Annotated in this window: 51 protein-coding genes (1 of these 51 running past the window's edge); 19 read left to right on the top strand and 32 right to left on the bottom strand. The window is 59.3% G+C overall.

What is annotated here, in order from left to right; genetic code table 11:
* The 3 genes from addB to trxA form a co-directional block, all read left to right on the top strand.
* Positions 1-1,669, top strand: the 3' portion of a protein-coding gene (addB, locus tag QO005_RS21515) for a double-strand break repair protein AddB (RefSeq protein WP_307160069.1). The gene continues 1,511 nt to the left of window position 1, outside the view; the window shows 1,669 of its 3,180 coding nt (coding positions 1,512-3,180); its start codon lies off the left edge, out of view; the stop codon is at positions 1,667-1,669.
* Positions 1,662-5,207 (top strand): double-strand break repair helicase AddA, encoded by a 3,546-nt coding sequence (addA, locus tag QO005_RS21510; protein ID WP_307160068.1) that lies wholly within the window; start codon positions 1,662-1,664, stop codon positions 5,205-5,207. Before addB ends, addA begins: the two co-directional genes overlap by 8 nt.
* 223 nt (positions 5,208-5,430) lie before the next feature.
* Entirely contained in the window at positions 5,431-5,751 is a 321-nt protein-coding gene (gene trxA, locus QO005_RS21505) for a thioredoxin (protein WP_307160067.1), read from the top strand.
* Positions 5,752-6,022: 271 nt separating this feature from the next.
* On the opposite strand, the gene QO005_RS21500 is transcribed toward trxA, so the two are convergent.
* The 9 genes from QO005_RS21500 to QO005_RS21460 all read right to left on the bottom strand — a co-directional run bounded on the left by QO005_RS21500 (position 6,023) and on the right by QO005_RS21460 (position 14,296).
* Complete coding sequence (locus tag QO005_RS21500) at positions 6,023-6,415, bottom strand: PBECR3 domain-containing polyvalent protein (RefSeq protein ID WP_307160066.1); 393 nt, start codon at positions 6,413-6,415, stop codon at positions 6,023-6,025.
* A gap of 21 nt (positions 6,416-6,436) precedes the next feature.
* On the bottom strand, positions 6,437-7,786 hold the full coding sequence (locus tag QO005_RS21495) for a bifunctional folylpolyglutamate synthase/dihydrofolate synthase (protein WP_370878131.1): 1,350 nt from the start codon (positions 7,784-7,786) through the stop codon (positions 6,437-6,439).
* A gap of 98 nt (positions 7,787-7,884) precedes the next feature.
* Positions 7,885-8,793: an acetyl-CoA carboxylase, carboxyltransferase subunit beta gene (accD, locus tag QO005_RS21490; RefSeq protein WP_307160064.1), complete on the bottom strand. Its 909-nt coding sequence runs from the start codon at positions 8,791-8,793 to the stop codon at positions 7,885-7,887.
* Between the two features lie 41 nt (positions 8,794-8,834).
* Entirely contained in the window at positions 8,835-9,674 is an 840-nt protein-coding gene (trpA, locus tag QO005_RS21485; RefSeq protein ID WP_307160063.1) for a tryptophan synthase subunit alpha, read from the bottom strand.
* 1 nt (position 9,675) lies between these two features.
* Entirely contained in the window at positions 9,676-10,896 is a 1,221-nt protein-coding gene (gene trpB / locus QO005_RS21480) for a tryptophan synthase subunit beta (RefSeq protein ID WP_307160062.1), read from the bottom strand.
* Positions 10,893-11,567, bottom strand: a complete 675-nt coding sequence (locus QO005_RS21475) for a phosphoribosylanthranilate isomerase (RefSeq protein WP_307160061.1) — start codon at positions 11,565-11,567, stop codon at positions 10,893-10,895. Before QO005_RS21475 ends, trpB begins: the two co-directional genes overlap by 4 nt.
* Positions 11,568-11,612: 45 nt before the next feature.
* Positions 11,613-12,377, bottom strand: a complete 765-nt coding sequence (locus QO005_RS21470; protein ID WP_307160060.1) for a M48 family metallopeptidase — start codon at positions 12,375-12,377, stop codon at positions 11,613-11,615.
* A gap of 103 nt (positions 12,378-12,480) precedes the next feature.
* Positions 12,481-12,891, bottom strand: a complete 411-nt coding sequence (locus tag QO005_RS21465; protein ID WP_307160059.1) for a DUF2852 domain-containing protein — start codon at positions 12,889-12,891, stop codon at positions 12,481-12,483.
* 127 nt (positions 12,892-13,018) lie between these two features.
* Positions 13,019-14,296, bottom strand: a complete 1,278-nt coding sequence (locus tag QO005_RS21460; protein ID WP_307160058.1) for a polyhydroxyalkanoate depolymerase — start codon at positions 14,294-14,296, stop codon at positions 13,019-13,021.
* 347 nt (positions 14,297-14,643) lie between these two features.
* On the opposite strand from QO005_RS21460, the gene QO005_RS21455 reads away from it, so the two are divergent.
* Complete coding sequence (locus QO005_RS21455; RefSeq protein ID WP_307160057.1) at positions 14,644-15,240, top strand: nitroreductase family protein; 597 nt, start codon at positions 14,644-14,646, stop codon at positions 15,238-15,240.
* Between the two features lie 176 nt (positions 15,241-15,416).
* On the opposite strand, the gene gyrB is transcribed toward QO005_RS21455, so the two are convergent.
* From gyrB to QO005_RS21430, 5 genes are all read right to left on the bottom strand, one after another.
* A complete protein-coding gene (gene gyrB / locus QO005_RS21450) occupies positions 15,417-17,852 on the bottom strand; it encodes a DNA topoisomerase (ATP-hydrolyzing) subunit B (protein ID WP_307160056.1) in 2,436 nt (811 codons plus the stop codon).
* Positions 17,853-18,054: 202 nt separating this feature from the next.
* A complete protein-coding gene (locus QO005_RS21445; protein ID WP_307160055.1) occupies positions 18,055-18,420 on the bottom strand; it encodes a helix-turn-helix domain-containing protein in 366 nt (121 codons plus the stop codon).
* The gene (locus QO005_RS21440; RefSeq protein ID WP_370878130.1) at positions 18,417-18,980 is read right to left on the bottom strand and encodes a Smr/MutS family protein; all 564 of its coding nucleotides are present in this window, start codon (positions 18,978-18,980) and stop codon (positions 18,417-18,419) included. Before QO005_RS21440 ends, QO005_RS21445 begins: the two co-directional genes overlap by 4 nt.
* Positions 18,980-20,098 (bottom strand): murein transglycosylase A, encoded by a 1,119-nt coding sequence (gene mltA, locus QO005_RS21435; RefSeq protein WP_307160054.1) that lies wholly within the window; start codon positions 20,096-20,098, stop codon positions 18,980-18,982. The genes QO005_RS21440 and mltA overlap by 1 nt, the downstream gene beginning before the upstream one ends.
* The gene (locus QO005_RS21430; protein ID WP_307160053.1) at positions 20,095-20,793 is read right to left on the bottom strand and encodes a Tim44/TimA family putative adaptor protein; all 699 of its coding nucleotides are present in this window, start codon (positions 20,791-20,793) and stop codon (positions 20,095-20,097) included. Before QO005_RS21430 ends, mltA begins: the two co-directional genes overlap by 4 nt.
* 185 nt (positions 20,794-20,978) lie before the next feature.
* On the opposite strand from QO005_RS21430, the gene QO005_RS21425 reads away from it, so the two are divergent.
* Both QO005_RS21425 and secB read left to right on the top strand, forming a co-directional pair.
* Positions 20,979-21,506, top strand: coding sequence for an FxsA family protein (locus tag QO005_RS21425; RefSeq protein WP_307160052.1), 528 nt, complete (start codon positions 20,979-20,981; stop codon positions 21,504-21,506).
* A 75-nt stretch (positions 21,507-21,581) separates the two neighbouring features.
* Positions 21,582-22,046, top strand: a complete 465-nt coding sequence (gene secB / locus QO005_RS21420) for a protein-export chaperone SecB (RefSeq protein WP_307160051.1) — start codon at positions 21,582-21,584, stop codon at positions 22,044-22,046.
* Between the two features lie 184 nt (positions 22,047-22,230).
* Here secB and dnaQ read toward each other — a convergent pair whose 3' ends face one another.
* From dnaQ to QO005_RS21395, 5 genes are all read right to left on the bottom strand, one after another.
* Complete coding sequence (gene dnaQ / locus QO005_RS21415) at positions 22,231-22,944, bottom strand: DNA polymerase III subunit epsilon (protein WP_307160050.1); 714 nt, start codon at positions 22,942-22,944, stop codon at positions 22,231-22,233.
* Between the two features lie 2 nt (positions 22,945-22,946).
* Positions 22,947-23,537: a dephospho-CoA kinase gene (coaE, locus tag QO005_RS21410; protein WP_307160049.1), complete on the bottom strand. Its 591-nt coding sequence runs from the start codon at positions 23,535-23,537 to the stop codon at positions 22,947-22,949.
* Positions 23,534-24,394 (bottom strand): shikimate dehydrogenase, encoded by an 861-nt coding sequence (locus QO005_RS21405; protein WP_307160048.1) that lies wholly within the window; start codon positions 24,392-24,394, stop codon positions 23,534-23,536. The genes coaE and QO005_RS21405 overlap by 4 nt, the downstream gene beginning before the upstream one ends.
* Positions 24,387-24,986, bottom strand: a complete 600-nt coding sequence (locus tag QO005_RS21400) for a Maf family protein (protein ID WP_307160047.1) — start codon at positions 24,984-24,986, stop codon at positions 24,387-24,389. The genes QO005_RS21405 and QO005_RS21400 overlap by 8 nt, the downstream gene beginning before the upstream one ends.
* An 89-nt stretch (positions 24,987-25,075) precedes the next feature.
* Positions 25,076-25,897, bottom strand: coding sequence for a pyruvate, water dikinase regulatory protein (locus QO005_RS21395; RefSeq protein WP_307160046.1), 822 nt, complete (start codon positions 25,895-25,897; stop codon positions 25,076-25,078).
* Between the two features lie 402 nt (positions 25,898-26,299).
* Between QO005_RS21395 and hemE the strand changes: the two genes are divergently transcribed.
* The 8 genes from hemE to QO005_RS21355 all read left to right on the top strand — a co-directional run bounded on the left by hemE (position 26,300) and on the right by QO005_RS21355 (position 35,280).
* The gene (gene hemE, locus QO005_RS21390; RefSeq protein ID WP_307160045.1) at positions 26,300-27,337 is read left to right on the top strand and encodes a uroporphyrinogen decarboxylase; all 1,038 of its coding nucleotides are present in this window, start codon (positions 26,300-26,302) and stop codon (positions 27,335-27,337) included.
* A complete protein-coding gene (gene hemJ / locus QO005_RS21385) occupies positions 27,334-27,873 on the top strand; it encodes a protoporphyrinogen oxidase HemJ (protein WP_307160044.1) in 540 nt (179 codons plus the stop codon). The genes hemE and hemJ overlap by 4 nt, the downstream gene beginning before the upstream one ends.
* Before the next feature lie 292 nt (positions 27,874-28,165).
* Complete coding sequence (rho, locus tag QO005_RS21380) at positions 28,166-29,431, top strand: transcription termination factor Rho (RefSeq protein WP_307160043.1); 1,266 nt, start codon at positions 28,166-28,168, stop codon at positions 29,429-29,431.
* A 133-nt stretch (positions 29,432-29,564) separates the two neighbouring features.
* The gene (mnmE, locus tag QO005_RS21375) at positions 29,565-30,878 is read left to right on the top strand and encodes a tRNA uridine-5-carboxymethylaminomethyl(34) synthesis GTPase MnmE (protein ID WP_370878132.1); all 1,314 of its coding nucleotides are present in this window, start codon (positions 29,565-29,567) and stop codon (positions 30,876-30,878) included.
* Positions 30,879-30,920: 42 nt separating this feature from the next.
* On the top strand, positions 30,921-32,789 hold the full coding sequence (gene mnmG / locus QO005_RS21370; RefSeq protein WP_307160041.1) for a tRNA uridine-5-carboxymethylaminomethyl(34) synthesis enzyme MnmG: 1,869 nt from the start codon (positions 30,921-30,923) through the stop codon (positions 32,787-32,789).
* Positions 32,779-33,429, top strand: a complete 651-nt coding sequence (rsmG, locus tag QO005_RS21365) for a 16S rRNA (guanine(527)-N(7))-methyltransferase RsmG (RefSeq protein WP_307160040.1) — start codon at positions 32,779-32,781, stop codon at positions 33,427-33,429. The genes mnmG and rsmG overlap by 11 nt, the downstream gene beginning before the upstream one ends.
* 17 nt (positions 33,430-33,446) lie before the next feature.
* On the top strand, positions 33,447-34,241 hold the full coding sequence (locus tag QO005_RS21360; protein ID WP_307160039.1) for a ParA family protein: 795 nt from the start codon (positions 33,447-33,449) through the stop codon (positions 34,239-34,241).
* Between the two features lie 163 nt (positions 34,242-34,404).
* Positions 34,405-35,280 (top strand): ParB/RepB/Spo0J family partition protein, encoded by an 876-nt coding sequence (locus QO005_RS21355; RefSeq protein ID WP_307160038.1) that lies wholly within the window; start codon positions 34,405-34,407, stop codon positions 35,278-35,280.
* Positions 35,281-35,645: 365 nt separating this feature from the next.
* Here QO005_RS21355 and pyc read toward each other — a convergent pair whose 3' ends face one another.
* Positions 35,646-39,110, bottom strand: a complete 3,465-nt coding sequence (gene pyc, locus QO005_RS21350; RefSeq protein ID WP_307160037.1) for a pyruvate carboxylase — start codon at positions 39,108-39,110, stop codon at positions 35,646-35,648.
* Positions 39,111-39,280: 170 nt separating this feature from the next.
* Positions 39,281-41,101: a glycosyltransferase family 2 protein gene (locus QO005_RS21345; protein ID WP_307160036.1), complete on the bottom strand. Its 1,821-nt coding sequence runs from the start codon at positions 41,099-41,101 to the stop codon at positions 39,281-39,283.
* Between the two features lie 290 nt (positions 41,102-41,391).
* Here QO005_RS21345 and QO005_RS21340 point away from each other — a divergent pair, with 290 nt between their 5' ends.
* Genes QO005_RS21340 through QO005_RS21325 form a run of 4 tightly spaced genes read left to right on the top strand, consistent with a single transcriptional unit; the run spans position 41,392 to position 47,748 of the window.
* The gene (locus QO005_RS21340; RefSeq protein WP_307160035.1) at positions 41,392-41,979 is read left to right on the top strand and encodes an IMPACT family protein; all 588 of its coding nucleotides are present in this window, start codon (positions 41,392-41,394) and stop codon (positions 41,977-41,979) included.
* 60 nt (positions 41,980-42,039) lie between these two features.
* A complete protein-coding gene (locus QO005_RS21335; RefSeq protein WP_307160034.1) occupies positions 42,040-42,975 on the top strand; it encodes an ImuA family protein in 936 nt (311 codons plus the stop codon).
* Positions 42,869-44,443, top strand: a complete 1,575-nt coding sequence (locus tag QO005_RS21330) for a Y-family DNA polymerase (RefSeq protein ID WP_307160093.1) — start codon at positions 42,869-42,871, stop codon at positions 44,441-44,443. The genes QO005_RS21335 and QO005_RS21330 overlap by 107 nt, the downstream gene beginning before the upstream one ends.
* A gap of 5 nt (positions 44,444-44,448) precedes the next feature.
* Positions 44,449-47,748, top strand: coding sequence for an error-prone DNA polymerase (locus QO005_RS21325; protein ID WP_307160092.1), 3,300 nt, complete (start codon positions 44,449-44,451; stop codon positions 47,746-47,748).
* A 47-nt stretch (positions 47,749-47,795) separates the two neighbouring features.
* On the opposite strand, the gene htpG is transcribed toward QO005_RS21325, so the two are convergent.
* The 9 genes from htpG to obgE form a co-directional block, all read right to left on the bottom strand.
* Positions 47,796-49,691, bottom strand: coding sequence for a molecular chaperone HtpG (gene htpG / locus QO005_RS21320; protein ID WP_307160033.1), 1,896 nt, complete (start codon positions 49,689-49,691; stop codon positions 47,796-47,798).
* Between the two features lie 141 nt (positions 49,692-49,832).
* Positions 49,833-50,321, bottom strand: a complete 489-nt coding sequence (gene bfr / locus QO005_RS21315; RefSeq protein ID WP_307160032.1) for a bacterioferritin — start codon at positions 50,319-50,321, stop codon at positions 49,833-49,835.
* A 146-nt stretch (positions 50,322-50,467) separates the two neighbouring features.
* The gene (locus QO005_RS21310) at positions 50,468-50,803 is read right to left on the bottom strand and encodes a (2Fe-2S)-binding protein (protein ID WP_370878129.1); all 336 of its coding nucleotides are present in this window, start codon (positions 50,801-50,803) and stop codon (positions 50,468-50,470) included.
* A gap of 76 nt (positions 50,804-50,879) precedes the next feature.
* Positions 50,880-51,362 carry a 23S rRNA (pseudouridine(1915)-N(3))-methyltransferase RlmH gene (gene rlmH / locus QO005_RS21305; protein WP_307160031.1) on the bottom strand — a complete coding sequence of 161 codons (483 nt, stop codon included), beginning with the start codon at positions 51,360-51,362 and terminating at the stop codon, positions 50,880-50,882.
* 97 nt (positions 51,363-51,459) lie between these two features.
* Entirely contained in the window at positions 51,460-51,873 is a 414-nt protein-coding gene (gene rsfS / locus QO005_RS21300) for a ribosome silencing factor (RefSeq protein ID WP_307160091.1), read from the bottom strand.
* Between the two features lie 121 nt (positions 51,874-51,994).
* Positions 51,995-52,573, bottom strand: coding sequence for a nicotinate-nucleotide adenylyltransferase (locus QO005_RS21295; protein WP_307160090.1), 579 nt, complete (start codon positions 52,571-52,573; stop codon positions 51,995-51,997).
* Between the two features lie 37 nt (positions 52,574-52,610).
* Positions 52,611-53,894 (bottom strand): glutamate-5-semialdehyde dehydrogenase, encoded by a 1,284-nt coding sequence (locus QO005_RS21290; protein WP_307160030.1) that lies wholly within the window; start codon positions 53,892-53,894, stop codon positions 52,611-52,613.
* Positions 53,887-55,062 (bottom strand): glutamate 5-kinase, encoded by a 1,176-nt coding sequence (proB, locus tag QO005_RS21285; protein ID WP_307160029.1) that lies wholly within the window; start codon positions 55,060-55,062, stop codon positions 53,887-53,889. The genes QO005_RS21290 and proB overlap by 8 nt, the downstream gene beginning before the upstream one ends.
* The gene (gene obgE, locus QO005_RS21280) at positions 55,059-56,144 is read right to left on the bottom strand and encodes a GTPase ObgE (protein ID WP_307160028.1); all 1,086 of its coding nucleotides are present in this window, start codon (positions 56,142-56,144) and stop codon (positions 55,059-55,061) included. The genes proB and obgE overlap by 4 nt, the downstream gene beginning before the upstream one ends.
* 83 nt (positions 56,145-56,227) lie before the next feature.
* Here obgE and QO005_RS21275 point away from each other — a divergent pair, with 83 nt between their 5' ends.
* Positions 56,228-57,088, top strand: a complete 861-nt coding sequence (locus QO005_RS21275) for an endonuclease/exonuclease/phosphatase family protein (protein ID WP_307160027.1) — start codon at positions 56,228-56,230, stop codon at positions 57,086-57,088.
* 25 nt (positions 57,089-57,113) lie between these two features.
* On the opposite strand, the gene QO005_RS21270 is transcribed toward QO005_RS21275, so the two are convergent.
* Positions 57,114-57,410: a hypothetical protein gene (locus tag QO005_RS21270; protein ID WP_307160026.1), complete on the bottom strand. Its 297-nt coding sequence runs from the start codon at positions 57,408-57,410 to the stop codon at positions 57,114-57,116.
* Between the two features lie 34 nt (positions 57,411-57,444).
* Positions 57,445-57,671: hypothetical protein (locus tag QO005_RS21265; protein WP_307160025.1), on the bottom strand; the 227-nt coding region annotated here is incomplete at its 5' end.

Here is a 57,671-nt window from a genome sequence, read left to right as displayed (position 1 = left end):
GGATCTCGCCGAGACACGGCATGTGCCTGCATGGCGGTGCGCCGTCACCGAAGAAGATGTGGCGCTCGCCCGCGATCTGGCTGAGCGCATCGCCCGGGCCGTCGAGCCTCTGGCGGGCCATGTGCTGTCCCGCGAAGATGGCTCACGCTTCACCAGCCGCCTGACGCTGAAGGAATGGGCGGAACGGAGCGGTCGGGTGCTGGAAGCCGTGGTGAAGGATGAGCGCGGCGATCTCGCACCGCTTTGGGCCGATGAAGCGGGTGACGTGCTGGCGCGGCTGCTCGGCGAGATCATGGAGACCGATGGCCAGATGAGCGCCGACGGCCCGCAATGGATCGATATCATGGCGGCGCTGACGGCCAGCGAATCGGTGAAGCCGAAGGCGCTCCGCAATCCGCGCGTCTTCATCTTCGGGGCGCTGGAAGCGCGCCTGCAAAGCGTCGATACCATGATCCTCGGTGGCATGAATGAAGGCTCATGGCCCGGCACCACCACCAATAACCCTTTCCTGTCGCGAGGCATGAAAACGGATATGGGACTGGAGCCGCCGGAACGGCAAATCGGCCAGCTCGCCCATGATTTTGAAATGGCCAATGGCACGAAGCGGCTGATCTACAGCCGGGCGCTTCGGCAAGGCTCCGCACCCACCGTCGCCTCACGCTTTCTGAAGCGGCTGCTGGCGCTGGGCGGCACCGACTTTGCCACGCGGCTGAAGGCGCGCGGCGAACGCTTCCGGCATTTTGCCGAACTGCTGGATCAGGGCCCGCCGCAGAAACCGGCGGAACGGCCAGAACCCCGTCCACCGCTGGAGCTGCAGCCGAAAAGCTATTCCTTCAGCGAAGTGGGACGGCTCAGGCGCGATCCCTATTCCATTTATGCGCGGCGCATTCTGAAGCTCGATCCGGTCGATCCCTTCAATGCCGACCCGGGCGCTGCCGAACGCGGCACGCTCTACCACGCCATTATCGAACGCTTCGTTTCCGAAATGCCGCCGAAACTCGGTCCGGAGGCGGAGATCCTGATGAGCCGCATTGCCGATGAGCTGTTTGCGGCGGAAAAGCTGCCGTTGCACATCGCCATCGTCTGGCGCAAGCGCTTCGACGAGGTAGGCCGCGCCTTCATCGACTGGCAGCGCCAGCGCGATCCGGCAAAGCTTTATACGGAAGCAGGCGCGGGCGCAGAGCTGGAGGAGATCGGCATTCGCCTCACCGGCATTGCCGACCGCATCGATGTGCGGGCGGGCCATGCCGACATCATCGATTACAAGACCGGCTCCAATCCCAGCCCGACACAGGCACGGGCCCTGCTCGATCCGCAATTGGCACTGGAAGCAGCCGTTCTGATGCGCGGCGGGTTCAAGGCGGTCGGTACAGTGAAGCCGCAGGATCTCATCTATGTGCGGCTTCGCCCCGGCGGACGCTTTGCCACGGATGTCGTCAATAACGAGTTGACCGGCAAGGGCGACAAGGCAAAATCCGCCTATGATCTGGCCGAAGAGGCCATCGACCAGTTGGTCCGTTTCGTCGCGCTTTTACAAAGCGGCAAGCGCGGCTTCGTCTCTCGGCTCCTGCCCTTCCAGCAGAACGATCTGAGCGGCGATTTTGACCACCTTGCCCGCGTGGCGGAATGGTCCACGGCGGAACAGACGGAGGACAGCGGCGATGAGTGAGCTGGATATTCTTCCGAAGAACGACAGCCCGACAGAATGGATCGACTGGACAACCCGCCAGCAGACGCTCGCCTCCGATCCGGGCGGCTCGGCATGGGTGTCGGCCAATGCCGGATCGGGCAAGACGCATGTGCTGACCCAGCGCGTCATTCGCCTGCTTCTGGCAGGCGCGCGGCCCTCGGCCATTCTCTGCCTCACCTATACCAAGGCGGCCGCTTCGGAAATGTCGAACCGCGTGTTCGACCGGCTGGCGGAATGGGCGACGCTGCCGGATGAAGACCTTGCAAGACGGATAGAGCAGATCGAGCGCAAACGCCCGGATCGCATCAAGATTGCCGAGGCAAGGCGGCTGTTTGCCCGGGCGCTGGAAACGCCGGGTGGTTTGAAAATCCAGACCATCCACGCCTTTTGCGAGGCGCTGCTGCACCAGTTTCCGCTGGAGGCCAATGTCGCGGGGCATTTTTCGGTTCTGGATGATCGCGCCGCCTCCGTGCTTCTGGCCGAGGCCCGCCGCTCCCTTCTCACCGCCACCGCCATGGAGGGAGACGCCGATCTGGCGGAGGCCTTCGCGGAAGTCCTAAGCATCGGCGATGAATTCGGGCTGGAAAACCTGCTGGCCGACATCGTCGCCAATCGCCATGCGGTGCGGGATTTTCTGCGCCGCGCCAATGGGCGCGGCGGGGTGGACCAGGTTCTGCGCCGCGCTCTCGGGATTGCCGCCAGCGAAACCGAACTCAGTTGTGCCGAGACCTTCTGGCCGCTGCCCGGCCTGCATGGCGCAACGCTCTCTTCCTATCTGGAGCTTGCCTTTGCCAAGGGCGGTGTAAACGTGCAAGGCACGGCCGAGCTTCTGGAACGGGCCGTGCGGCAGGCCGATCCCTTGCTGCGCGCCGGTCTGCTGGAAGACGCCTTCTTCACCGCCGCCGGCAAGCCAAAGGCCGATGTCTCGCTGATCGCCAAGGCGATGAAGACTGCCAATCCAGCCTTGATCGATGCCATTGCCAGCGCCCGCGACCATGTGGTGGCTGCCCGGGAACGGCTGCGGCTTTTCCGGCTCTACAAGGCAACCGCTGCGGCGCTGACGCTGGCCGCACGGCTGGATCATGATTATGAGGAGTTGAAAAAGCGCAGCAGCCAGCTCGATTTCGAGGATCTGATTGCCCGCAGCGCCGAGCTTCTCACCCGCAGTGATGTCGGGCCCTGGGTGCATTACAAGCTGGATCAGGGTATCGACCATATTCTCGTGGACGAGGCGCAGGATACCAGCCCGGTGCAATGGTCGGTCATCCGCTCGCTGCGAGAAGATTTCTTCTCTGGCGTCTCGGCCCGTCCCACCCTGCGCAGCTTCTTTGCGGTGGGGGATGAGAAACAGTCGATCTATTCCTTCCAGGGCGCACGGCCTGAACGCTTCTCGCTGGAGGCCCGCGATGCCGAACGGCAGGTGAAGCAGGCCGATCGCACCTTTCATTCCATTCGTCTGCCGCTCTCCTTCCGCTCCACGGAGGCCGTGCTTTCGGCGGTGGACCAGGTGTTCTCCGTTGCTGAAAACGCCCGAGGCCTTTCAGCGCTGGGCGATGAGGTGGTGCATCGCTCCAGTCGCAACGGCCATCCCGGCGCGGTGGAAGTGTGGGAGATGATCAAGCCGGAGACCACCGAAAGCGAGGAGGACTGGACCGCCCCCTTCGATTCCACCCCGGAAAGCGCCCCCTCCGCCATGCTGGCGCGGCGCATTGCGGGCCGCATCGAGGCAATGATCGGGCGCGAAACCATTATCGAGAAGGACCGCGAGCGTCCCATCGAACCCGGCGATATTCTCATTCTGGTGCGCAAGCGCGGCGGCTTCGTCAATGCGCTGACGCGGGCGCTCAAGCGGCGCAACAATATTCCCGTGGCCGGTGCCGACCGGCTGAGACTCACCGGCCATATCGCCGTGCAGGATCTGATGGCGCTGGGCCGCTTCGTACTCTTGCCCTCCGATGATCTTTCGCTGGCGGCGCTGTTGAAAAGCCCGCTTTTCGATCTTTCGGAGGAGCATGTCTTCGAGGTGGCCGCCAAACGGGAGGACGGCACCGTGCTCACCGAAATCCGGCGTCTGGCCGAAGGGGGGGCGGAGAACTGGCAAAGCGTGCTGGATCGGCTGGAGCATTATCGCGCCCTGGGCCGCAAGGCGCAGCCGCATGATTTCTATGCCCGGGTGCTGGGGCCGATGGGCGGACGGCGGGCCTTTCTGGCGCGGCTTGGCAGCGAAGTCAGCGATATTCTCGATGAATTCCTGACCTTCGCGCTGTCGCACGAGCAAAGCGGCCTGCCCGGCCTGCAATCCTTCATCACCACGCTGGAGCAGGAAGCGCCGGAGGTGAAGCGCGAGCAGGACAAGGAGCGTAGCGAAGTACGCATTATGACCGTCCATGCCTCCAAGGGGCTGGAAGCGCCGGTGGTGTTTCTGGTGGATGACGGCTCGAAGGCTTTCAACCACAGCCACCTCGCCAAATTTCGCCTGGTGCCGGGCGAAGAGATGGATTTTCCCATCTGGGCACCTGTCAAGGCGCTGGACACCGCCGTAACGGCGGCCGACAAGGCGCGGCTGCAACAGGCAACGGAGGAGGAATATCGCCGCCTTCTCTATGTCGGCATGACGCGCGCTGCCGACCGGCTGATCGTCTGTGGCTATCGCGGTAAGAAAGAACAGCCGGATACCTGGCACCAGATGATTTCCAACGCCCTGCCGCTCAATGAGCAGCATTGCCAGCCCCATACCTACCGAACCGCAGAGGGCGAATGGCAGGGCCTGCTCTGGAGCCTGCCAGACAGGGGCCGTCGCTTTGAGCAGCACATGGCCAAAGCCAGCATCAAGACAAAGGAAGACCTGCCGCTGGCGCTTCTTACCCCCGCCCCGCCCGCGCCGCCGGTGCCACGCCCTTTGAGCCCTTCAGGCGCAGGACTGACGATAAACGACGAGGATGGCGACCTGATGTTGACCTCCCCCCTCTTCGATGAGGGCGAGGATATGGGGCTTGCCATGCAGAAGGGCCGCCTCGTTCACCGGATGCTGCAAATCCTGCCTGCCCTGCCGCAAGACGAGCGCCAGGCCGCCGCCACGCGCTATGCCGAGCGCGCTGCGCGCTTCTGGCCACGGGCCGAACGGGAGGCGCTGGTGCGCTCTGTCATGGAGATTCTGGCGCTGCCCGATCTTTCGCCGGTCTTTTCAAACGAAGCGCAAGCCGAACTGACAGTGATGGGTACGATCCGCCTGGGTCGAGAGTTACGCGCTGTCTCCGGCCGCGTGGACCGCATGACAGTCACAGCGGACAGGGTTATCATTCTCGATTACAAAACCAACCGCAAACCGCCGCGCCGGGAAGAAGATGCCCCCTTCGCGCATGTGGCGCAGCTTGCCATTTACCGTGAGTTGCTGCTGCCGCTTTATCCCGACAAACCCGTGGAATGCCTGCTGGTCTATACCGAAGGTCCGGCACTCATCCGCCTGAGCGAACAGGCCTTGAGGAATGCGCTTGACGCAGTGCAGTCCTCCGCCTGAAGCAGGAAGTTGCAAAATGTCAAACACGCGTCCTTTCAGCAAGTATTGGGAAACAATAAGAGAAAGTCATTCAGCTTCTCCTTTCCCCGGAACAGGCGATGGAACAATCCAGAAAAAGTGAAGCCGGTTTTGCAGCGGGAATTGCTTCAGACCAAAGAGAACATTGAAATAAGGGGGGCTTCCGTCCTATATGACGTTCAATACCCCTTCCAAGGAGCAGCCAATGGCTACCATCAAAGTTGACAGTTCGAATTTCGATGCGGAAGTCCTGCAGTCCGCCGAGCCCGTTGTCGTGGACTTCTGGGCCGAATGGTGCGGCCCCTGCAAGATGATCGCCCCCAGCCTTGAAGAAATTGCCACCGAAATGGCCGGCAAGGTCAAGGTTGCCAAGATCAATATCGACGAAAATCCGGATCTCGCCGCCAAGTTCGGCGTGCGCTCCATCCCGACGCTTGCCATGTTCAAGGGCGGCGAAGTGGCCGACATCAAGGTTGGCGCCGCGCCGAAGACCGCCCTTTCCACCTGGATTTCCAGCGCCGCCTGAATTTAAGGTGGACGACATGCAAAAAGCCCGGTTCGCCGGGCTTTTTTATTGTCGGGATCGGTAGGTGGTTCTGCGGTGAGTCCCGGGCTTTGGCCATGAGACATACCAAATGTTGACAAACACTCGGCTATACCCTAACTTTAAAATATGTTTTCGAGGTGGGAACGGCTTCCCCACGCGCCATCTGCAAAGGTGGTCAGTAGTCGAAAGACCAAGAGATGCGGATTTTAGCACCCGCCGAAAATATGAAAGCCCCGCCTAGAGCGGGGTTTTATTTTGTCGCAATCAGAAATTTTTTCCGTACCCGTCTTTCAAGTTTATCTTTGGAAATTGGGTAGGTCGACTTCACAATATACAGACCGTGCTCTGTCTTCTCGAGATGTATGGCAACAAGAATAATCACTTTATCGATGACGTGTTCATAAATAAGCTCCACGCCTCGATTCTTGTGTTGCGGTCCCTGTCCAACATATGTCGGTGACTGTACAGCGCGCTCGATATATCGCAAACAAAGAGCGAATTCCTGAGCATGCCCCTTTATCGCGTGCTTCTGCGCCGCCACAGTGAAAATAACCTCACCTGGCGCTGCAACAATCCCAAATTTTTTCAAATGCTCTACTGGAAGTGGCCCCAGCTTGAGTTGCGTTAAGCGATTATACGACACCGTGATCCGCGAACAGCCTCCTCACTTCGGTGGCGTGCCGTTCTCGGCCAGCGCCGATCCGACGAGATAGAGAGAACCACCGATCAGGATGCGTGGCGGGATAGGGTCGCCTGCCGTGCGCTCGCGGATCGCCGCCAATGCTTCCGCAAGCGAGGAGAGCGGCTCGGCGATGACGCCGGCATCGCAGGCGAAGTTAGCCAGCACAACGGGATCGAGCCCGGCATCGCTGCTGTCGATCGGAACGGTGAAGGCCTGTTTCGCCAATCCTTCGAAGGCCTTGAAATAGCCCAGCGGCTCCTTGGTGTTCAGCATTCCGGCGATGAGATAGAGCGGGCGCGGCTGGCGCTCTTCCAGCCCCGCCATGGCTTCGGCAATCACCTCACCGGCACCGGGATTATGGCCGCCATCCACCCAAAGCTCGGCATTGGCGGGTGCCTGGCGCACGAGATGGCCCCAGGTCAGCCTTTGCAGGCGGCCCGGCCATTCCACATCGGCCATGGCGGCATCGGCCATGGCTTCGGTCACGGTAAAGCCTGCCGCCTTGACGGCGCGGATGGCCGCTGCGGCGTTGGCATATTGATGACGGCCCGGCAGGCGTGGCAGGGCCAGGTCCATCAGGCCCGTTTCGTCCTGATAGATCAGGCGGCCATGTTCCTCGAACGAAATATAATCCTGGCCGAAGACGAAATGCGGGCAGCGCAGCCGTTCCGCCGTCTCGATCAGCACATCCCGGGCTTCCTCATAGGGCTGCTGACCAATCACCACCGGGCAGGATTTTTTCATGATGCCTGCCTTCTCGGCGGCGATCAGTTCCACCCGATCCCCCAGATAGGCCTGATGATCCAGAGAAATCGGCATGATGACCGAAACCGCCGGATCATCCACCACATTGGTGCAATCCAGCCGTCCGCCCATGCCAACCTCCAGAATGACGGCATCCGCCGGAATTTCGGAAAACAGCACGAAGGCGGTGGCGGTGAGCAGTTCGAAAACCGTGATCGCCTGCCCGTCATTGGCCTTGGCCACGCGGGTCAGCGCGTCGGCCAGCACGGCATCCTCCACCAGCCTGCCCCGGCCGCCGGTAACGCCGATGCGGTAACGCTCATGCCAGTTGACGAGATGCGGCGAGGTATGGACATGCACGGATTTGCCGCCCGCTTCCAGAAGCGCCCGGCTGAAAGCGCTGACGGAGCCCTTGCCATTGGTGCCCGCCACATGAATGACCGGCGGAAGGCGATCCTGCGGGTTGCCAAGCGTCTCCAGCAGCCGCCGCATGCGGCCCAGGGTCATATCGAACCCCTTGGGATGCAGGCCCATCAACTCGTTGATAATCCGTTCAGCCTCGCTTGGGGCTTTGTCAATCATGGTCATGTCCGAGGCGGATATAAACGGTCGGGGCGAACCGCAAGGATCAGGAAGGAAAAGGGGGTATGCCTAAGCATACCCCCTTCATATCGGTTGAAAAAGCTTCAGGCCGAAACGGCACGAGAGGCTTCGACGATGCTCATCTTGCCGCTCTGCGGCTCCACCGGCTGGCGGGTCATGATCTTCAGCATGCGGGCCAACGTGTCGGGAATGTCGTGGCGCTTGACGACCATGTCGACCATGCCATGTTCCAGCAGATATTCCGAGGTCTGGAAACCCTCGGGCAGCTTTTCGCGGATGGTCTGTTCGATGACGCGCTTGCCGGCAAAGCAGATTTCAGCCCCCGGCTCTGCAATATGCACATCGCCCAGCATGGCGTAGGATGCGGTGACGCCGCCCGTGGTCGGGTTGGTCAGCACCACGATATAGGGCAGGCCCGCTTCCTTCAGCATGTTGACGGCAACCGTGGTGCGCGGCAGCTGCATGAGCGAGAGAATGCCTTCCTGCATGCGCGCACCGCCCGAAGCCGGGAACATCACCAGCGGGCATTTTTCCTTCAAGGCCCGCTCGAAGGCTTTCACGATGGCCTCACCGGCGGCAATGCCGAGCGAACCGCCCATAAAATTGAACTCATGCACAACAGCCACAAGCTTCAATCCCTTGACGGTGCCGAGACCGGCAAGGATCGTGTCCTCCTGCTCGGTCTTGGTGCGGCTGTCCTTGAGGCGGTCACTGTATTTCTTGGAATCGCGGAACTTCAGCGGATCCTGCGCCACCTTCGGCTGCGGCAGCGCCTCATAGACGCCCTCGTCGAACAGGTCGGCAAGCCGGGCCTTGGCGGGCATCTTCATATGATAGCCGGAGGCCGGAATGACCCACTTGTTCTCTTCCAGATCCTTGTGAAAGACCATTTCCCCGGTTTCCGGGCACTTGATCCAGAGATTGTCCGGCACGTCACGACGGCCCAGCATGGAATTGATGCGCGGCCGGACGTAATTGGTGATCCAGTTCACTTTAAATACTCCCTATTACCAATGGCCCTATTTTAGGAGCGCTACTCGGCTGCGGCAAGACGGGCATCCCGGACGCCGCTGGCCAGACCACGCACCAGCGTGACCACCGCTTGCACCGTATCTGCCGTCGCCTTATCCTCTTTATCGAGGCTCAGGGCCACCTGATTGACGATCGCCGTCCCCACGACCACGCCGTCGGCACTGGATCCGATGAGCCGCGCATGCTCCGCCGTCTTGACGCCGAAGCCGACGCAAATAGGCAAATCCGTATGCGCCTTGATGCGCTGAACAGCCGCGCCGACACGCGACGGATCAGGCAAGGCGGAGCCGGTAATGCCGTTCATCGAAACGTAATATACAAAGCCGGACGTATTCTTAAGCACCGTTGGCAGGCGCTTTTCATCCGTGGTCGGCGTGGCAAGACGAATGAAGTTGATGTCGCGTTTGCGCGCAGGCAGGCAAAGCTCGTCATCCATTTCCGGCGGCAGGTCCACGACGATCAGGCCATCGATTCCAGCCTCCAGCGCATCGTCAAGGAAGCGCTCGACGCCGTAGATGTAGATGGGGTTGTAATAGCCCATCATCACGATCGGGGTGTCCTTGTCCCCCTCGCGGAATCTCCGGGCCAAGTCCAGTGTTTTCACCAGGGTCTGACCGGCCTTCAGAGCCCGCTGACCGGCCAGCTGAATGGCCGGACCGTCCGCCATCGGGTCGGAAAAGGGCATGCCCAGCTCGATCACATCGGCACCGGCCTCCGGCAGCGCCTTCATGATGGCCAGAGACGTGTCGAAATCCGGGTCGCCGCCCATGAAATAGGTCACCAGCGCCGGGCGGCCTTCCGCCTTCAGGTCACGGAAGCGTTTGTCCATACGTGCGGTCATGTCAGAGCCCCATTCCCAGAATCTTGCCCACGGTGAAGATGTCCTTGTCGCCGCGGCCGCAGAGGTTCATCAGGATGATCTCGTCCTTGCCCATTTTCGGCGCGCGCTTGATGACTTCCGCCAGCGCGTGGCTCGGCTCCAGCGCCGGAATGATGCCCTCGGTGCGGGTCAGCATCTGGAAGGCTTCCAGCGCCTCATGGTCCATGATCGGCACATATTCCACGCGGCCCATATCTTTCAGCCAGGCATGTTCCGGACCGATGCCGGGATAATCGAGACCGGCGGAGATGGAATGGCCTTCCTTGATCTGACCGTCACTGTCCTGCAGCAGATAGGTGCGGTTGCCATGCAGCACACCGGGAGAACCGGCGGTCAGCGAGGCGCAGTGTTCCTCACCCTCAAGCCCCTTGCCGCCGGCTTCAACGCCCACGACCTTGACGCTCGTGTCATCGAGGAAGGGATGGAAGAGACCGATGGCATTGGAGCCGCCGCCCACGGCGGCAATCAGCATATCCGGCAGCCGGCCTTCAGCGGCCAGCATCTGCTCGCGGGCTTCCTTGCCGATGACCGACTGGAACTCGCGCACCATTTCCGGATAGGGATGCGGGCCAGCCGCCGTGCCGATCATGTAATAGGTGTCATCGACATTGGTCACCCAGTCGCGCAACGCCTCGTTCATCGCATCTTTCAGCGTGCCATGGCCGGAGGTGACGGGCTTTACCTCAGCGCCCAGAAGCTTCATGCGGAAAACATTCGGCGCCTGACGCTCGACATCGGTGGCGCCCATATAGACAACGCAGGGAATACCGAAGCGCGCCGCAACAGTCGCGGAAGCGACGCCGTGCTGACCCGCCCCGGTCTCGGCGATGATACGCGTCTTGCCCATGCGCTTGGCAAGCAGGATCTGGCCCAGGCAATTGTTGATCTTGTGGGAACCGGTGTGGTTCAACTCGTCGCGCTTGAAGTAGATCTTCGCGCCGCCCAGCTCCGCCGTCAGCCGCTCGGCGAAATAGAGCGGGCTTGGACGGCCGGTGTAATGGGTGTTCAGATGCTGAAGCTCTGCCTGGAATTCGGCATCGTTCTTGGCCTTTTCCCACTCCGCCTGCAGGTCCAGAATGAGCGGCATCAGGGTTTCGGCAACAAAGCGTCCGCCGAAAATGCCGAAGCGGCCATCTTCATCAGGGCCTGCCCTGAAGGAATTGGGATTGGGGCTCTCAGTCACTGTGCACTCCTTGAAAGCGGCCTTGCGCCGTTTGCCTGCCGCACGGCGGCAAAGAATTCTTCCATCAGCCGAAGGTCCTTCACACCCGGCGCGCTTTCCACGCCGGAAGAGACATCGAGACCCCTCGCGCCCGTTTCCGCCAAGGCCTGCGCGACATTGGCTTTGTTCAGTCCTCCCGAAAGCATGTAATCCACGCTGGCGTCAAGATTTTGTAACAGACGCCAGTCGAAGGATACGCCATTGCCGCCCGGCAGGTCGGATCCGGCAGGCGGCTTTGCATCGAACAGGAAGCGGTCCGCAAGACCTATATAGGGATCGATCCGCTTCAGATCATCGGGATCGCGAATGGAAAAGGCCTTCATCAGCGGCAGGCCGTAAAGCGCCTTCAGCGTCAGCATCTGTTCCGGGCTCTCATGGCCGTGCAGCTGCAGAATATCCGGCTTCAGCAGATAGACGATATCGTCCATATCATCCGGATCGGCATCCACCGTCACGGCAACGATCTTCGCCTTGCCGCGCGCCTTTTCCGCAATGCGTCCAGCCAGGTCGGGCTCGATGTTGCGCGGGCTCTTTTCGAAGAAGATGAAGCCGATATGGGTTGCCCCCAGAGAAACCGCCTTTTCAACGGCCTCCTCGGTCTTCAATCCGCAAATCTTGATATCCGGGTTCATGGCTGCGGAAGTGACATGAATTGACCATCGAGTCGAGTAAAAACGTTAGCCAAACTCGATCGCATGCAGTTCGGCACCATGGCGTTTCAGCCAGGCCTTGGCCTCGTCCATGCCGGGGCACAAGGACCGGCACAGGGACCAGAATTCGGCGCTATGGTTCATCTGCTTCAGATGCGCGACCTCATGGGCGGCGAGATAGTCGATGACAGCGGGCGGGGCCATGACAATGCGCCAGGAAAAGCTCAGATTTCCCTCCCAAGAGCAGGAGCCCCAGCGGCTGCGGGTATCCTTCATCGTCAGCGTTTTCGCCGCCTTGCCCAGCCGTCCGGTGTGAATGGCCACCAGGCGTTCCAGATCGGCCTTGGCTTCCTTCTTGAGAAAGGCGGCCAGCCGCCGTCCGAGATGATCTTCAAGGCCGCTGACGCGGATCACCGGTTCGCCATCGATCACCATCGCCTCTGTCACGCCGCGCAACTGGCCGGTATGGACAATACGATGCGGCACGCCGCGCAGCAGAAGCGTGCCCCCCGCCTTCAGACTTTGATCCTGCTCATACCGCGCCAGCTTGGTGGCGATCCAGCCATGATGGCGAGTGAGAAAATCCGAAATATCGGCTTCCCGCACCCCTTTGGGGATGGTCATGCGCAAGGCGCGTCCGCCGGGTTCGATCCTCAACGTCAGCCGTGTGGCCCGCGGATTTTCCCGGATGACGACAGGTACGGACCGTCCTGCCACCTCAAGCATCCGCTCGCGGCGGTTGGCAGGTGGTTTCGGTTGGCGGGCGGGTCTTTGCAGGAACAGCGGAAACATGGGCCTTATCTACACGGTTCAGAACTGCGCCTTGTCAAGAAAAAACGCCGGCCCGAAAACGAGCCGGCGTTCCATCCTGTCGTTATTTCGCGTATCAGGCCATTCAGCCCTGATCGGCGCCCTTCATCGGACGCTCCCGCATGAAGCGGTCGAACTCTTCCTGATCCTTGGCCCGGCGCAGTTCATACATATAGCTTTCGAACTCCTGGCGCATTTCCTCAAGCTTGAGGCGCTCGCGCTCCAGGCGGTCCAACTCGGCCTGACGCCATTCATCGAAGGCGACGTTGCCACTGTCGGAAAAACGGCGGTGATGATGGCGGCGACGTTTATGACTGCATTTCCACATCATGACGTCCCTCACCCCGTTTCCGTCTCTGTAACCGGTGAATTTCTGACCGAAGAGGATGTAAGCCAGCATGGCCAGGCCCAGCGGCCAGAAAACCATGAAGCCGACCACCATCAGGGCCACTGTGGCCGGCGTCCAGCCGGGTCGCAGCAATGCTGATTGGTTCATTTCAAAGATCCTCGCTTTTCTCCGGTGCATAATATCCACACCGGCACCACTCGAAGTGGGAATGCCGCCAAGGCTCTTCAAGTCATGGCGGCAGGGAGGCTTTGAAAATCGCTGGCTTTTTTTGGTATCAGGCCGACTTGCCGCCCTTGATTACCCGCTTCACCACGCTCGAAGACGGCTTGGAATGCTCCTTGGCGAAGGCGACGATGCGCGGCGCGATCTCCTTGCGGAAGCGCGACCCGTTGAACACGCCATAATGGCCGACATCCGGCTGCATGTAATGCAACCGCTTGTTTTCAGGAATGTTGATGCAGAGATCCTGCGCCGCCTTGGTCTGGCCAACGCCGGAGATATCGTCATTCTCGCCTTCCACCGTCAAAAGCGCGGTGTTGCGGATTGCGGTCAGGTCCACGGGCTTGCCGCGATGGGTCATCTCGCCCTTGGGCAGGGAATGTTTCATGAAGACCGTATCGACCGTCTGGAGATAGAACTCGGCGGTCAGATCCATGACGGCGAGATATTCATCATAGAAGTCACGGTGCTTCTCCGCCGGCTCGCCATCATTCTTGACGAGGTGCATGAAGAAGTCCTTGTGGGCGATCATATGCCGGTCGAGGTTCATCGACATGAAGCCGGACAATTGCAGGAAGCCCGGATAGACGGGGCGCATAAAGCCCGGCTGCGGCCACGGCACCGGCATGATGACGTTTTCCTGGAACCATTCGAGCGGCTTGTTCTTGGCCAGTTCGTTGACGGCGGTGGGGTTGATGCGGGTATCGATCGGTCCACCCATCAGCGTCATGCTGGACGGCGCGAAGACATCGTTCTCCGCCTCCATGCGCGCCACGGCAGCCAGCACCGGCACCGAGGGCTGGCAGACGCCGACCACGTTGGTGCGCGGGCCGAGATGGTGCAGGATCTGGATGACGTAATCGATGTAATCATCGAGATCGAACACCCCCTCGGTCATCGGCACCATGCGCGCGTCGATCCAGTCGGTGATGTAGACATCCGCCTGCGGCAACAGAGCCTCGACGGTGCCGCGCAGCAGGGTCGCATAATGGCCGGACATCGGCGCGACAACCAGGATTTTCGGATCATCCGGACGCGGCGTCTTCAGGGAGCGATTGAAGTGGATGAGATTGCAGAAGGGCTTTTTCCAGGTGACCACTTCGGTGACCTTGACCGGCTGTCCATCGATCATCGTGGTCCCGAGGCCGAATTCCGGCTTTCCATAGCGGCGGGTCGTGCGCTCGAACACTTCAAGGCTGGCGGAAAACGTGCGGCCCAGCACGGTGTGGGAGAGCGGATTAAGGGGGTTAGAGATGGCCAGGCGCATCGCATCCGCTGTCGCCCGGAAAGGCGCCATAGCCGCATGATTCATTTCATAGAGCTGATAGAACATCGAAGGCTTTCCTCGCCTGGATGGTTTCAGGGAGCCGAAATCCTCCTTCGACACCGGGAAACACTGTGTTTTTCTGCGTCAGAACTGGCGCCTGTCAAGGCAATATGGGCCAAAGAAGTTAACTTTTCCAGCCGTCTGTCCCCCGGATAATCACGGGCCTGTCACAGGCACCGCACTGCTTGACCCTTCCTCTCGGCTTGCGCCCGCCGAGGCCGCGCTCTATGTCTTTTTGCGTTTCCCGGGAAACCAATGGCGCTTTCATGGTTTCGGGAGCATGACGCACTCCACCTGCGCCACTATACATTGACATATTCCTCCCAAGACAAGCTTTGAAGGACAGGATCACCATGACGAACAGCAACAACCGCACGTCCGAATATGATATCAATCCGCTTTTTCTCGATCGTTGGTCTCCCCGTGCCTTCAGCGGCGAAGCCATCAGCAAGGACGTTCTGTTCAGCATTCTGGAAGCAGGCCACTGGGCACCCTCGGCCTTCAATCTCCAGCCATGGCGTTTCGTCTACGCCCTCAAGGGTGACGCCCACTTTGATGAACTGCTGGGCGCCCTGATCGAGTTCAATCAGGGCTGGGCCAAGAATGCCTCTGCTCTGGTTTACATCATTTCGGACACGCTCAGCCGTCCTGCGGATGGTTCCGAACCGAAGCTGTCCCGCAGCCATAGCTTCGATACGGGTGCTGCCTGGGGCTATATGGCGCTTCAGGCCCTGCATGCAGGCTATTTCACGCATGCCATGACGGGCGTGGACTTTGACAAGGCCTCCACCATTCTGGGCGTGCCTTCCGAATACAAGATCGAGGCGGCCGTTGCGATCGGCAAGATCGGCGACAAGTCCATCCTTCCCGAGGGGCTGCAGGCCCGGGAAACGCCGAACAGCCGCAAGCCGGTTGCCGAGGTGGTTTTCGAAGGCAAGTTCAAGGCATAAAGACGGGAAAAGGGAGGGCCATTCCAGGCTTTCCCGGGGTCTTTTGACGGCTCACCTGCTCACCGATGATCCGGACAATGTTTCACGTGAATCACGTTAACCATGTCCGGCTGCTGCAAATGAAGAAGCCGCGCTCCGAAAAGCGCGGCTTCCTTGTTTTGATGCATGGACCTCGATCAGATATCGAGGTTGGCGACGCTCAGGGCGTTTTCCTGGATGAAGTCGCGGCGCGGCTCCACCTCATCGCCCATCAGGCGGGCAAAGAGACCATCGGCGTCAGTGGCGTCGTTGATCCGCACCTGCAGCAGCGAGCGAACATTGGGATCCAGCGTGGTTTCCCACAGCTGTTCGGCATTCATCTCGCCCAGACCTTTATAGCGCTGCATGGAAAGGCCCTTGCGGCCAAAGGAGAAGACGGCATCCAGAAGGCTGCGGGGGCCGGAAATGTCCTGCTGTCCATCCTTGCGCGTCAGCGCCGGTGGAGCGGCATAAATTTCCTTCAGGCGCGGAGCCAGTTGGTCGATGTGGCGGGCATCCGCTGAACCGATCAGGGCGACGTCCAGCGTTGCCACTTCCTTCACGCCGCGCACCATGCGCTCGAAACGCAGGCCGCCTTCATTCGTCACATGGCCGGTCCAGCCGCGTTCGGTTTCCTCGGCGATCAGATCCAGCCGCTTGGCCACTTCGGCAGCGGTCTGTTCGGCCTGTTCCCGATTGGCGGTCAGTTCGTGATTGAGCGCGCCGACAATGGCCGCCTGTTCCACGACAGAGCGGTTATAGCGCGAATGCAGCCCATCGATCAGCGACCGCAGCTTCAGCGCATCGCTGATGACCTCCCGCAGATCCTGACCGACACGCACTTCGCCGGAGCCCAGCTTGAGCGCCGCATCTTCCAGACCCTGGCCGATCAGATAGTCTTCCAGCGCCTTCTCGTCCTTCAGATACTGAACGGACTTGCCGCGCGTCACCTTATAAAGCGGCGGCTGGGCGATATAGAGATGGCCGCGCTCGATCAGTTCCGGCATCTGGCGGAAGAAGAAGGTGAGCAGCAGGGTGCGAATATGCGCGCCGTCCACGTCAGCATCGGTCATGATGATGATCTTGTGATAGCGCAGCTTGTCGGCGTTGAATTCATCCTTGCCGATCGAAGTACCCAGCGCGGTAATCAGCGTACCGATTTCCTGGCTGGACAGCATCTTGTCGAAACGGGCGCGCTCGACATTGAGGATCTTGCCGCGCAGCGGCAAAATGGCTTGAGTTTCACGCGAACGTCCCTGTTTCGCAGAGCCGCCAGCCGAGTCACCCTCGACCAGGAAGAGTTCGGATTTCGAAGGATCGCGCTCGGAGCAGTCGGCCAGCTTGCCGGGAAGCGAGGCAATGTCCAGTGCGCCCTTGCGCCGCGTCAGTTCGCGGGCCTTGCGGGCGGCTTCACGGGCCACGGCGGCTTCCACCACCTTGCCCACCAGAATCTTGGCTTCCGAGGGATGTTCTTCCAGCCAGGTGGAGAGCGCCTCGTTCACCAGGTTTTCTACGACCGGGCGCACTTCCGAGGAGACGAGCTTGTCCTTGGTCTGCGAGGAGAATTTCGGGTCCGGCACCTTGACGGAGAGGACCGCCGTCAACCCTTCACGGCAATCGTCGCCGGTCAGCGAGACCTTCTCCTTCTTGATAATGCCGGAACTGTCGGCATAGGAGGTGATCTGGCGGGTCAGAGCGCCACGGAAACCGGCCATATGGGTGCCGCCATCGCGCTGGGGAATGTTGTTGGTGAAGCACAGTACGTTTTCATGGTAGCTGTCGTTCCACCACATGGCGACTTCGACGGTGATCCCGTCTTTTTCTCCCTTGATGTAAACGGGCTTTTCCACCAGCGGCTTTTTGGAGCGGTCGAGATAACGCACGAAGGCTTCCAGGCCGCCGTCATAGATCATCTCTTCCTGACGGATGTCGGACTTGCGCTTGTCGGTCAGCAGAATGCGCACGCCGGAATTCAGGAAGGCCAGTTCGCGCAGGCGATGCTCCAGCGTGCCGTAGTCGAACTCGGTCTTGGTGAAGGTCTCGGCGCTGGGCAGGAAGGTTACTTCCGTGCCGGACCGGCCTTCATAATCGCCCGTCACCGCAAGCGGCGCATCGGCCACGCCATGGGTGAAGCTCATTTCATGAATCTTGCCGTTGCGGCGGATCTTCAGGCTGAGCTTGACCGACAGCGCGTTGACGACGGAAACGCCCACGCCGTGCAGACCGCCAGAGACCTTGTAGGAATTCTGGTCGAACTTGCCGCCCGCATGCAGCTGCGTCATGATGACTTCCGCGGCTGAGACGCCCTCGGAAGAGTGGATGTCGGTGGGAATGCCGCGGCCATTATCCGTCACCGTTACGGAGCCATCGGCATTCAGCGTTACCGTCACGATATCGGCATGCCCGGCCAGTGCCTCATCGATGGCGTTGTCCACGACTTCGTAGACCATGTGGTGCAGACCGGAACCGTCATCGGTATCGCCGATATACATGCCCGGCCGCTTGCGAACCGCATCCAGGCCCTTCAGCACCTTGATGGAGTCTGCGCCATATTCGGCGCTTGCGCCATTTTGAGCATCGGTCGTTTCAGTCATCAGCGATCTTTCCAGTATCAGCAGGCCGGAACCAGCGAGGCCACGAAATTCACCGCAAGCGATCCATGGAAGAAACATGAGGGTTTCCCGATGAATCCGCTTTCGCGAATCACGCGATTGTCTTAGCCCGGACTATAGGGACTTTGCGGCGACTTCCAAATCAGGAGCGCCACTTTCGGCAAGAATCCAAGGGATTTTGCGGTTATTTCCGCTTTTCCACCCTGTTCAGCACGGCTTCCATCTCTTCTAGCACATCGGGTGGCAGGGTGCGAATCATCCGTGACAATTTGTTGGCAAAAGCAGTGTAGGCAGACGGCATGCCGGACGTATCGAGCACGGCGCGCGGATGGGAGGCATCGGCCTCGGCGAAAAGCTCCTCCGCCTCGTCCCAGATGATGTTGAAATAGCCGGCGATCCGCTGCAGGAGATTAAAGCTGGGCTTGCCCCGGCGTCCATGTTCCAGCGCCGAAAGATAGGCGGGGCTGACGCCGATGGCCTCGGCCATCTCCTTCTGGGAAACGCCCTTCGCCTCGCGCAGGCGGCGCACGGCATCGCCGAATGGGGTCACGGCGCCTCTCCCTTGCGACGGGACAGGCGGACATAAAGCGCACCATCGCCGCCGTGATGCTGGGCGGCCGGCTCATGCGAGGAAATCAGATAGCGAAACTCCGGCTTGGAAAACCACATGGGCACCGCCCGCTTCAACGCGCCTTCGCTGCCCATGGAACTGCCCTTGCCGGTGATGACCAGGACATGCCGCAGACCCCGCTCGTGAGCCCGGATCAGAAAATCCAGCAGCATGGCATGAGCCTCGCTCTGGATCATCCCATGCAGGTCGATGCGCGCTTCCAGCGGCAGCTTGCCCCGCGACAGCTTGCGCTTGACCGGGCGCTCCAAAGGATGATGGCGACCCGAAGGCATGGATGCCGGGACCGCCTGCCCGGGCGCGGACGTACCGGTATCCTTCTGCGGGGCGGCACGGGTGGCACTTTCCACTCGTGTCTCTTCCTCGGCGATCAGATCCTCGAAAGCCGTCAATTCCTCCAGCCGTCCGGGCATGGGCCGGGTGGAGCGCGCCACCTTTCCCCAGAGAATACGGTCTTCGGTGCTGATCTTCTTCGCCGCCATCAGCCAAACCTCGCGGCAGCCTGACGGGGAATCAAGATGTAAAAATCGGCGGCGTTGCGGACGGCCCCGGCCAGTTCACCCGCCTCAAAACCGGAGCCGGTGAAGATATCGCCCCGCGCTGGCCCGACGATGGCAGAGCCGGTATCCAGAGCCAGCATCAGCCGGGCGAAGGACGCCCCCTGATCCAGCCGGGTCAGGCTCTGCGAATGGATATAAAACGGGAAGCCAAAGGTATGGATCAGCCGATCCACCGCCAGTGACCGCCCCGCCAGGAGCGGCACCTTTGCCGCGGCAACCGGCCCGCGCGAAAGATCGCCCACCTCGGCTTCGCGAAAGAAGATGTAGGACCGGTTATGCCAGAGCACCTCGTCCACCTGCTCGGGATGCCGCGCCAACCATTCACGGATCGCCTGCATGGACATACGTTCCAGCGGAATCTCCAACCGCTCCAGAAGCAGCTTGCCGATGCCGGAAAAAGCATGTCCGGCTTTGGCGGCATAGGTGATACGACGCACCGTGCCATCCCGATAGATCAGCCGTGCCGCGCCCTGAACATGGATAAAGAACACATCCACTTTCGATTTCGCCCAGGCGATTTCCAGCCCCCTGCCTTCAAGGAAACCTTGATCAATCGCCTGCCGGTCCGGGTAGGCTTCCACCCGTCCATCGACACGACGACCGAACATATAGCCGGAGTCCAATCCCGCCGGTCTATTGCTGTCATCGAGATCGATCAGATCCTCCGGACGACGGTAAAAGGGGAAACGAAACACCTCGTCCGGCTCGGCGGCAACCTCGACTTCCGGCTCGTAAAAGGCTGTCACAAAGCCAGCTTCCCCATCCTTTCGCCGGATTCGAAATGGCTGGCAGTGGTTTTCAAAAAACCGGCGGGCGTCCTGATTGGTCTTGGGCGCCTCCCCCTCTGCGGCCTCCAGCAAGGGTATCAGGTCTGCCGCCGTCAGTCCGAGGCTACCGGCGCGATAGGGCTTCGCCTTTTTAAGATAAGAAAGACAATCGCCCATAACGCGAAAAAGGCTGGAAGGATCATCATCCCCCCAGCCGGGTAGAGCCGTGAAATCGACCGGTTCCAGATCGAAGGAAGAAGAGGGTGTGTTCATTGTTCGGATTCGGTGGCGATCAGTTTCCAATTTGGATCGCGCGACCGGATATCGCGGGCAAAGGTCCAGATATCATTGACCTCACCGACATTTTCCGCGTCGCCGTCGATGAGTTCGCCATTCTTGTCATAGGTGGCGGAAATCAGCTGGCTGATGATCTTCACCGTCAGAAGTTCCTCGTTGTCCTTGACCGAGGCGCTGACGATATCGGCCCGATCAATGCCGACGAAGGTGGATTTCAGCAATTCGCCGCGCCGCTCGCGTTCGGTAATGGCGGCATCGAAGCCTTCAAACACATCCCGGGACAGCAACCCTTTGAGTGTTTTGCGATCACCGGCGGCAAAGGCCATCACGATCATTTCATAGGCAATTCGCGCGCCCTTGAGGAATTCCTTGGGCGAGAAGGAAGGATCGACATCGGCAATCTGGCGCAATTGCGTGTTCAACGCTGTTTCGGGTGCCGCAAAGGCATCGATGGCGGCGTAACGATTTTCCGGCTCGGCATCGTCCCGCTTTGCCAGCGTAACGACCTTATCCTCTTCCGTCGAACCTGCAGGGTTGGAGGTGCTGCGGGCAAAGGGATCAACCGGCGGCTTTTCATTGCCGGTGCGGCGACCAAGGACGCTGCGCAGCTGCAGGAAAATCAGCACCGCAGCCACGAGAAAAAACAGTGTCACAAAATCATTCGAGCCCATAGACCATCACACCGCTGTTTAAATTGAACTTTGAGGCTACCATATAGTCTGCCATGGGGCGCTCTTCAAAGGGGCCTGAGACGCTACTGCATAATTCCTTAAATCATAATCGATTTAAGGCTAAAATTATGCGGCAGAGGTAAAGAACTACGGCGCACCTCAACCAGCGAATATTAGGAGATATTATGCGTTTGCCGGCTGTTTTCCTGCTCTTCCTGCCCCTCGCGGAGATCGCGGGTTTCGTGCTGGTCGGGCAATGGCTGGGTCTTCTGCCCACGCTGGCGCTGGTGATCGGTTCGACCGTGCTGGGCTTTTCCGTGCTGAAACACCACGGGGTCAGCCTTGCACAAAAGTTGAAACGCAATCGCGCGCAAAGCCCGGAGGATACCGCGCGCGCCGCGCTGGATGGGACCGCCCAGGTCTTTGGCGGGCTTCTCTTGATCTTTCCCGGCTTCATCACCGATCTCATCGGCCTGATGCTGCTGATCCCTTTCGTGCGCTCCTGGCTCTGGGACAGGCTGAAGCCGCGCATCGTCACCATGCGAAGCGGCAGCGGGTTTCGCTATGGGGGCGAAGCCGGTCCGCAAGGCCGGGACCATCCCTCCCGGAGCCCCGATGGCCCGGGTCCGGTCATCGACCTCGACAGCAGCGACTACACCCGCAAGGAGGGCAACTCATCCTCTCCCTGGATACGCCGCCCGCCCGAGCCCTGAGACCGTCGGCAAGGGTTGTAGGGGGGACCTCAAAATGCTAGATGGCCCTGACCAAATCAGCCTTGAGGAAGCCCAATGGCCAATGAAAACAGCAATGGGGCGAGCCCGTCCCTGAATATCCTTGCTCAGTACATCAAGGATCTTTCCTTCGAAAATCCGGGTGCGCCGCGCTCCCTCCAGGCCCGTGACAAGGCTCCGGCGATCAATATCAACGTCAATGTCAACGCCAATGCCCTGTCGGAAACCGATTTCGACGTGGTTCTGTCCTTGAGCGCAGAAGCCCGCGATGACGACAAGATCGTCTTCGCCACCGAACTGGTCTATGGCGGCGTCTTCCGCGTCACGGGCTTTCCGCAGGAACACATGCTGCCGGTTCTCTTCATTGAGTGCCCGCGCCTGCTCTTCCCCTTTGCCCGTCAGATCATTGCCGATGCCACCCGCAATGGCGGCTTCCCGCCGCTGATGATCGACCCGATCGATTTTGCCCAGATGTTTGCCCAGCGCGTAGCCGAAGAACAGGCCCGTTCGCCAGCGAACTGATCACCGGCATCAGACTATAAAAAAGGGCGGTCATCGCAGGATGCCGCCCTTTCTTTTTTCCTGATGCATTTGAGATATTCGAAATCTCTTCAAGGCGAGGATGCGTTAGCATCTTCGATGCCTTGGTATTAGAGTGTTACAGCGTCTTTTGTGCGTTTGATAAAACGCACGGCGCTGTATGACTTCATTCGCCGCCGGAGCCTGTATAGGCGTTCCAGAGCGCCTTGCCGCCAAGCCGCTGCACCAGCGCCGCGTGGCGCGCCTTTTCTTCCTCCGTCAGCCGGGATGGCAGGGGACGCGGGCGTTCGGCGATCACCACCGCCACATCATCCCGCTGTTCGCGCCGCGCCGTGGTCTGACCAGACTGTTCCAGGCCAAAGGTTGCCTGGCGGCCGCCCAGCATCTCGATATAGACTTCCGCCAGCAATTCGGAGTCGAGAAGGGCACCGTGCTTGGTGCGGTGGGAATTGTCGATCCCGTAACGGCGGCAAAGCGCGTCAAGCGTGTTTGGCCCCATCGGATGTTTGCGGCGCGCCAGAGAGAGCGTATCGATGACGTTTTCGTTCGGGATAGGCGGACGCCCCAACCGCGCCAGTTCCGCATTGATGAAGCCCATATCGAAGGTGGCATTATGCGCCACCCATTTCGCCCCTTCGAAAAAGGCCAGAATCTCATCAACCAGTTCTTCGAAGCGCGGCTTGTCCTTCAAAAACTCGTCGGTAATGCCGTGCACCGCCAAGGCATCGGGGTGAACGGTCTTGTCGCCCGGATTGATATAGAAGTGAATGCTGCGGCCCGTCGGAAAATGATTGAGCAGTTCCACGCCACCAATTTCGATGACGCGATCGGACTTGTTTTCAAGACCTGTGGTTTCCGTATCGAAGATGATTTCGCGCATGGTCAGTCCGGCTCCTTCAGCAGACGGGCAATCACCCCCCTCACCTGCTCCCTTGCATACTCCAAACCCTGGCCGGTATCGATGATGAAATCCGCTCGTGCCCGCTTTTCAGCATCGGGCATCTGTCGCGCCAGCACCATGGCCAGTTTTTCCTCCGTCCAGCCGGGCCGTGCCAGCACCCTTTGCCGCTGCTGCTCCGGAGAGCAGGTCACCACAGCCACCTTGTCCAGCCGCTTTTCTCCGCCGCTTTCATAGAGCAGCGGAATGTCCAGCAGGACCAGCGGCGTGCCTCGCTCCTCGCAAGTCTTCAAAAAGGCCGTTTCACGCGCCCGCACCAGCGGATGCACCACGGCTTCCAGTGCTTTCAAGGCATCGGGATCCTTCGCCAATCGACTCGACAAAACCTGACGGTCAATCACCCCGCCGACGACCGCTTCCGGAAACAGAGCGCCAACAGGCACCACCGCTTCCTTTCGGTAAAGATCATGCACCGTGGCATCGGCATCGTGCACCGGCACCCCCTGCTCCGCGAACATACGGGCGGTGGTGGATTTCCCCATTCCGATGGAGCCGGTCAAACCGAGCGTGATCACCCATGCGCCTCCAGATCGGCCTCGATCAATTGCCGCAGGTCCGGGGTGATGACAGGGCGGCGCCCGAACCATTTTTCAAAACCGGGAACCGCCTGATGCAGCAGCATGCCGAGGCCATCCACGGTTGCCAGGCCCGCTTGCTCCGCCTGCCGCAGCATCTCGGTCCTCAATGGTACATAAACGATATCGGTCACCACAGCATGAGAGGGGAACCTGTCCCACGCGATGGCGGGAAAAGGCTCGCCCTTCATTCCGAGCGAGGTGGTGTTGATGAAGAGGTCACAGCCTTCCAACACCTCCTGCAAGGCGGCCATGCCATGGGCAGAAACGGTTTCGCCAAATCGATCCGCCAATTCCTGTGCCCGTTCCACCGTACGGTTGACGATGCGGATATCCTTGATACCCCGGTCCCGCACCGCCTGGATGATGGCCCGGCTGGCCCCGCCCGCCCCTAGAACCACCGCTGTCGAAGCACGATCCCATCCCGGCTGCTGCTGATCCAGATTGGCGGCGAAGCCGTAGCTGTCGGTGTTCGTGGCCAGAATGCGCCCATCCTCCCGCCACAGCGTATTGGCCGCGCCAATTTCCCGCGCAATCTCATCGACGTGATCGGCAAGATGCGCGGCTGCTTCCTTGTGCGGGATGGTGACATTGCCACCTCGGTAGCCGGATTCTCCATTCCGCAACTGCGCCATAAAGGCCGGAAAATTCTCAGGCTTTATCTCGACGGTCTCATAAGCACCTGCAATTCCGTAGGCTTTCAGCCAATAGCCATGGATGAGCGGCGACCGGGAATGCTTGATCGGATAGCCGGCAACAAAAGCCTGTGCCGAAAATGTTTCACGTGAATCAGTCATGGATCAGTCCCAAGCTGCGAAGCTTAGCCAACATGGGCAGAAGCGGCACGCCAACAATGGTAAAGTAGTCACCTTCGATGGCCGAAAAGAGTTGGATGCCCAATCCCTCGATCTGATAGGCGCCGACGCTTTTGAGCACCCTGTCTCCGGCACGGTCCAGATAATCATCCAGCCATGCTTCGCTGAAAGACCGCACGGTGAGCCGCGCCTTGCTGACATGTTCCCAGATAACCGCGCCATCGCGCACAAAGGCAAGGGCGCTGTTCAACTCGTGGGTCTGCCCCCGCAGCGATAGCAATTGATCCCGCGCCGCCGCCCTGTTGGCAGGCTTATGATAGAGACGTGCGCCAAGGCTCATGGTCTGGTCACCGCCGATGATGAGGGCTTCCGGCCTGTCACGACTGACGGACAAGGCTTTTTCCCGGCCCAGCAGCAAGGCAAGCGCATCCGGCAAAAGCCCCTGGTGTTCCGCCCGACCTTCCACCTCACGCTCGTCGATAGCCGGTGCAACACTATCGAAAATGAGCCCGGCATTGCTGAGAAGCTGCTTTCGAAAGGGACTGGTGGAGGCGAGAACAAGCGGGGCAGTCATGATACGATCCTAGTTGGTAGGCGCGGGCATGAAGCGGCAGAAACCGTATACATTAAGTTGTATTTTTCTTCATCACACACCTAAATCCCCTAACGCAGCTTCTGTCGCAGCGCAACGATGGCTGCTGCCGTTTCCTCGATAGACCGTCGCGTGACATCGATCAGTGGCCAGTTATGACGGGCACAGAGCATGCGGGCGTATTTCAGCTCTTCAACGATACTGGCACGATCGGTATAATCACCGGGATCAAATCCCTGTCCATGACCCAGTTCGCGATGGCCGCGCACCTGTGAGATCCGGTCCGAAGTGGCAATCAGTCCAACAATCAGCGGCTTTGTTGCCGCCAGCAGTGCAGATGGCAAGGGCACACCGGGAACAATCGGTATATTCGCAGCCTTTATGCCGCGATTGGCAAGATAGATGCAGGTGGGGGTTTTTGACGTGCGGCTAATCCCAACCAGAACCACATCCGCCCGATCGTAATCATCCGCCATCTGGCCGTCATCATGATCCATCGCGTAATTCAAGGCTTCGATGCGGGCAAAATATTCGGCATTCATTCGATATTGCGCACCGACGCGCCGGCGCGCCAGAGGGCCAAGATAGGTTTGAAACGTCCCGATGACCGGTTCGAGAACATTGACGCTTGGAACCCCCAACCGGGCACAGCCTTCATCGATGATAGCGGCAAGGTCCTGATCGACGACCGTATAAAGAACGATGCCGGGCTCGCGATCGATGGCCTCCAGCACAGAGGCCATCTGACGCTTGTTACGGATCAGCGGATAGACATGTTCTATAGGGCTGGAGTGGGAAAATTGCACGGCTGCGGCCCGCCCGGCCGAGATCAGCGTTTCTCCGGTCGAGTCCGAAATCAAATGCAGATGGAAGAAGTTTTTTCGGTTCTCCACGCTATCCTGATCCGCCTGTTGAAAAGCTGGGACAGGGGGAGCTAGCGGCAGAGGCGGGTCTTTGACAAGGGGAAAGACCCCGTTTTTTCCACAGAAGTAACCTAACGGGAAAGGGATTCCTTAACCCTGTGGATAGCGCAAAGAGCTGGAAGCATTCTGAACACGATCCTGCTTTTATCCACAGTTTGCCCTACGTCCTGAAAATGCCATGCCATTGAGACAGAAGCTTTTTTCGCATTGATTCACAGAATGGTCGATCTTTCCCGATTCCGGTCCCTTCATTCATCCGGAAACCCTGTGACTGGGTTCGATGTGTGGATTGGCATTAAGCCTTGCTACTCACAGAGTCTTAGAAATAGAAAAAGAAGATTCTCTTTTCTTTTATAATTTGAAAGGGTCCTCATGACCGTCGTGCCGCGTTCCATTCTGAGAGTGCTGAAGGGAGAAACCATGTCCCCTCCGCCCCTGTGGCTGATGCGTCAGGCAGGACGGTATCTTCCGGAATATCGGGAGACACGCGCCAAGGCGGGGAGCTTTCTCGATCTCTGTTACAATCCGGATCTCGCCACGGAAGTCACCTTGCAGCCGATCCGGCGCTATGGTTTCGATGCGGCCATTCTTTTCTCCGATATCCTTGTCATTCCGGATGCCTTGAAGCGGAATGTCACCTTCACCGAAGGGCATGGCCCGCAAATGACCCCGATTGCGGTTGAAGAGATCAAGGCGCTCGAAGCCTTGCCGATTTTCCCGCATCTCGATCCGGTGATCGAGGCAGTTCGGCGTATCCGGTCAGGTCTTCCTTCGGAAACCACCCTTCTCGGCTTCTGCGGTGCACCCTGGACCGTTGCGACTTACATGATCGCCGGACATGGCACGCCGGACCAGGCGCCAGCCCGGCTCTTTGCCTATCGCCATCGTCAGGAATTTCTGACCCTTCTCGACATTCTGGCCGATCTCTCGGCCGACTATCTTTCGGCACAGATCGAGGCAGGCGCGGATGCGGTGCAGATCTTCGATTCCTGGGCTGGTGTTCTCGGAGAAGAGGATTTTGAAGATTTCTGTGTTCGTCCCATGCGTCGCATCATCAACGCCCTGAAACGCCGCCATCCGGAAACGCCGATCATTGCCTTCGCCAAGGGAGCGGGCACTCTGCTCAAGGATTATCGCCGCAAGACCGGCGCGGATGCGATAGGGCTCGACTGGACCGTGCCTCTGTCCTTCGCTCGCGATCTGCAGAAGGAAGGCCCGGTTCAGGGTAATCTCGATCCCATGCGCGTCGTCGCCGGCGGCGAGGCCCTGACAGAGGGGATTGACCGTATTCTCGATGCCTTGGCCCACGGACCCCTGATCTTCAACCTTGGCCATGGAATTACGCCTCAGGCCAAGCCCGAGACGGTCACGGAACTGGTGGCACGCGTGCGTGGCGGAGCTCCTCGATGAACAGCCCCCAATCCGGTCGTACCGAAGGAAAAAAGGCCGCACGGCGGGCAGCCATTGCGCTGGTGCTGTTTGCGCTGGCGGGATTGTTTTTCTACAGCGCTACGGCAGAGCAATCCTATCTCTGGCTGAAAGCCCTGCATGTCATCGCCATCATTTCCTGGATGGCGGGGCTTCTCTACATGCCGCGGCTGTTCATCTACCATTTCGACGCCCCGAAGGGGTCTGTGCAGGCTGAAACCTTCGCTGTGATGGAACGGCGCCTCATCAACGTGATCATGCGTCCGGCCATGGCGCTTTCCTGGATTCTCGGCCTCTACCTTGCCTGGTCGGTCTTTGGTTTTCAGGGCGGCTGGCTGCATGCAAAGATCGCTGCGGTGATTTGCCTCACCGGGGTCAACGAATATTTCGGGGTGACCGCAAAGGCTTTTGCCCGAGGCGATTATCGTAAAACCCCCGGTTACTGGCGGGCTTTCAATGAAGTGCCAACCGTGCTGATGATCGTGATCGTTATTCTGGTCATCGTGAAGCCCTTCTGATCCTTTATTTTCACAAGGGTACGAATCATATGCCTGCTCCTTACCCTTACGGGGACAAGCGGAAATCCTTGAAAATCCCGGGATTTTCGCGCTTGCTTGCTTCAAATTTGCCCGATTTTTGTTGGAATGTCCTATAATTCGGCAATGCCTCTTGCGAAAACGGAGGCGCGTCGTTATTTTCCACGCATCCTATCTCTCGCGGCGTGTCTCTTATTGTCCTGTCGGTTCTGCCGAAAGTACCGAACTGCGGCCCGCGCTCTTCCCGAACATCTATCCAACTGTGGTCCCCTTCATGGCTGAAATGAAGCTTCAAGAACTTAAGAGCAAATCGCCTACGGATTTGCTCACCTTTGCCGAATCGCTCGAGGTCGAAAACGCCAGCACCATGCGCAAGCAAGAGCTGATGTTTGCGATCCTGAAGATGCTGGCCAGCCAGGACATCGAGATTATCGGGGAAGGTGTGGTTGAAGTGTTGCAGGACGGTTTCGGCTTCCTGCGCTCGGCCAATGCCAACTATCTGCCCGGCCCGGACGATATTTATATCTCGCCTTCGCAGATCCGCCGCTTCTCCCTGAAGACGGGTGATACGGTGGAAGGTCCGATCCGTGGACCGAAGGAAGGTGAGCGCTATTTCGCGCTCCTCAAGGTCAACACGATCAATTTCGAGGATCCCGAAAAGATCCGGCACAAGGTGCATTTCGATAACCTGACGCCGCTTTACCCGAATGAGCGCTTCAAGATGGAACTGGAGGTTCCGACCTCCAAGGATCTGTCGCCCCGGGTGATCGATCTCGTCGCCCCTCTCGGCAAGGGCCAGCGCGCCTTGATCGTGGCGCCGCCGCGGACGGGTAAGACCGTTCTGCTGCAGAACATCGCCCATTCCATCACCGCCAATCATCCGGAATGCTATCTCATCGTTCTGCTGATTGACGAGCGTCCGGAAGAAGTCACCGATATGCAGCGCTCGGTGCGCGGTGAAGTGGTTTCCTCCACTTTCGACGAGCCTGCCGTCCGCCACGTTCAGGTCGCGGAAATGGTGATCGAAAAAGCCAAGCGGCTTGTCGAACATGGGCGTGACGTGGTCATCCTGCTCGATTCCATCACCCGCCTCGGTCGTGCCTATAACACCGTCGTTCCCTCTTCGGGGAAGGTCTTGACCGGTGGTGTCGATGCCAACGCCCTGCAGCGTCCGAAGCGTTTCTTCGGGGCCGCGCGTAACATCGAGGAAGGCGGTTCGTTGACGATCATCGCCACGGCTCTGATCGATACCGGCAGCCGTATGGACGAAGTGATCTTTGAAGAATTCAAGGGCACGGGTAACTCTGAAATCGTCCTCGATCGTAAGGTCGCTGACAAGCGCATCTTCCCGGCTATGGATATTCTCAAGTCCGGGACTCGTAAGGAAGACTTGCTGGTGCCGCGTCAGGACTTGCAGAAGATTTTCGTTCTTCGCCGGATTCTCGCCCCGATGGGCACCACGGATGCCATCGAGTTCCTGATCGACAAATTGAAGCAGACGAAGAACAATGGCGACTTCTTCGAATCTATGAACACCTGACCAATTCTTCGCCGGATTCACGTCTTTTGGCCTTCGGTCTCAGATCGGAGGCCAAATGCATTTATGAGATAATCGTGCCAAGCATGGTTGATGGTGTGGCGGGGCATTTTAACGCAGAGGTTTTGCCGGAATGATAGCCAGGGATACGATCTTTGCCCTGTCCTCGGGCGCGTTGCCTTCGGGGATCGCGGTGATCCGCTTTTCCGGTCCTCACACTCGAGCCCTGCTGGAGACGTTGGCAGGCGGTGTGCCTGAACCGCGGAAGGCTTCCTTTAGATCGATTCGCACCCGTGACGGTCTGTTGCTGGATCAGGGGCTTGTTCTGTTTTTCCCGGCTCCCAATTCCTTCACCGGTGAGGATAGCGGAGAATGGCAGGTACATGGCAGCCGCGCTGTGGTGGCAGCCTGTCTTGCTGAACTTGCCCTGCATCCCGGGTGTCGTTTGGCTGAGGCCGGGGAATTTTCCCGTCGTGCCTTTGAAAATGGCCGTCTGGATTTGCTGGAAGTGGAAGGTCTTGCCGATCTGCTGACAGCCGAAACGGAGATGCAGCGGCGGCAGGCCTTGGCACAGGCGGAAGGGAAGGCGACGGCAGTCTATGCGGCCTGGCGGGAAAAGCTCATCCACTGCCGTGCAATGATCGAAGCAGAATTGGATTTTGCCGATGAGGACGATATTCCAGGCTCCGTTTCCGAACGTATCTGGCCCGAACTCAAGGCGCTACACACCGCATTGCTCCAGGCGATTGCCGGGGAAAAGCGCGGCGAAATTATACGCGGCGGTTTTCATGTGGTGATTGCCGGTGCCCCCAATGCCGGGAAATCGAGCCTGATGAATGGTCTCGTAGGCCGTGACGTAGCCATCGTCACCCATTACGCAGGCACCACGCGGGATATCCTGCAGGCGGATCTGGATCTTGAAGGTTATGTGGTTCGGCTGTATGACACCGCCGGCATTCGCGATACCGATGAAGTGGTGGAGCAGGAAGGTATCCGCCGCGCATTGGCGAAGCTGGAGCAGGCGGATCTTGTGTTATGTCTTGAGGATGTGACAGGCCAAGCTGAAGACATCTCTCTGCCCGAAGGGGTTGATGTCTTGCGGATTGGAACCAAACGGGATGCGATGTCCGGTAGTGCTGCGCGGTCCTATGATATGCTGGTGGATACCCGAGATGAGACGGACATTCTGCATGTCAAACAGGCCATTTTGAATTCGGTTCGAGACCGTTTCAGTGGTGCGATGGACGTGGTTCCCAGCCGTCTTCGACATGTCGAGCAGTTGAGAGCCGCGGCGGATTGGGTGCAGGCAAGCTTGGCAGATGATTTGGGGCTTGAGGTCAGGGCTGATTTTCTGCGGAGCGCCTCAGATGCGCTGGCAAGGTTGATTGGTCGAGTCGATACCGAAACATTATTGGGGAAGATTTTCTCCGAGTTTTGCGTGGGAAAATGATTCACGTGAAACATTGCCAGCCGCGAAGGCAAAGAGGCAGAGATGGTAGAGAGTGGATTTGATGTCATTGTCATTGGCGGTGGCCATGCAGGCGCTGAAGCAGCGGCTGCGTCTGCGCGCCTGGGCGCAAGAACAGCGCTTGTGACGCATCGGCGCGACACGATTGGCGTGATGTCCTGTAATCCTGCCATCGGCGGTTTGGGCAAAGGTCATCTGGTTCGGGAAGTGGATGCACTTGGTGGGTTGATGGGTGTGTGTGCGGATGCCGCCGGTATTCAATTTCGCCTTCTCAATCGCAAGAAAGGTCCAGCTGTGCGTGGCCCCCGCACCCAGGCAGATCGCAAGCTGTATAAAGCTGCTGTACAGGATCAGCTGGAAGCTCTGGAAAATCTCACCATCATTGAAGGCGATGCTTTTGACCTTGATGTCAAGAACGGGCGCGTCGAAGCTGTGATCCTGGCGAATGGGCAACGTTTGCCGACCGGTGCGGTGGTGTTGACGACAGGAACCTTTCTGCGCGGGCTCATTCATATCGGTCAAAAAAAGATCCCCGCCGGGCGAGTGGGAGAGGCGCCTTCTCTCGGTTTGAGCGCGACCCTCGGAAAACTGGGCTTAAGGTTAGGGCGTCTGAAGACGGGGACGCCGGCCCGTCTCGATGGTCGGACAATCAACTGGTCGATCCTGGAAATGCAGGCGGCGGATGAAGATCCTGTCCCCTTTTCCTTTATGACAGACGGTATCCAAAATCCGCAGATCGAGTGCGGAATCACCAGGACCACGGATGCGACGCATCAGATCATCCGCGACTCGATTCATTTGTCGGCTATGTATTCCGGCCAGATTGAAGGAGTAGGCCCGCGTTATTGCCCCTCTATCGAGGACAAGATCATGCGTTTTGGCGATCGGGATGGACATCAGGTGTTTCTGGAGCCTGAGGGCCTGGATGATCACACCATCTATCCAAATGGAATTTCGACATCTCTGCCGGAAGATGTTCAGGAAGCTTTTATGCGCACCCTGCCCGGCCTGGAGCGGGTATCCATTCTTCAGCATGCCTATGCGATAGAATATGATCATGTCGATCCGCGTGAGCTGACGCCCGGTCTTGAACTGAAATGCCTCTCGGGTCTTTATCTTGCCGGTCAGATCAATGGCACCACCGGGTATGAAGAAGCTGCTGCCCAGGGGCTCGTTGCAGGATTGAACGCTGCCCGAAGGGCAGCTGGTCAGGAGCCGGTCACTTTTAGCCGTGCCGATTCCTATATTGGGGTGATGATCGATGACCTGACGAGCCGGGGTGTGGCAGAACCTTACCGCATGTTCACCTCACGGGCGGAGTTCCGATTGTCGCTTCGTGTAGACAATGCAGATATGCGTCTGACCCCTCTCGGAATGGAACTGGGGCTGGTCGGTGCAGACCGCGCTGCGAAATTCAGCGCTTTCCGCCAGGATTTCGATGAAGCTCTACACACGCTGGATGCGCGGCAGGTGACGCCTCAGGAAGCGGCAAAATTTGGCATCACCGTCAATCAGGATGGGCGGCGGCGCAGCGGGGCGGAACTCCTCGCCTACCCGGGAATGACTCTCCAGAAGCTACTGCCTGTTTGGCCGGAACTGGCAGAGCTTGGTCCGAAGCTGCAAGAGGCATTGGAAATTCATGCGTCCTATGCGGTCTATATGGATCGGCAAAATGCCGAGATTGCCCAGACCAAACGTGAGGAAGATCGCGCCATTCCGGCAGATTTCGATTTTACGATCTTGTCCGGATTATCCAACGAACTGAAGCAGAAGCTCTCAAAAATCCGTCCTGCCAATCTTTTACAGGCGGCACGTATTGATGGAATGACACCGGCGGCACTCTCTTTGCTTGTTGTCTATTTGAACAAGGACAAGCTGAGCCATGCCGTCTGATAGTCTGTCCCTGGCCCAGTTCAATAAACTGGCCGGTCTCAATGTTTCACGTGAAACCTTTGATCGGCTACAACGGTTTGTCGAGCTGTTTCAGAAATGGTCGAAGGTGATCAATCTCGCCGCGCCTTCCACGTTGGATCAGATCTGGCATCGTCATGTCATCGATAGTGCGCAGCTTTTTAAATTCGCCAAGCCCGATCAACATTGGGTGGACCTGGGCAGCGGCGGGGGATTTCCCGGAGTGATCACGGCCATTCTTCTGGCCGAGGCTGGCGGTGGCTGGGTAGATCTGGTCGAAAGCAATCAGAAAAAAGCAAGTTTCCTTCGGAATGCGCTTCTTGAAACAGGAGGGCTCGGCCGGGTTCATCCCATCCGAATCGAGGAAGCTCCCAGTGCTCTCAAACACTGCGACGTCCTCTCGGCACGAGCGCTTGCCGATCTGGATAAGCTCTTCGACTATGGTTATCCGTGGGTCGAGTCTGGCGAAAAAGTTAAATTTCTTCTGCATAAAGGCCGGGATTACGAGTCTGAGGTTCAGAAAGCGCGTGGTCGCTGGGCCTTTGATCTGGTAATACATTCCAGCGTGCTTGAGGCTGACTCGGTGATTTTGGAGATCGAAGGCCTTGCACGCATCCGTTAGAGATGTCGGGTGTTACGATGGCCATCGAGAAAAACCGGATTATTACCATCGCCAATCAAAAAGGCGGTGTCGGGAAAACCACCACCGCCATTAATTTGGCGACGGCGCTTGCAGCGATCGGCGAGCGCGTGCTCATTGTGGATCTTGATCCGCAGGGTAATGCCAGCACCGGTCTGGGGATCGAGCGACGCAGCCGTAAACTTTCCTCTTATGATCTTCTGGTTGGGAGTCATGGCATTGCTGAGACTGTGCTTGAAACTGCCGTCCCCAATCTCTCCATTATTCCCTCGACACTTGATCTTCTTGGCCTGGAGATGGAGATTTCCCAGCAGGCTGACCGCGTTTTCCGTCTGAAGAAGGCGCTCGCCTCTGCTGAAGGTCTCGCTTATTCCTATGTGCTGGTGGATTGCCCACCCTCTTTCAATCTCCTGACGATGAACGCCATGGCGGCTGCTCATTCCGTTCTGGTGCCTTTGCAGTGCGAATTTTTTGCGCTTGAGGGATTGAGCCAGTTGCTGGAAACCATCAACCAGGTTCGACGCAGCGTGAATCCCACCTTGGATATTCAAGGCATCGTCCTGACCATGTTCGATTCCCGCAACAATCTGGCGCAGCAGGTTGTCAGTGACGTGCGCACCCATTTGGGAGAGAAGGTCTATCACACCCTCATTCCCCGGAATGTACGGGTGTCAGAGGCTCCGTCTTATGGAAAGCCGGCTATACTTTACGATTTGAAGTGTGCGGGAAGTCAGGCCTATCTTCAGCTTGCTTCGGAAGTGATTCAGCGGGAACGGCAAAGGAAAGCCGCTTAATCCCGCTTCAGGAAAGATCTGATTTTCAGAGTGGTTCCAGGAAAAGTGGACTCCGGTTTTCCGTCCGGAGACACTGTAGAAAACAGCATTCTCTGTTTCAGATGGTTATGCCGATCCCTATAGTCCGCATGATGCTGCGACAGAGTGGTGTAGAGGACATATCATGAGCGACGATATCTCGAAACGCCGTTTGGGTCGCGGTCTTGCTGCGCTGATCGGTGAAATGGATCAACCCCTTCCCGTCGGGGCTGAAGAGAAGCCTTCCGTTTCGGCCGACAAGATGGTGCCGATCGAATTCGTTTCGCGCAATCCTCGAAATCCCCGTCGTTACTTCGACGAAACGGTCCTGCAGGAACTGGCAGGCTCCATTCGCCAGCACGGGATTGTTCAGCCCGTCGTGGTGCGAACGGTCGGCACGGATCGCTATGAAATTATCGCGGGTGAGCGGCGCTGGCGGGCTGCCCAACTTGCCGGGCTGATCGAAATTCCTGTTATCGTCCGGGATGTGGACGATCGCACTGCGCTGGAACTGGCGATCGTTGAAAACGTACAACGCGCCGATCTCAATCCGCTGGAAGAAGCGCTCGGTTATGATCAACTCATCGCGGATTACGGCTATACGCAGAACGATCTGGGTGAAATTATCGGCAAAAGCCGCAGCCATGTGGCAAACAGCCTTCGTCTGCTGAAATTGCCCGATCCGGTCCGGGATATGCTGGCGGATGGTTCGCTTTCCGCCGGCCATGCCCGCGCCCTTGTTTCAACCTCTGATCCGACCGGTTTGGCCAGACAGATCGTCTCAAAAGGCATGTCTGTCCGTGAGGCAGAACGGCTGGCGCAGAATGATATTCGTGGGCCGTCGCAACCCAAGACGCCAGCCTCCAAGGATTCCGATACCGTTGCGCTTGAACGCAGCCTGTCAGACAGGTTGGGGCTGGAAATCACCATCAATCACAAAGGTGGTGGCGGGCAGCTTCGCATCAATTACAAGACGCTGGAACAGCTGGAAGAAATCTGCCGTCTTCTCGAGGCTCGCTGATCCGCTGCTGCCGATCGGCATAACCCTGCCCTCATCCCCGGAACGCGGCACTCCCTTTATGTCTCGGTGAGACGTGGCTCGATAAAAAATGCGCGAAGAAGGTCTTTCTTCGCGCATTTGGTTGGTCCCGCATCGTTTTAGGGATTTGACTTGGAGCGTTTCCACGAAATGCTCCAAGCCTTTATTCGTAAAGCGGTTCCCGCCAGCAAACCGGCAGCCGTTTTTCTCAAGTCAACATATTATACCAAGGCTCGAAGATGCTAACGCATCCTCGCCTTGAAGAAATTTCGAATATCTCAACTGCGTCAGAGGCTTGAGATATTCGAAAAGGGAATACGAAGAGTCATTTTCAATGACACTTCGTATTACGCCTGAAATACGACGAGCAGATCCTTCGCATCGATCTGGTCGGAAGGTTTGACGAGCACTTCCGCCACCACGGCATCGCGGTCCGCATGCAGGGCTGTTTCCATCTTCATTGCCTCGATGGAAAGCAGAACATCTCCTGCCTTTACAGCCTGTCCTGGTGAGACGAAGACACGGCTGATGACGCCCGGCATTGGCGCACCAAGATGAGCTGCATTGCCACTTTCGGCCTTGCGGCGGACAGCAGCACCGGAAGCGCCATGGGCGCGGTCCGGCACCTTGATGCGGCGCGGTTGCCCGTTCAGTTCGAAAAACACTGTTACCATGCCCTGAGCATCCGGCGCGCTGGCGGCCTGATTGACGATAACAAGCGTCTTACCCTTCTCGATTTCGGCAAAGAGTTCCTCGCCATCTGCCATGCCGTAGAAATAGGCAGGGGTGGGAAGAACCGAAACCGGGCCATAGGTTTCGGAAGCCACGGCGAAATCCGTGAACACCTTCGGATACATCAGGTAGGAAGCGAATTCGAAATCGCTGACCGGCCGTTCCAGCTTCGTTTCAATGGTTTTGCGCTCGGCATCGAGATCGGCATCCTTCAGCAGCGAACCCGGGCGCACGGTATAAGCAGCGTCCCCCTTCAGCGCCTTCTTCTGCAGCGTTTCCGGCCAACCGCCCGGGGGCTGGCCCAGATCGCCGCGCAGCATCGAGACAACCGAATCCGGGAAGGCAATATCCTTCTCCGGATTCTCCACATCCTCCACCGTCAGGTCCTGTGCCACCATCATCAGCGCCATGTCGCCCACCACCTTGGAGGAGGGCGTGACTTTTACGATATCGCCGAACATGCGGTTGGCATCGGCATAGGCTTGAGCCACTTCGTGCCAACGGGTTTCGAGCCCGAGGGAGCGTGCCTGTTCCTTGAGGTTGGTGAACTGTCCCCCTGGCATCTCATGCAGATAGACTTCCGAGGCCGGACCCTTGAGGTCGCTTTCGAAAGCCGCATATTGTGCGCGCACGGCTTCCCAATAGAAGGAAATCCGACGAATCCATTCGGGATCGAGACCGGGGTCGCGTTCCGTGGCAGACAGCGCCTCGACGATGGAGCCAAGGCAGGGCTGCGAGGTATTGCCCGAGAAGGCATCCATGGCGGCATCGACAGCATCCACGCCTGCTTCCACGGCGGCGAGAATGGTGGCGGCGGCAATGCCGGAGGTGTCATGGGTGTGGAAATGGATCGGCAGATCCGTGGCCTCGCGCAATGCCTTGAACAGAACCTTGGCGGCGGCGGGCTTCAGCAGGCCTGCCATGTCCTTGACGGCGATGATGTGGGCGCCTGCCTTTTCCAGTTCGGCGGCCAGGGCGGCATAGTATTTCAGGTCATATTTGGGGCGGGCGCTGTTCAGCAAATCGCCGGTGTAGCAGATGGCTGCCTCGCAGAGCTTGTTTTCTTCCTGCACGGCATCCATGGAGACGCGCATGTTTTCCACCCAGTTCAGGCAGTCGAACACGCGGAACAGATCGATGCCGCCTTGGGCGGCCTGACGAACGAAATATTTCACCACATTGTCGGGGTAGTTGGTGTAGCCCACGCCGTTTGCGCCCCGCAGCAGCATTTGCAGCAGGATGTTCGGAGCCCCTTCCCGCACCAGCGCCAGCCGTTCCCACGGATCTTCCGTCAGGAAGCGCATGGAAACATCGAAGGTCGCTCCGCCCCAGCATTCCAGCGAGAAGAGATTGGGCAGTGCCTTGGCATAGATCGGGGCGATGCGGGCAATGTCATGGGTGCGCATGCGGGTGGCAAGCAGCGACTGATGCCCGTCCCGCATGGTGGTATCGGTCATCAGCACCCGGCTTTCGTTGCGCATCCACTGGGCGAAGCCCTTGGGACCGAGTTCATCCAGCTTCTGCTTGGTCCCGGCGGCTACCTCCGCCTCCTCGATATAAGGCAGAACCGGCTTGGCAGCCTTCTCGGAGGGCTTGGGACGTCCCTTCACCTCAGGGTGTCCATTGACGGATACATCCGCCAGATAAGTCAGCAGCTTTGTCGCGCGGTCCTGTCGCTTTACCTGGGCGAAGAGTTCCGGGGTCGTGTCGATGAAGCGGGTGGTATAGGTGTTGTTGCGGAAGCTCGGGTGGCCGATGATTGCCTCAAGGAAGGTGAGGTTGGTGGCCACGCCGCGGATGCGGAACTCGCGCAGCGCCCGGTCCATGCGGCTGATGGCTTCCTCCGGTGTACCGCCGGACGCGGTGACCTTGACCAGCAGCGGATCGTAATAGCGGGTGATGATCGCGCCGGTATAAGCGGTGCCGCCATCCAGGCGAATGCCGAAACCCGCCGCCGAGCGATAGGCGGTGATGCGGCCATAATCCGGAATGAAGTTATGTTCCGGATCTTCCGTGGTGATGCGGCATTGCAGGGCATGGCCATTGAGGCGAATGTTATCCTGAGCGGGAACGCCGGATTCCGGCGTGCCGATGGCTGCCCCTTCCAGGATGTGAATCTGCGCCTTGACGATATCGATGCCGGTCACGACTTCGGTAACGGTATGTTCCACCTGAATGCGCGGATTGACCTCGATAAAGTAGAATTTGCCGGTATCGGCATCCATCAGATATTCGACCGTGCCGGCACCGATGTAATGGGTGGCAGCGGCGATTTTCAGGGAATAGGCGGCCAGTTCCTGCCGCTGCGCTTCGGAGAGATAGGGGGCTGGCGCGCGCTCGACCACTTTCTGGTTCCGGCGCTGAATGGAGCAGTCACGCTCGAAGAGGTGCACGACATTGCCGTGGGTATCGCCCAGAATCTGGCTTTCGACGTGGCGGGCGCGCTCGACCAGTTTTTCGAGATAGACTTCATCCTTGCCGAAGGCGGCCTTGGCCTCGCGCTTGGCTTCGGTCACTTCGCGGATCAGATCCTTGGGGTCGCGAATGGCGCGCATGCCGCGCCCGCCGCCGCCCCAGGAGGCCTTCAGCATCACCGGATAGCCGATCTCTTCGGCCAGACGATGGATTTCCGCCTCGTCATCGGGAAGCGGATCGGTGGCTGGAACCACCGGTACGCCGACGGAAATGGCCAGGTTGCGCGCTGCGACCTTATTGCCCAGCTGGCGCATGGTGTCGGCGGTCGGACCGATAAAAATGATACCTGCATCGTTGCAGGCTTCGACAAATTCAGGACTTTCCGAGAGAAGCCCATAGCCCGGGTGAATGGCATCCGCACCGGAAAGCTTGGCAACGCGAATGATTTCCGGAATGGAGAGATAGCTTTCGATGGGGCCGAGATCGCGTTTGAGATGCGGCCCACGTCCGACCTGGTAACTTTCATCGGCCTTGAAGCGGTGAAGGGAAAGCTTGTCCTCTTCTGCCCAGACGGCGACCGTTTTGATCCCCAGTTCGTTGGCCGCGCGAAACACGCGAATGGCAATTTCGGACCGGTTGGCGACCAGGATTTTGGAAATGGGCACTGCGACCTCCTCATCAACAGCTATCATTTTGTGCACTGCAAGATGATCAATAGCCTGTTGTTTCGAAAGACGCAATTTACCCAAAAGCGTGTAATGCGCTTTCAGTCGGACATGTATGCAACCTTTGGTTCTTGAGTTTGGAAGGCCTTCCTGTCGAGCAGACCGTCGTGTTACGTCTCGTTGTTCAGCTTCACCCGTCGCGGTGTGTGCGGCGTCTTGTTCCAGAAAAAGGGTTTCGTCCGCAATTCCAGCACAGCCTTCCAGGCGGCATAAGAGGTCATCATCCAGTAGAGCGGGGTTGCAAGATAGCGGCGACCGATCTGGCGTCTTTCATGGGGGATCATGGCTGATCGCCCCAAGGCGAGAAAAATGGCATAACTGCCGAAGATATTCATGAGATCCACCCAGAAGAAAATCACCTCCCGCAGCGGCAGCTCCTCCGTCGACAGGACGGTCATCGACCATAGCGTCGCGGCGAGAAACAGGATGAGGGCTGGATGAAAGAGCGAGGAAACCAGCATGCCGCCAATCATCAACTGGAAAACCACGAAGGCGATGAGCCCCATATCCCGGCAGGCGGCCAGCGGATGGCGCATGATGATCAGCCAGGTTTGCAGCCAGCCCTTGAACCAGCGGCTGCGCTGGCCAATCCAGATGTGCGGTTTGGTGGGGGCATCCTCCAGGGTCTGGCAGCGCAGCGTCTGGCAGCGATAACCGGCCCGGTAGAGCCTGAGTCCCAGATCGGCATCCTCGGTCACATTGTGGGGATCCCAGGCACCCACCTCACGCAGCACGGCAGTGCGGAAATGATTGGATGTGCCCCCCAGCGGCAAGGGCAGGCCATGCCGCCCCAGCATGGGCAGCAATCCTCTGAAAAGACCTGCATATTCCAGGGCAAACAGGCTGCTGATCCAGTTTTCATGCCCATTGGCGATAATCAGGGGAGCCTGCAGGCAGGCTATGTGCGGAGGGCTTGCGAGAAAGCGGCCATAGGCTTCCTTCAACTGGTGCGGATGAGGCCGGTCTTCGGCGTCATAAATGACGAGAAATTCCCCTCTTGCACCTGACAGGGCATAATTCAAGGCTTTGGGCTTGGTTCGGGGGCCGATCGGCGGCACCCGGATGATTTCGAAATGCGGAGGAAGCGGCTGGGCTTCGATGGCATTGAGAGTGTCCTGATCGTCCTCCTCGCAGACCAGTTTGATATCCAGAAGGGCTGCGGGCCAGTCCAGACGCCGCAAGGCTTCGATGAGTTGGGGAACCACATCCCTTTCCCGGTAAAGAGCGACGAGAACGGTATATGTCGGTAGAGGGCGTTTGAGCAGCGGTTCCGGCCATTGCATGCGGTAACGGACCTGATGACCCAGAGTGGCTGCACGCAGGAACAGGGCGCAGAGATAAAGCATCGACAGGCTGATATGCAGCAGCGGCAGAAAGATCGAGGTGGACAGGCATAATCCGCACAGGACCAATGCCGTTCCGACGCCTGCCCAGAAGCCCTGCCGTCCGGTCATGACCTGCCGCGCCGAATAAAGCGGTGCTACGTCGAAAAGCCGGTTGGAGGCGCGTTCGGCCCTTGTCTGGCTGCCCAATGCCCAGACGGCTGTGCGAATGGCAGCGGGCCGCGTCAAGGCAAGTGTTTCCTTCAGGGAGGGAAAGCGGCGTAACCGCTCTTCCAGGTCCTGCAACTGATGGGCCTGGGGCGTCAGTACCGTTACCGGCGGGCGTCCTGGGGGATAGAGCCGAACCATCACGGGTGTCTGCAATTGGGTTTCCAGCTTGTCCGCATGGAAAACCTGGTCCGGTGGCAGGTCTTCAAGGTAGACAAGGCCCAGCCGCCGCGCAATCGCATCATAATAGTGATCCTGCTCCAGCCGGCTGCAAACCTGGATTTCCTGATCCATGCTGGTGCCGTTGCGCACGGCTTTCCGGACAAGGCGAATAAGCAGCCCCCGCTCCAGTCCCATGCGGCTCAGCGTGTTGAATTCCATGCGCAGAGTCTGCGCCAGAAAGCTTGGAAAAGAGGGAAGGTGCCGAGCGGCAAGGCCATTGATATTGGCCGGAGTCTGGCCGGACGGTCCGGTTTTTTGTGCGGCTAAAAACGACTTTATGAACAATGTGATGCAGTCCCCATTCCGGAAGCGAGGATAGAAAAAGCGTCGGATTTTGCATCCCCTGATTGTCATGGGTTGCCTAAAATAATCCGTTGTGTTTTCAAGCTTTCTCTCCCGGCGTCTCAGTTTTTGTTGACCCTTTGCTGTTTCAGGGCCATGAAACCGGCATGTTTACGCTGCCCCGTTCCCATGATTTCGAGCAGGACATCAAGAAAAGCCGGTTTCGCGCCCTGGCTCTGCCGCTTGCTGCGGAGGACGAGGTGAAGGCTTTGCTGGCCGCTCATTGCGACCCCGCGGCCACGCATAATTGCTGGGCCTGGCGCCTTGGTCAGGCCTATCGCTTCAGCGATGACGGCGAACCTTCCGGTACGGCGGGCAAGCCCATTTTGCAGGCGCTGGATGGGCAGAAACTCGATCATGTCCTGGTGATTGTCACCCGCTGGTTCGGCGGCATTCTTCTGGGCAGTGGCGGGCTGATCCGCGCCTATGGCAGCACGGCGGCGGAATGCCTGCGCACGGCGGAGAAGGTTGAAATCATTCATCGCCAGAACCGGTGCGTTTCCATCGCCTTTTCCGATCTGGCGCTGATCAAGGCGCGGCTTGCGGGCTTGGGCATTTCAGTGACGGAAGAGGTGTTCACCGCCACCGGTGCCGATCTGACGCTTGCCCTGCCGCTGGAAGGGGCAGAGGAAATTCTGGCGCTGCTGGTTGATCTTACCGCCGGGCGGGTGGTGATTCACAAAAGGGATGATTGACTCTTTTAGCGTGTTCTGGAATCCATAAGAACATAAAGTGAACAAATAACGGGTTCCACCATGTCATCCTCTGCTCACGTGCGGGAAGAGCTTTCCGCGCTGCGCAACACCATTGCCGCAATTGAGGCTGGAGCTCCGCTTTCGGCCCGCAGCAAGCGCGTGGCGCAAGGCTGGAATGCCGCACGGGACCCTGAAAATGACGCATTACAGACGGTCCTGCCCTTCCACATCGAGGCGCTGGATCATGCCCTGAAGGGAGGGCTCTGTCTTGCGGGCATGACGGAGATCCGCCACGCGGAAACGCGCGAAAGCGGCGCCGCCAGCGGCTTCGTGCTGGGGCTGGCGGCGCGTTTGCAGGCCCTTCGGCCCGGCCAGCCGGTTCTCTGGATTGCCCAGAGCAGCGCGCTTCAGGAGGCGGGCCTGCCCTATGGGCTGGGCCTTGCCTGCCATGGCGTACAGCCGGAGCGTTTCCTGCTGGCACGGCTGCCCAAGCTGATTGATGCGCTGTGGCTTGCCGAAACCGCCCTTGCCCATGGCTGCTTTACCGCCGTCATTCTGGAAGTGCGCGGCAATCCCGCTGCCTTCGGCCTCAAGGAAGGCCGCCGCCTGCAATTGCGCGCCAAGGCGCAAGGCCTGCCCTTTCTGCTTCTGCGTCAGGCTGGCGACGCTGAAACCGGTGCGGCGCATTACCGCCTGCTGGTGCGGTCGGCGCCTGCCGGTTTTCGCCTGCTGCCGGATGGACAGGCCATGGGTATGAGCCTCGGCAATCCCGTCTTCCGCGTCACGGTGGAGAAGAGCAGCACCGCGCTTTCCTGTGAAACCCTGCTGGAATGGAGCCCCAATGACCATGAATTCCGCCTTTGCGAACCAGACCGCTTCGCTGCTCGGAATGAGCCGGGAGCACCGCATTCTGTCGATCGCCTTTCCGCATCTGCCCTCGGACCGGATCATCCGGCAAGACCGGCAGAGATCATCGGTTTCAAGAGAACGGGCTGATGGTGAACCTCTGGTGTTTTATGAGCAGCAGGCCAATGCCATGCGGCTTGCGGCTTTGAATCCAGCGGCGGAAAGGCTGGGCCTCACTCCCGGCCAGAGCCTTGCCGAAGCCCGCGCCATGCAGCCGGATCTGCAAGCCCTGCCGCTGGACCGGATGGCGGATCGCGGTTTTCTGGAGGCACTGGCCGATTGGTGCGGGCGCTATACGCCGCTGGTTTCGCTGGATCCTCATGCAGAAGGCTACGGGCTGTTTCTCGATATTACCGGCTGCGCCCATCTCTTCGGCGGTGAAAAATCCCTGCTGGCCGATCTGTTGCAGCGTCTGGAGCGCATGGGTGTGGAGGCGAAGGGGGCTATTGCCCCCACCCCCGGTCTTGCCTGGGCCATGGCGCGGTTTTGTGAAAACGCCATTGTCCAGCCCGGAGAGGAGGGAGAGCGCCTCCATGCCTTGCCGCTCAAGGCGCTGCGCCTGCCTTCGGAACTGCTGCTGGCGCTGGCCCGTGTCGGGCTGACGCGGGTGGGAGAGGTGATGGAAGCGCCGCGGGCGCCCTTGTCTCGCCGTTTCGGCCCGCTGCTCCTGCTGCGGCTCGATCAGGCGCTGGGGGCGGAGGAGGAGCCGCTCTCCCCTCGCCTGCCGCCGGCCGATTTTTCCAGTGAGCGGCGGCTGGCCGAACCCATTGTGGGTGAAGATCACATTCTCGAATTCATCCGCCATCTGGCGGAAAGCCTGAAGCGGCATTTCGATGAAAAGAAGCTGGGCGGCCGATTGTTCGAACTCCTGCTTTTCCGGGTCGATGGCCGGGTATTTCGCCTCAGCGTCGGTACGGCGGCGGCGCTTACCGATCCTGTCCGGATCGCCGGTCTGTTCCGGGAGCGGCTGCAGGCCGTGCATGATGATCTTGATGCCGGTTTCGGCTTTGAAATCCTCAGGCTTTCCGCTCTCACCACCGAAAGCCGTGAGGATCGCCAGCAGGATCTCTCCGGCAGGGACGGTGCCGAGGGGCAATCGCTCAGCGATTTTATCGATCAGGCCATGGCGCGGTTGGGCCGCGACAGTCTGGAACGGCCGGGCTTTGCCGAAAGCCATATCCCGGAGCGCGCCTCCAGTTTCACATCCGCCGTGGACGCACGGAAAAACACAGCCTCCGCCCTGCCCCATCATCTGGCGCGGCTTGCCCAGCTTCGGCCCCTGCGGTTGCTGGTCCATCCGGAGGCGGTGGAGGCCGTGGCCGAAGTGCCGGAAGGGCCGCCGATGAATTTCCGCTGGCGGCGCGCTTTGCATCGCGTTGCCCGCGCCGAGGGGCCGGAACGCATCGCTGCCGAATGGTGGCTGGATGGCGAGGAGGCGCAGGTGCGGGATTATTTCCGCGTCGAGGATATGGAAGGACGCCGTTTCTGGCTCTTCCGCGAAGGCCTGTTCGGCGGGGATATTTCACCGCGCTGGTATCTGCACGGTTTTTTTGCGTGAAGACCATGGGCTTTTACGAGATCGGCGCGTCCAGCAATTTCTCCTTCCTGGAAGGCGCGTCCCATCCGCAGGAACTGGTGGAAAAGGCGCAGCATCTCAAGCTCTCGGGCATCGGCCTTGCCGATCGCAACACGGTGGCGGGCGTGGTGCGGCTGCATGCGGCGGCCAAGGCGGCGGGCTATGCCTATCAGCCGGGCGCGCGGCTCGTTTTTGCCGACGATATGCCGGACTGTCTGGCCTATCCCCTGAACCGGCGCGGCTGGGGCCATCTCTGCCGCCTGTTGAGTACGGGCAATCTGCGCTCGCAAAAGGGCGTCTGCACCCTGTTTGAAGCCGATCTTCTGGAATGGGCAGAAGATTTGTTGCTGGTGGTGCTGCCGCCCCAGACGGCAGGCCCCGAAGCCACGACCGGCTTTCGAAGCCATCTCGAAACACTGGCACAATGCTTCGGCGACCGGCTCTATCTGGCACTTTCCCCTCGCTATGATGGCACCGACCGGCTGGCCTTTGCCGAACTGGCGCAACTGGGCAAGACTTGCCGGGCAAGGCTGATCGCGACCAACCTGCCGCTCTATCATGACCGGGCGCGGCGCCCGCTTTCCGATATTGTCACGGCCATTCGCGAGCATGTCACGGTTTTTGAAGCCGGCTATCGATTGGCGCCGAACGCCGAACGGCATCTGAAGGACGAGGCGGAAATGCGCCGGATTTTTCGTGATTGTCCGGAGGCTGTCGATGAGACGGTCCGTTTCTTTCGGCGCATGCATTTCTCGCTGGATGAGATTTCCCACCAATATCCCGAGGAAGGCGAACCGGGCGAAAGCCTGCCGCAAACACTGCGGCGGCTGGCCTATGAAGGGGCGCTTGTGCGGTATGACGGCCATATCCCGCCCAAGGTGGCCCAGCTTCTGGACTATGAGCTGCGGCTGATTGCCGAAAAACAGTATGAGCCCTTCTTTCTCACCGTCTTTCGCATCATCCGTTTTGCCCGCTCTCGACATATTCTCTGCCAGGGGCGCGGTTCTGCGGCCAATTCCGCCGTCTGCTATTGCCTCGGCATTACCGAGGTGAACCCGGAAAAGAGCACGCTGCTCTTCGAACGCTTCATTTCCACCGAACGCGAGGAGCCGCCGGATATCGATGTCGATTTCGAGCATGAGCGCCGAGAGGAGATTATCCAGCACATTTACAGCCATTATGGACGCGAACATGCGGGGTTGGCGGCGGCGGTCACCTCCTATCGCGCCCGCTCGGCGGGACGTGAAGTGGCCAAGGCCTTCGGCCTGTCGGAGGATGTGCAATCGGCGATTTCCGGCTCCATCTGGGGCTGGTGGACGAAGACGCTGACCGATGAACAGGCCAAGGCCGCCGGGCTTGACCTGAAGGATGAAACCACACGGCGGCTTCTGCACTATTCCAGTGAATTGCAGAGCTTTCCCCGGCATCTCTCCCAGCATGTCGGCGGTTTCGTCATCACGCGCGACCGGCTGGATGAAGTGGTGCCGCTGATGAACACCGCCGATGGGCGCTATATGATCGAATGGGACAAGGATGATCTCGATACGCTGAAGCTGTTGAAGGTGGATGTCCTGGCGCTTGGCATGCTCACCTGCATGGCGCGCGCCTTCCGGCTGTTACAGCAGCATTACGGACGTCTCGAAGACTTGCATTCAGTGATGCGTGAAGAGGATCCCCGCGTCTATGACATGATTTGCCGGGCCGATACGCTGGGCGTGTTCCAGATCGAAAGCCGGGCGCAGATGAGCATGTTGCCAAGGCTTAAGCCCCGCCGCTTCTACGATCTGGTGATCGAGGTGGCGATTGTCCGCCCCGGTCCCATTCAGGGCAATATGGTGCATCCCTATCTCAAGCGGCGGGAAGACCAGCGGCGCGGTCTTCCCATCACCTATCCCAGTGAAGAGCTGAAAACCGCTCTGGAGCGTACGCTGGGGGTTCCGCTTTTTCAGGAGCAGGCCATGCAGATCGCCATTCTGGCAGCTGGCTTCCAACCGGCGGAAGCCGACAAGCTGCGCCGCGCTATGGCCACCTTCCGGCGCACGGGACAGGTGAGCAGCTTCAAGGAGAAGATGGTGTCCGGCATGGTAAAGCGCGGCTATGAGCGCGAATTCGCCGAAAACTGTTTCAGCCAGATCGAAGGCTTCGGTGAATATGGCTTTCCCGAAAGCCACGCTGCGTCCTTTGCGCTGCTGGTCTATGTCTCCTGCTGGTTCAAGGCCTTTTACCCGGATGTGTTTCTGGCGGCGATTCTCAATTCCCAGCCCATGGGCTTCTATCCGCCTGCGCAGCTCATCCGCGATGCCCGTGAGCATGGCGTGGTGGTGCGCCCGGTGGATGTGAACTTTTCCCACTGGGATAGCGGTCTGGAGGGGGGCGAACTGGACCGTGCTGCCATCCGCCCCAATCACCGCTCCATGCAAGGCATCATGAAAACCCGCCATGCGGTGCGGCTGGGCTTTTCCCTGGTCAAAGGCGTGTCCCTTCAGGAGATGGACCACCTCGTCGCACAGCGCGGCAAGGGCTATGTGTCGCTGCGCGACCTCTGGCTGCGGACAGGGCTGAAGCGGCTCACCATCGAAAAACTGGCGGATGCCGATTGTTTCCGCTCCATGGGCCTCAGCCGCCGTCAGGCACTGTGGGAGGCAAAGGCGCTGGACAAGGAAAGCGCGGTGGAAACCCTGCCGCTTTTCAGTGCCCGCGCCGAGGAGGACGATCTGGTGCCGGAAGCCTCCCTCGCCCTGCCCGCAATGAAGCCGGGAGAAGAGGTTTTGCAGGATTACCGAAGCCTTGCCTTCTCATTAAAAGCACACCCCCTCTCCTTCCTCCGCACTGATCTGGCGCAGCAGGGCGTGGTGGCGTCCGTCGCCTTGGAGGCGCTGCCCTCCGGGCGGCGGGTTACGGTGGCCGGGCTGGTGCTGGTGCGGCAAAGGCCAGGCTCTGCCAAGGGTGTGATCTTCATGACGGCGGAGGATGAAACGGGGGTAGCCAATATCATCGTCTGGCCGAAGGTGATGGAGCGCTATCGACCGGTGGTGATGGGCGCGCGGCTGGTGCTGGTGCGGGGGCGGCTGCAAAAAAAGGATGGCGTCATTCATGTCGTGGCCGAACATCTGGAAGACCGCACCGCCCTCCTCGGCCTGCTGAAACGCGAGGCGCGCACCTTTGCCCTCAACAGCCGCGTCGATGAAGTGCTGAAACCCGTACAGGACCACCGCCAGAAAACCGCCCGCCGCCGCGATCTGGCCGATCTCGCCGCCGCCATGCCCAAGGGGCGGAATTTTCATTGAAAATGAAAAGAGAAAGGAGGGCGTTTTGCCCTCCTTTCAACACCTCTTCAGGCACCCAGGGCCTTGCTAAACACCCGGGCCATGCGCTCGGCAAAGCCGCGGGGGTCGGTGGGTTTGTCGCCATCCAGTACACGGGCCTGATCGTAGAGCAGATGCACGGCATCGTCCTGAAGGGCGGGATTGCCGGTCGCGCCTGCAATGGCCTTGATCAGCGGATGATCGGCATTGATTTCGAGGATCGGTTTGGTGGCGGTCTTCAACTGCCCCGCGCCTTGCAGCAGCTTTTCCAGCTGACGGTCATAGCCGGTTTCCGGCGCGACCAGGCAGACGGCGCTCTCGGTCAAGCGGTCGGAGTTGATGACATCGGAGACCTCGTCCTTCAGCTTTTCCTTGGCCAGCGCAATCAGGCTTGCCACTTCCGCCTTGGCTTCGGGGGTCTTTTCCTCCGCCTTTTCTTCCGGCTTTGCGAATTGCGCGAGATCGGCAGCACCCTGGCTCACCGATTTGAAGCTCTTGCCCTCGAATTCCGGGGCGTTCATCACCCAGAAATTATCGATCGGGTCCGTCAGCAGCAGCACTTCGATGCCGCGTGCCCGGAAGCCTTCAAGCTGCGGCGAGGCCTTCAGCTGCTCAAGGCTGCTGCCGGCCAGATAATAAATGGCCTTCTGCTCTTCCTTGGCATCCTTGAGATAGTCCGCCAGCGAGCGGAAACCATCGCCAGCCGTGGTCTGGAAGCGGGCAAGGCCGAGCAGTTGCGTCTTGCGCTCGAAATCGTCGTAAAGCCCTTCCTTCAGCACCGAGCCGAAGGTCTCCCAGAATTTCAGATAGGTCTCAGCATCGCTTTCCGCCTGCTTTTCCAGCGCCGTCAAAATACGGCTGGTCACGCCCTTGCGGATCGCGCCGAGAATGGGGCTATCCTGGATCATCTCGCGGGAAATGTTGAGCGGTAGATCGGCCGTATCCACCAGACCGCGCACGAAGCGCAGATAGCGTGGCACCAGTTCCGCATCGTCGGTGATGAAGACGCGCTTGACGTAAAGCTTCATCCGGCCCTTGCGATCCGGGTCGAAGAGGTCAAAAGGAGCCGTGGTCGGCACAAAGGCCAGCGTCGTATATTCGTGGCGGCCCTCGGCACGGAAATGCACCGTCAGGGCCGGATCGTCATACTGGCCGGACACACCGCGATAAAATTCGGTATATTCCTCCGGCGTCACATCGCTCTTGGACTTGGTCCAGAGCGCGGTGCCGTCGGTGATCTGTTGCGGCTCCTCGCCTTCCTTTTCGACAATCCGGATCGGCACTGGCACATGGCCGGATTGCTGTTTGACGATGCGCTCCACCGTCCAGCGGCTGACATAGGTCTTGGCGTCTTCATTGAGATGCAGCGTAATGCGCGTGCCACGGGTCGGCGCTTCAGAGGCCTCCAGCGGGCTCACCGAATAGCTGCCCTTGCCATCGGAAGACCAGAGCCAGGCAGCCTCTTCCCCGGCGCGGCGGGAGGCGACCTCTACCTGATCCGCCACCATGAAACAGGAATAGAAGCCGACGCCGAACTGGCCGATCAACTGCGCGCCCTCGCCAGCCTTGTTGGCCTCGATCCGCTCCATGAAGGCGCGGGTGCCGGAGCGGGCGATGGTGCCGAGCGCCTCGATCATCTCGTCCCGGCTCATGCCGATGCCGTTATCCTCGATGACGATGCGGCGATTGTCGCCGTCGAGCTTCAGCAGAATGCGCGCATCCGGATCGTCGCCCAGCAGGGAGGGCGTGGCGATGGCCTCGTAGCGCAGCTTTTCACAGGCATCGGCGGCATTGGAAATCAGTTCGCGGAGAAAAACGTCCTTATCGGAATAGACCGAATGGACCATCATATGCAGAAGGCGGGCAACGTCGGCCTCAAAAACATGGGCTTCGCTTACAGGCTTTTCCGCAGTGGCGGTGGTCATGATGTAACTCCCGGAAAATAAACAGGCGGCCCTCAGGTGGAGAAATTCGCCGCAATTTTCAAGGGGAGGCCGTCATCTTGGGTTGCAATAAAAAGGGCGCCTGCGTTGCCGCAAGCGCCCTTTTGAAACTCGTCAGTGATCTCAGCCTTCGGAAGCGTCGGCGGATTCGGCGTTGAGCAGGCCGTACTTTTCTTCGCCAAGCTTGGAAAGCAGTTCCAGCTGGGTTTCAAGGAAGTCGATATGGCCTTCCTCATCCATCAGCAGTTCTTCGAACAGCTTCATCGAAACATAGTCGCCAGCCTGATAACAGATGTCGCGGGACTCCTTGTAAGCCGTGCGGGCGTCATATTCGCCGGCAAGATCGGCTTCCAGAACTTCCTTCACCGTCTGGCCAATGCGCAGCGGTGCCAGCGTCTGCAGGTTCGGATGACCTTCAAGGAAGATGATGCGGGCCACCAGCTTGTCGGCGTGCTGCATTTCCTCGATGGATTCGGCGCGCTCCTTCTTGGCAAGCTTGGTATAGCCCCAGTCTTCCAGAAGACGGTAATGCAGCCAATACTGGTTTACGGCACCCAGCTCGAGAAACAGAGCCTGGTTCAAACGTTCAATGACTTTTGCATCGCCCTTCATCGGGGTCGCTCCTATTGCAAGTTGATATGGCGGGATAAAAGCAGGAACGCGGCGCAAAGTCGAGAGGCTTTTTTAGAACGATTCCAAAATATTCTTAAGGCCATAAAAAACCCCGCCTTGGCGGGGTTCCGATCCGTTCTTCTTCCTCAGCGTCCGCTGGCCAGACGATTTCGGCGTTCGATGATCTCGGTCTTCTGCTCTTGCTGGAATTGCTTCAGGCGCTGCATGAAATCCACCACCTTCTCATCATCGGCCTTGCGGGCGGCGTGGTAGGCTTCGGTGGTCGAAACGATGATATCGACGACATTGGGGAAGCAGCCACAGCAGCGGCCACGCTTTTCCATGGCATGATATACCTTGGCCGGGACGATCAACTGCCAGCAGTCCTCGTCCAGCATCTCCGTGATCGTATCGCGGATTTCCTTGTCGGTGATGAAATTACAGCTACAAACCAGCATGGCGTGGAACTTTAAACCTGACATTCACTATCGCCTTTTTGCAAAAGGAGACAGCAAATGTCAAGAAAAAATGCCGTGAATGCTTTCACATATTCATTAATTAGGATCTATGGTAAGGGTGGCCTGAAAAGATGGTAACCGCCCGGTAAAGCTGTTCCGCCAGCAAGATGCGCACGATCTGATGCGGCCAGGTCAGCTTGCCAAGGTTGAGGATAAGCTCGGCTTTTTGCCGCAGGCTTGGGTCCAGCCCATCGGCGCCGCCGATGATCAGCGTCATGTCCCGCCTGCCATTATCTTTATGCAGGCCGACAAAGGCTGCGAATTCCTCGCTGTCCAGACTTTTGCCGCGCTCATCCAGCGCAATCAGCAGCGCGTTGGCGGGAATGGCCTTTTCAATCTCTGCCGCTTCCTCACGCTTGCGCGTCTCGGCATTCGAGGCACGGCTTTCGGCCAGCTCCGTAACCCGCGAAAAATCCAGTCCACAGGCAGGTCCTGCCTTGGCGAAGCGATCCAGATAGCGGGCGACAAGATCCTTCTCAGGGCCGGCCTTCAACCGGCCCACGGCTATGATGCCCACCCGCATGGTCGTCCTTTCCTGAAGCTAAAAGTCCAGACCCCTTAACCCCCTAGGCGGTCAAGGGCAATCGTTCAGCTCAGGCAGCCTGTTCAGGACAGGCGTGTCAGTGCAGCGTTTCCTCGCCCACGTCCGGCGTCGCCCACATTCTTTCGATGTTGTAGAACTCGCGGATTTCCGGGCGGAAAATGTGCACGATGATGTCTCCGGTGTCGATCAACACCCAGTCACCGGCTTCCAGTCCCTCGACGCGCGGTGCGCCGAAGCCTTCGTCCTTCAGATCGGTGATGAGATGTTCGGCGATCGCCGCGACGTGACGGTTCGAGCGTCCGGACACGACCACCATGTGATCGCCCAGCGCCGACTTACCGGCAATGTCGATGGAAACGATGTCTTCTGCCTTCGAGTCCTCAAGGCTGGCGAGGACCAGTTCAAGCGCGCGGGCTGCGGCATCGGCGCCACGTTCCGGGCTTTGTGGGATCGAACGCGTGGTTCTTCCCTTGGCGTGTACTGTTGTCAGAGTTCGTCCTTTCCGAAAATAACAGCACGTTGCGACTCACGGGAAACAGCATCCCGGTCACCCATATAAGGTGGCACTGATTGGTTAATCTTTCAAGACGAGGCGAGACCGGGAAAATCCCTCATTCGCCGCGAAGCGCGGTGGAGCTGAGGGTGGAGCGCGGGCCGTGGATAAAGGTCCAGGCCGGCGGCTTGCGACGCCAGAGCACGCCCGCATCCTCCTCATCCACCCGGGCACGCTCGAAGCCATGCGCCATTTTCGACGACAGGTAAGACAGGGTCGAGCCGGGACGGTCGATCACGGCAATCGGAAAGGTTTCCGCAATCTTCCGCCAGTTCTGCCAGAGATGGAAGCTTTTCAGGTTATCGGCGCCCATGATCCAGATGAAATGCACATGGCGGTTCCGCTTTTTCACCTGCTCCAGCGTCCGCGCCGTATAGCTCGTGCCCAGCCGCTTTTCGAAGGCCGTGACCTTGATGCGGGGGTCAGACGCCATGGCTTCGCACAGCGCGATCCGCTGCGAAAGCGGCTTCAACCCATTCCTTGCCTTCAGGGGATTTCCCGGGGTGACCATCCACCAGAGCTGGTCAAGCCCGAGCCGCCTGAGCGCAATGTCCGCCACCAGACGATGGCCCTCATGCGGCGGGTTGAACGATCCGCCGAACAGGCCGATCACCATGCCCCGCTCTGTGTGGGGCATGGTGAGGTGGCGAAAGGAAACGCGATCCTGCTCCACGTCAGGGCCGGGTCTGGCCGGTGCCGTGCACCCGATATTTGAAGGAGGTGAGCTGCTCGACGCCAACCGGCCCGCGCGCATGCATCTTGCCGGTGGCAATGCCGATTTCACCCCCCATGCCGAACTCACCGCCATCGGCAAATTGTGTCGAGGCATTGTGCAGCAGAATGGCTGAATCCACTTCGTTGAAGAAGCGCTCCACAACGGCAGCATCCTCGGCAATGACCGCCTCGGTGTGATTGGAGGAATAGGTGGCGATATGATCGATCGCGCCCTGAATGCCCTCCACCAGCTTTACAGAGATGATGGCATCCAGATATTCCGTGCGCCAGTCCTCTTCCGTGGCAGGCTTGGCGGCGGGCAAGACCTCCATGACCTCTTTTGTGCCGCGCACTTCGCATCCTGTGGCAGCGAGCGCTTCGACAATCGGCTTCAAATGCGTGCCGGCTGCTGCCTGGTCGATGAGCAGGGTCTCGGCCGAGCCGCAAATGCCAGTGCGGCGCATCTTGGCGTTCACGACGATGCTCTTCGCCATCTCCAGATCGGCGGATTTATCCACATAGACGTGGCAAAGCCCTTCAAGATGCGCGAAAACCGGCACCCGCGCTTCCGATTGCACCCGCGCCACAAGGCTTTTGCCGCCGCGCGGCACGATCACGTCCACCGTGCCATTGAGGCCGGAGAGCAGCGCGCCGACGGCGGCGCGATCCGTTGTCGGCACCAGCTGGATGGACGTTTCCGGCAGGCCGGCCTGTTTCAACCCTTTGACCAGGGCTGCGTGAATGGCGCGGGAAGAATGGACTGAATCCGAACCACCGCGCAGGATCACGGCATTGCCGGATTTGAGGCACAGCGCGCCTGCATCGGCCGTGACATTCGGGCGGCTTTCATAAATGACGCCGATGACGCCGAGCGGCGTGCGCACCCGTTCGATCTTCAACCCGTTCGGGCGATCCCAGGCGGCAATCACGTCACCTACCGGGTCCTTCAACGCGGCCACCTCGCGAAGCGCCTTGGCAATATCATCAACGCGCGCTTCGTTCAGCGTCAGCCGATCCAGGAAGGATGCGGCAACATTGGCAGCCTTGGCTGCGGCAAGGTCCTGGGCGTTGGCAGACAGGATATCCACCTTGGCGGCGATGATCGCATCCGCCATGGCCAGCAGTGCCGTGTTCTTCTGCTCGGGTGAAGCCGTTGCCAATGGTCGTGCGGCAGCCTTGGCATTGCGGCCGATGGACAGCATCAGCGCATCGATGTCTTCTGCCTTGGCAACCACGTCAAGCATGGGCTTCATCCTTCTTCGTCTGTGCGCCACCGCGTTTTGCGGCGGTTTCGGTCATCACCAGGTCGTCCCGGTGGATCATGGCGGAGCGTCCGGCATAGCCCAGCAACGCTTCGATCTCGCGTGATTTGTGCCCGGCAATCCGGCGTGCCTCGTCGGCGTCGTAACCGGCAAGGCCACGGGCAATTTCCCGGCCCTCCAGCCCCACGACGGAGATTGTGTCACCGCGCAGGAACTGCCCGGTGACGTCCCGAACGCCAGCGGGCAACAGGCTCTTGCCGGCCCTGAGTGCCGTTTCCGCCCCTGCATCCACGGTCAGAATTCCGGCGGGCTGCAATTGCCCGGCAATCCAGGTCTTGCGCGCCGTCACCGGAGTGGCGGAGGGCGCAAACCAGGAATGGCGCGCGCCATCGTCGATGCCCTTCAGCGGGTTTAACGGCTTGCCGGAGGTGATGATCATCGCGCAGCCGGCGCTGGTGGCAATCTTGCCGGCATCGATCTTGGTGCGCATGCCGCCGCGCGACAGTTCCGAGGCTGCGCCGCCCGCCATGGCTTCGATGTCCGGCGTGATCTCCGCGATCACCGGCAGGAACTGTGCATCCGGGTCCAGATGCGGGGGCGCGGTATAAAGTCCGTCGATATCGGAAAGCAGGATGAGCAGGTCGGCCCCGGTCATGGTCGCAACCCGTGCCGCCAGCCGGTCATTGTCGCCATAGCGAATTTCGGTGGTGGCCACCGTGTCATTCTCGTTGATGATCGGCACGGCCCCCAGCTTCAACAGCTGGCTGATGGTGGCGCGGGCATTGAGATAACGGCGGCGCTCTTCCGTATCGCCCAGTGTCAACAGGATCTGTCCTGCGACAATGCTGGAGCGCGACAGGCTTTCCGACCAATGCCGTGCCAGCGCAATCTGCCCGACAGCGGCGGCGGCCTGGCTTTCCTCCAGCTTCAGCGCGCCTGCGGGCAGGCCCAGCACCGTGCGGCCCAGCGCAATCGCCCCGGAAGAAACGACCAAAACCTCCACGCCTTTGGCGCGCAGCGCGGCAATATCATCGCAGATCGCGTCCAGCCACGCCTTTTTCAGGCCGGTGCCGCGATCCACCAGCAGCGCGGAGCCGATCTTGATGACGATGCGGCGGTAATTGCCAAGGGACGCAAGCGGGCGGCTCATTCCTCGCCCTCCTGATCCTCGTCTTCAAAGCTGATATCGGCCTTCTTGCGGTTCTTCTTCGGCCTTTCGGCCAGCGTGCCTTCCTCGCCGTCATCGGCATTGACGATGACATCGCGCAACGCCCTGAGCACTTCGCGCATGCCCTTGCCGGACACGGCTGAAATCAGGAAGGGTGTCTTGCCGCTGGCCTTCTTCAGCGCCTTGGCCTTCTCCTTGACCTCGTCCTCGTTCAGTACATCGATCTGCGACAGCGCCACGATCACCGGCTTGTCCTCAAGCCCGCCATCATAGGCTTCCAGCTCGTATTTCACCGTCTTGTAGGCCTTGGCGACATCCTCTTCCTGGGCGGAGACCAGATGCAACAGCACGCGGGTGCGTTCCACATGGCCCAGGAACCGGTCGCCAATGCCCACGCCTTCATGCGCGCCTTCGATCAGGCCCGGAATATCGGCGAGAATGAATTCCCGATCATCCACCGTCGCCACGCCGAGATTGGGATGCAGCGTGGTGAAAGGATAATTGGCGATCTTGGGCCGCGCCCGGCTGACGGCGGCAAGAAAGGTGGACTTGCCCGCATTGGGCAGGCCGACCAGCCCGGCATCGGCAATCAGCTTCAGCCGCAGCCATACGGTCTTTTCCTCGCCCTCCAAGCCGGGATTGGCCCAGTTGGGCGCCTGATTGGTGGAGGATTTGAAATGGGCATTGCCGAAACCGCCATTGCCGCCCTTGGCAATGCGGAAGCGCTGACCTTCTTCGGTCAGGTCGACGATCAGCGTCTCATTGTCTTCCTCAAAGATCTGCGTGCCCACCGGCACTTTCAGGGTCACGTCATCGCCATTCGCACCGGTGCGGTTGCGGCCTGAGCCATGCATGCCGGTCTTGGCCTTGAAATGCTGCTGGAAGCGGAAGTCGATCAGCGTGTTCAGCCCGTTCACCGCCTCCACCCAGACATCGCCGCCGCGCCCGCCATCACCGCCGTCCGGGCCGCCGAACTCGATGAACTTCTCACGCCGGAAGGAGACGGCGCCTGCGCCGCCATCGCCGGAGCGGATATAGACTTTTGCTTCATCGAGAAATTTCATGGGACTGTCGTGCTTCCTGTGTCAGGATATTTCGGGATTGCGGCCATCGTTATCGCCGCTCAACGCTGAGGTCAAAGAGTATCGTGCGCTTCGTGACTTACAACATCCAATATGGCTTCGGTCTGGACGGCCAATATGACCCTGAGCGGATCGCCAAAAGCCTGAAAGGGGCCGATGTCATTGCCCTTCAGGAGGTCACACGCGGTGCCGCCGTCAACAATGGCGCCGATCTGCCGGAGATTTTTGCCGGTTTCTTCCCGGATTACCACTGGGTCTACGGGCCTGCCTGCGATCTTTACGTCTCCTCCGAGATGATCGGCGGACGTCGGGTGGATCGACGATACCAGTTCGGCAATATGGTGCTGTCGCGCTGGCCGATCCTCAGCAACCGTCTTTTGCTTTTGCCCCGCACGCGCACCTTCGAGAAGCTGAACATGCAGCGCGGCGCGACCGAAGCCCTGATCGACACGCCCGGCGGCCCCTTGCGCGTCTATTCCGTTCATCTCGATCACGTTGCCCCGGATGAACGGATCGCCCAGATTAGGATGCTCAAGACGCGCGCCCTGGATTTCCTCCGGGAAGGTGGCGCCATCACTGGCGGCAGCGAATTCCACCTGCCGCAGCCGCCGCTGACGGAAGATTTCCTGCTGATGGGCGATTTCAACATGCAGCCGGAATCGCCGGAATATCGCGAGATGGCGGGGACCGCCGATCTCTATTACGGGCGCACCGTTCGCGCCGATGTGCCGACGGATGCGCTGGCGCATCTTAGCCGCATCACGCCGGATAGCCATAGCTGGATCGAGCCTGCAAAACCCGACCGGCGCATGCTGCTGGATTATTGTTTCGTCAGTGGTTCGCTGGTTCATCGTCTGAAGGATGGCTGGATCGATTACGACGCGACAGGCTCCGATCACCTGCCGGTCTGGGTGGAGATTGTCTAGGCCCTGTTGACAAAGTAGTTGAGAACTACATTGTTGCGTCGCCCAAAAAGGCTTCGATGCTGACTTTCTGAAGCCTTTGACGCGCCGCCACAGAAGTCAGCCTGACGTCGGGATTTTCCTCCACCGCTCTTCCATACCAATATTTCGCAGCATGCAGGTCGCCAATCTTCTCATAACACTCTCCCAAACGCTCCCCGAGATATCCGGCATCCAACGACTGGTCGCCATCTGCCATGAAAAGATAAATCTTGATTGCGTCCGCGGCCTTCCCATTTGCGATCAGGTCTTTTGCTTTGCGCTCTAAATAATTGAAGTCATACAAGATTTTTCTCCTGTTTTCGCAGCGTGCGGGCGTTTCAATTAGAGCATAATCCGACCGGAGTGAAACGAGGATGATCAAGATTATGCTGCAAAAATAAAGCGTTACAGTATGTCGCGTAAAAGTGTGCAGCGGTTTTGCGATAACGACATGCGTTAAAACAAGAACGTAAAGTATCCGTTATGATCAAGTGATCTTCGGGACCCATTTCCTGTTTTTTTTCAGCAGTGCGTTTGCGAGGACGATGAGCTTTCGCATGACAGC

The sequence above is a fragment of the Allorhizobium paknamense genome (genome assembly GCF_030815125.1).
Lineage (GTDB): Bacteria > Pseudomonadota > Alphaproteobacteria > Rhizobiales > Rhizobiaceae > Allorhizobium > Allorhizobium paknamense.
This window is presented reverse-complemented; position numbering and strand designations above follow the sequence as displayed.

Excerpts from the sequence above, each read along its gene's own strand:
- htpG (WP_307160033.1), bottom strand. The coding sequence starts at position 49,691 with ATGACCACCGCCACTGCGGAAAAGCCTGTAAGCGAAGCCCATGTTTTT.
- QO005_RS21330 (WP_307160093.1), top strand. The coding sequence starts at position 42,869 with ATGAGCCGGGAGCACCGCATTCTGTCGATCGCCTTTCCGCATCTGCCC.
- QO005_RS21425 (WP_307160052.1), top strand. The coding sequence starts at position 20,979 with ATGCGTTTGCCGGCTGTTTTCCTGCTCTTCCTGCCCCTCGCGGAGATC.
- hemE (WP_307160045.1), top strand. The coding sequence starts at position 26,300 with ATGACCGTCGTGCCGCGTTCCATTCTGAGAGTGCTGAAGGGAGAAACC.
- QO005_RS21355 (WP_307160038.1), top strand. The coding sequence starts at position 34,405 with ATGAGCGACGATATCTCGAAACGCCGTTTGGGTCGCGGTCTTGCTGCG.
- QO005_RS21470 (WP_307160060.1), bottom strand. The coding sequence starts at position 12,377 with ATGTTTCCGCTGTTCCTGCAAAGACCCGCCCGCCAACCGAAACCACCT.
- trxA (WP_307160067.1), top strand. The coding sequence starts at position 5,431 with ATGGCTACCATCAAAGTTGACAGTTCGAATTTCGATGCGGAAGTCCTG.
- QO005_RS21335 (WP_307160034.1), top strand. The coding sequence starts at position 42,040 with ATGTCATCCTCTGCTCACGTGCGGGAAGAGCTTTCCGCGCTGCGCAAC.
- QO005_RS21345 (WP_307160036.1), bottom strand. The coding sequence starts at position 41,101 with ATGGAATTCAACACGCTGAGCCGCATGGGACTGGAGCGGGGGCTGCTT.
- QO005_RS21310 (WP_370878129.1), bottom strand. The coding sequence starts at position 50,803 with ATGTCAGGTTTAAAGTTCCACGCCATGCTGGTTTGTAGCTGTAATTTC.
- mnmG (WP_307160041.1), top strand. The coding sequence starts at position 30,921 with ATGGTAGAGAGTGGATTTGATGTCATTGTCATTGGCGGTGGCCATGCA.
- proB (WP_307160029.1), bottom strand. The coding sequence starts at position 55,062 with ATGAGCCGCCCGCTTGCGTCCCTTGGCAATTACCGCCGCATCGTCATC.
- rsmG (WP_307160040.1), top strand. The coding sequence starts at position 32,779 with ATGCCGTCTGATAGTCTGTCCCTGGCCCAGTTCAATAAACTGGCCGGT.
- dnaQ (WP_307160050.1), bottom strand. The coding sequence starts at position 22,944 with ATGCGCGAAATCATCTTCGATACGGAAACCACAGGTCTTGAAAACAAG.
- trpA (WP_307160063.1), bottom strand. The coding sequence starts at position 9,674 with ATGACCGCACGTATGGACAAACGCTTCCGTGACCTGAAGGCGGAAGGC.
- QO005_RS21325 (WP_307160092.1), top strand. The coding sequence starts at position 44,449 with ATGGGCTTTTACGAGATCGGCGCGTCCAGCAATTTCTCCTTCCTGGAA.
- QO005_RS21465 (WP_307160059.1), bottom strand. The coding sequence starts at position 12,891 with ATGAACCAATCAGCATTGCTGCGACCCGGCTGGACGCCGGCCACAGTG.
- gyrB (WP_307160056.1), bottom strand. The coding sequence starts at position 17,852 with ATGACTGAAACGACCGATGCTCAAAATGGCGCAAGCGCCGAATATGGC.
- QO005_RS21295 (WP_307160090.1), bottom strand. The coding sequence starts at position 52,573 with ATGCCCCACACAGAGCGGGGCATGGTGATCGGCCTGTTCGGCGGATCG.
- bfr (WP_307160032.1), bottom strand. The coding sequence starts at position 50,321 with ATGAAGGGCGATGCAAAAGTCATTGAACGTTTGAACCAGGCTCTGTTT.
- QO005_RS21475 (WP_307160061.1), bottom strand. The coding sequence starts at position 11,567 with ATGAACCCGGATATCAAGATTTGCGGATTGAAGACCGAGGAGGCCGTT.
- QO005_RS21340 (WP_307160035.1), top strand. The coding sequence starts at position 41,392 with ATGTTTACGCTGCCCCGTTCCCATGATTTCGAGCAGGACATCAAGAAA.
- QO005_RS21455 (WP_307160057.1), top strand. The coding sequence starts at position 14,644 with ATGACGAACAGCAACAACCGCACGTCCGAATATGATATCAATCCGCTT.
- secB (WP_307160051.1), top strand. The coding sequence starts at position 21,582 with ATGGCCAATGAAAACAGCAATGGGGCGAGCCCGTCCCTGAATATCCTT.
- QO005_RS21495 (WP_370878131.1), bottom strand. The coding sequence starts at position 7,786 with ATGACCATGATTGACAAAGCCCCAAGCGAGGCTGAACGGATTATCAAC.
- QO005_RS21360 (WP_307160039.1), top strand. The coding sequence starts at position 33,447 with ATGGCCATCGAGAAAAACCGGATTATTACCATCGCCAATCAAAAAGGC.
- QO005_RS21430 (WP_307160053.1), bottom strand. The coding sequence starts at position 20,793 with ATGGGCTCGAATGATTTTGTGACACTGTTTTTTCTCGTGGCTGCGGTG.
- rlmH (WP_307160031.1), bottom strand. The coding sequence starts at position 51,362 with ATGCGGGTGGGCATCATAGCCGTGGGCCGGTTGAAGGCCGGCCCTGAG.
- QO005_RS21460 (WP_307160058.1), bottom strand. The coding sequence starts at position 14,296 with ATGTTCTATCAGCTCTATGAAATGAATCATGCGGCTATGGCGCCTTTC.
- QO005_RS21440 (WP_370878130.1), bottom strand. The coding sequence starts at position 18,980 with ATGGCGGCGAAGAAGATCAGCACCGAAGACCGTATTCTCTGGGGAAAG.
- QO005_RS21400 (WP_307160047.1), bottom strand. The coding sequence starts at position 24,986 with ATGACTGCCCCGCTTGTTCTCGCCTCCACCAGTCCCTTTCGAAAGCAG.
- QO005_RS21290 (WP_307160030.1), bottom strand. The coding sequence starts at position 53,894 with ATGCTTGACGTGGTTGCCAAGGCAGAAGACATCGATGCGCTGATGCTG.
- QO005_RS21405 (WP_307160048.1), bottom strand. The coding sequence starts at position 24,394 with ATGACTGATTCACGTGAAACATTTTCGGCACAGGCTTTTGTTGCCGGC.
- mltA (WP_307160054.1), bottom strand. The coding sequence starts at position 20,098 with ATGAACACACCCTCTTCTTCCTTCGATCTGGAACCGGTCGATTTCACG.
- rho (WP_307160043.1), top strand. The coding sequence starts at position 28,166 with ATGGCTGAAATGAAGCTTCAAGAACTTAAGAGCAAATCGCCTACGGAT.
- addA (WP_307160068.1), top strand. The coding sequence starts at position 1,662 with ATGAGTGAGCTGGATATTCTTCCGAAGAACGACAGCCCGACAGAATGG.
- obgE (WP_307160028.1), bottom strand. The coding sequence starts at position 56,144 with ATGAAATTTCTCGATGAAGCAAAAGTCTATATCCGCTCCGGCGATGGC.
- hemJ (WP_307160044.1), top strand. The coding sequence starts at position 27,334 with ATGAACAGCCCCCAATCCGGTCGTACCGAAGGAAAAAAGGCCGCACGG.